The sequence below is a fragment of the Campylobacter sp. 2352 PW genome (assembly GCF_024723575.1).
Lineage (GTDB): Bacteria > Campylobacterota > Campylobacteria > Campylobacterales > Campylobacteraceae > Campylobacter_D.
Genome location: NZ_JANQCX010000006.1, coordinates 1 through 57,671 on the forward strand (window position 1 = coordinate 1; position 57,671 = coordinate 57,671).

60 protein-coding genes and 2 tRNA genes (1 of these 62 running past the window's edge) are annotated in these 57,671 nt (G+C 30.9%); 19 read left to right on the plus strand and 43 right to left on the minus strand.

Features of this window, described 5'->3' with window-relative positions:
- Positions 1–293 precede the first annotated feature (293 nt).
- The 6 genes from CAMP5121_RS04330 (at position 294) to CAMP5121_RS04355 (ending at position 9,891) form a co-directional block, all read left to right on the plus strand.
- Entirely contained in the window at positions 294–1,706 is a 1,413-nt protein-coding gene (locus tag CAMP5121_RS04330; protein ID WP_337214892.1) for an aspartate ammonia-lyase, read from the plus strand.
- Between the two features lie 18 nt (positions 1,707–1,724).
- Positions 1,725–3,059, plus strand: a complete 1,335-nt coding sequence (locus tag CAMP5121_RS04335; RefSeq protein ID WP_263679748.1) for an anaerobic C4-dicarboxylate transporter — start codon at positions 1,725–1,727, stop codon at positions 3,057–3,059.
- 92 nt (positions 3,060–3,151) lie between these two features.
- Positions 3,152–4,495 carry a TrkH family potassium uptake protein gene (locus CAMP5121_RS04340; protein WP_337214893.1) on the plus strand — a complete coding sequence of 448 codons (1,344 nt, stop codon included), beginning with the start codon at positions 3,152–3,154 and terminating at the stop codon, positions 4,493–4,495.
- Positions 4,492–5,133 carry a potassium channel family protein gene (locus CAMP5121_RS04345; RefSeq protein WP_263664328.1) on the plus strand — a complete coding sequence of 214 codons (642 nt, stop codon included), beginning with the start codon at positions 4,492–4,494 and terminating at the stop codon, positions 5,131–5,133. The genes CAMP5121_RS04340 and CAMP5121_RS04345 overlap by 4 nt, the downstream gene beginning before the upstream one ends.
- Positions 5,134–5,763: 630 nt before the next feature.
- Complete coding sequence (locus CAMP5121_RS04350) at positions 5,764–9,609, plus strand: inverse autotransporter beta domain-containing protein (RefSeq protein WP_337214894.1); 3,846 nt, start codon at positions 5,764–5,766, stop codon at positions 9,607–9,609.
- A 3-nt stretch (positions 9,610–9,612) separates the two neighbouring features.
- A complete protein-coding gene (locus CAMP5121_RS04355; RefSeq protein WP_337214895.1) occupies positions 9,613–9,891 on the plus strand; it encodes a hypothetical protein in 279 nt (92 codons plus the stop codon).
- A 1-nt stretch (position 9,892) separates the two neighbouring features.
- On the opposite strand, the gene CAMP5121_RS04360 is transcribed toward CAMP5121_RS04355, so the two are convergent.
- Positions 9,893–9,969 (minus strand) — tRNA-Met (locus CAMP5121_RS04360).
- A 116-nt stretch (positions 9,970–10,085) separates the two neighbouring features.
- Between CAMP5121_RS04360 and CAMP5121_RS04365 the strand changes: the two genes are divergently transcribed.
- Positions 10,086–10,736 (plus strand): putative metalloprotease CJM1_0395 family protein, encoded by a 651-nt coding sequence (locus CAMP5121_RS04365; RefSeq protein ID WP_337214896.1) that lies wholly within the window; start codon positions 10,086–10,088, stop codon positions 10,734–10,736.
- Here the strand turns inward: CAMP5121_RS04365 and CAMP5121_RS04370 are convergent.
- Positions 10,737–10,824, minus strand: a tRNA-Ser gene (locus CAMP5121_RS04370).
- 171 nt (positions 10,825–10,995) lie between these two features.
- On the opposite strand from CAMP5121_RS04370, the gene CAMP5121_RS04375 reads away from it, so the two are divergent.
- The gene (locus CAMP5121_RS04375) at positions 10,996–11,865 is read left to right on the plus strand and encodes a hypothetical protein (protein ID WP_337214897.1); all 870 of its coding nucleotides are present in this window, start codon (positions 10,996–10,998) and stop codon (positions 11,863–11,865) included.
- On the opposite strand, the gene CAMP5121_RS04380 is transcribed toward CAMP5121_RS04375, so the two are convergent.
- Positions 11,849–12,706 (minus strand): radical SAM/SPASM domain-containing protein, encoded by an 858-nt coding sequence (locus CAMP5121_RS04380; RefSeq protein WP_337214898.1) that lies wholly within the window; start codon positions 12,704–12,706, stop codon positions 11,849–11,851. The genes CAMP5121_RS04375 and CAMP5121_RS04380 overlap by 17 nt on opposite strands.
- Positions 12,696–13,739, minus strand: a complete 1,044-nt coding sequence (gene mutY / locus CAMP5121_RS04385; RefSeq protein WP_337214955.1) for an A/G-specific adenine glycosylase — start codon at positions 13,737–13,739, stop codon at positions 12,696–12,698. Before mutY ends, CAMP5121_RS04380 begins: the two co-directional genes overlap by 11 nt.
- A gap of 75 nt (positions 13,740–13,814) precedes the next feature.
- Between mutY and CAMP5121_RS04390 the strand changes: the two genes are divergently transcribed.
- From CAMP5121_RS04390 to CAMP5121_RS04415, 6 genes are all read left to right on the plus strand, one after another.
- Positions 13,815–14,567, plus strand: a complete 753-nt coding sequence (locus CAMP5121_RS04390) for an SIMPL domain-containing protein (RefSeq protein WP_337214899.1) — start codon at positions 13,815–13,817, stop codon at positions 14,565–14,567.
- 62 nt (positions 14,568–14,629) lie between these two features.
- On the plus strand, positions 14,630–15,046 hold the full coding sequence (locus tag CAMP5121_RS04395; protein ID WP_337214900.1) for a DUF1104 domain-containing protein: 417 nt from the start codon (positions 14,630–14,632) through the stop codon (positions 15,044–15,046).
- A gap of 1 nt (position 15,047) precedes the next feature.
- Positions 15,048–15,734: a response regulator transcription factor gene (locus CAMP5121_RS04400; RefSeq protein ID WP_337214901.1), complete on the plus strand. Its 687-nt coding sequence runs from the start codon at positions 15,048–15,050 to the stop codon at positions 15,732–15,734.
- Positions 15,724–17,031, plus strand: a complete 1,308-nt coding sequence (locus CAMP5121_RS04405) for a sensor histidine kinase (protein ID WP_337214902.1) — start codon at positions 15,724–15,726, stop codon at positions 17,029–17,031. Before CAMP5121_RS04400 ends, CAMP5121_RS04405 begins: the two co-directional genes overlap by 11 nt.
- Before the next feature lie 8 nt (positions 17,032–17,039).
- A complete protein-coding gene (ung, locus tag CAMP5121_RS04410; protein WP_337214903.1) occupies positions 17,040–17,729 on the plus strand; it encodes a uracil-DNA glycosylase in 690 nt (229 codons plus the stop codon).
- 48 nt (positions 17,730–17,777) lie between these two features.
- Positions 17,778–18,035, plus strand: a complete 258-nt coding sequence (locus CAMP5121_RS04415) for a TFIIB-type zinc ribbon-containing protein (protein WP_263727967.1) — start codon at positions 17,778–17,780, stop codon at positions 18,033–18,035.
- A gap of 20 nt (positions 18,036–18,055) precedes the next feature.
- Here CAMP5121_RS04415 and CAMP5121_RS04420 read toward each other — a convergent pair whose 3' ends face one another.
- Both CAMP5121_RS04420 and CAMP5121_RS04425 read right to left on the minus strand, forming a co-directional pair.
- Entirely contained in the window at positions 18,056–18,892 is an 837-nt protein-coding gene (locus CAMP5121_RS04420; RefSeq protein WP_337214904.1) for an ATP-binding protein, read from the minus strand.
- A gap of 65 nt (positions 18,893–18,957) precedes the next feature.
- Positions 18,958–19,836, minus strand: coding sequence for a helix-turn-helix domain-containing protein (locus tag CAMP5121_RS04425; protein WP_337205902.1), 879 nt, complete (start codon positions 19,834–19,836; stop codon positions 18,958–18,960).
- A gap of 114 nt (positions 19,837–19,950) precedes the next feature.
- On the opposite strand from CAMP5121_RS04425, the gene CAMP5121_RS04430 reads away from it, so the two are divergent.
- Complete coding sequence (locus CAMP5121_RS04430; protein WP_263725033.1) at positions 19,951–20,490, plus strand: superoxide dismutase family protein; 540 nt, start codon at positions 19,951–19,953, stop codon at positions 20,488–20,490.
- Positions 20,491–20,521: 31 nt separating this feature from the next.
- On the opposite strand, the gene CAMP5121_RS04435 is transcribed toward CAMP5121_RS04430, so the two are convergent.
- From CAMP5121_RS04435 to CAMP5121_RS04490, 12 genes are read right to left on the minus strand one after another with little or no spacing between them, the layout of a single operon-like run.
- Positions 20,522–21,043, minus strand: coding sequence for a flagellar FLiS export co-chaperone (locus CAMP5121_RS04435; RefSeq protein ID WP_337214905.1), 522 nt, complete (start codon positions 21,041–21,043; stop codon positions 20,522–20,524).
- A 42-nt stretch (positions 21,044–21,085) separates the two neighbouring features.
- Positions 21,086–21,679 carry an ABC-type transport auxiliary lipoprotein family protein gene (locus CAMP5121_RS04440; RefSeq protein ID WP_337214906.1) on the minus strand — a complete coding sequence of 198 codons (594 nt, stop codon included), beginning with the start codon at positions 21,677–21,679 and terminating at the stop codon, positions 21,086–21,088.
- Position 21,680: 1 nt separating this feature from the next.
- A complete protein-coding gene (locus tag CAMP5121_RS04445; RefSeq protein ID WP_337214907.1) occupies positions 21,681–22,508 on the minus strand; it encodes an MlaD family protein in 828 nt (275 codons plus the stop codon).
- A complete protein-coding gene (locus CAMP5121_RS04450) occupies positions 22,508–23,230 on the minus strand; it encodes an ABC transporter ATP-binding protein (protein ID WP_263679224.1) in 723 nt (240 codons plus the stop codon). Before CAMP5121_RS04450 ends, CAMP5121_RS04445 begins: the two co-directional genes overlap by 1 nt.
- A complete protein-coding gene (locus tag CAMP5121_RS04455) occupies positions 23,227–24,327 on the minus strand; it encodes an MlaE family lipid ABC transporter permease subunit (RefSeq protein WP_442863285.1) in 1,101 nt (366 codons plus the stop codon). The genes CAMP5121_RS04450 and CAMP5121_RS04455 overlap by 4 nt, the downstream gene beginning before the upstream one ends.
- Position 24,328: 1 nt before the next feature.
- Positions 24,329–26,233 carry a transketolase gene (tkt, locus tag CAMP5121_RS04460; protein ID WP_337214909.1) on the minus strand — a complete coding sequence of 635 codons (1,905 nt, stop codon included), beginning with the start codon at positions 26,231–26,233 and terminating at the stop codon, positions 24,329–24,331.
- A 3-nt stretch (positions 26,234–26,236) separates the two neighbouring features.
- Entirely contained in the window at positions 26,237–27,082 is an 846-nt protein-coding gene (locus CAMP5121_RS04465) for a polyprenyl synthetase family protein (RefSeq protein WP_337214956.1), read from the minus strand.
- Complete coding sequence (locus CAMP5121_RS04470) at positions 27,082–28,161, minus strand: DUF7488 domain-containing protein (RefSeq protein WP_337205895.1); 1,080 nt, start codon at positions 28,159–28,161, stop codon at positions 27,082–27,084. The genes CAMP5121_RS04465 and CAMP5121_RS04470 overlap by 1 nt, the downstream gene beginning before the upstream one ends.
- Positions 28,158–28,463 (minus strand): YbaB/EbfC family nucleoid-associated protein, encoded by a 306-nt coding sequence (locus tag CAMP5121_RS04475; RefSeq protein ID WP_337214910.1) that lies wholly within the window; start codon positions 28,461–28,463, stop codon positions 28,158–28,160. The genes CAMP5121_RS04470 and CAMP5121_RS04475 overlap by 4 nt, the downstream gene beginning before the upstream one ends.
- Positions 28,464–29,747, minus strand: a complete 1,284-nt coding sequence (locus CAMP5121_RS04480; protein WP_337214911.1) for a UDP-N-acetylmuramoyl-L-alanyl-D-glutamate--2,6-diaminopimelate ligase — start codon at positions 29,745–29,747, stop codon at positions 28,464–28,466.
- Positions 29,731–30,270, minus strand: a complete 540-nt coding sequence (locus CAMP5121_RS04485; protein WP_263663742.1) for a histidine kinase — start codon at positions 30,268–30,270, stop codon at positions 29,731–29,733. Before CAMP5121_RS04485 ends, CAMP5121_RS04480 begins: the two co-directional genes overlap by 17 nt.
- Entirely contained in the window at positions 30,257–30,526 is a 270-nt protein-coding gene (locus CAMP5121_RS04490; RefSeq protein WP_041570315.1) for a NifU family protein, read from the minus strand. Before CAMP5121_RS04490 ends, CAMP5121_RS04485 begins: the two co-directional genes overlap by 14 nt.
- A 123-nt stretch (positions 30,527–30,649) precedes the next feature.
- Between CAMP5121_RS04490 and CAMP5121_RS04495 the strand changes: the two genes are divergently transcribed.
- Entirely contained in the window at positions 30,650–31,891 is a 1,242-nt protein-coding gene (locus CAMP5121_RS04495) for a multidrug effflux MFS transporter (protein ID WP_337214912.1), read from the plus strand.
- A gap of 345 nt (positions 31,892–32,236) precedes the next feature.
- Here the strand turns inward: CAMP5121_RS04495 and flgE are convergent, their stop codons facing one another.
- From flgE to infA, 15 genes are all read right to left on the minus strand, one after another.
- On the minus strand, positions 32,237–34,702 hold the full coding sequence (gene flgE, locus CAMP5121_RS04500; RefSeq protein WP_337214913.1) for a flagellar hook protein FlgE: 2,466 nt from the start codon (positions 34,700–34,702) through the stop codon (positions 32,237–32,239).
- A gap of 314 nt (positions 34,703–35,016) precedes the next feature.
- A complete protein-coding gene (gene hisIE / locus CAMP5121_RS04505; RefSeq protein ID WP_337214914.1) occupies positions 35,017–35,643 on the minus strand; it encodes a bifunctional phosphoribosyl-AMP cyclohydrolase/phosphoribosyl-ATP diphosphatase HisIE in 627 nt (208 codons plus the stop codon).
- 10 nt (positions 35,644–35,653) lie between these two features.
- Positions 35,654–36,421 (minus strand): imidazole glycerol phosphate synthase subunit HisF, encoded by a 768-nt coding sequence (gene hisF / locus CAMP5121_RS04510; RefSeq protein WP_337214915.1) that lies wholly within the window; start codon positions 36,419–36,421, stop codon positions 35,654–35,656.
- Complete coding sequence (hisA, locus tag CAMP5121_RS04515; RefSeq protein WP_337214916.1) at positions 36,403–37,137, minus strand: 1-(5-phosphoribosyl)-5-[(5-phosphoribosylamino)methylideneamino]imidazole-4-carboxamide isomerase; 735 nt, start codon at positions 37,135–37,137, stop codon at positions 36,403–36,405. The genes hisF and hisA overlap by 19 nt, the downstream gene beginning before the upstream one ends.
- Before the next feature lie 6 nt (positions 37,138–37,143).
- Positions 37,144–37,725 carry an imidazole glycerol phosphate synthase subunit HisH gene (gene hisH, locus CAMP5121_RS04520; protein ID WP_337214917.1) on the minus strand — a complete coding sequence of 194 codons (582 nt, stop codon included), beginning with the start codon at positions 37,723–37,725 and terminating at the stop codon, positions 37,144–37,146.
- Positions 37,722–38,789: a bifunctional histidinol-phosphatase/imidazoleglycerol-phosphate dehydratase HisB gene (hisB, locus tag CAMP5121_RS04525; protein WP_337214918.1), complete on the minus strand. Its 1,068-nt coding sequence runs from the start codon at positions 38,787–38,789 to the stop codon at positions 37,722–37,724. The genes hisH and hisB overlap by 4 nt, the downstream gene beginning before the upstream one ends.
- Positions 38,786–40,066, minus strand: a complete 1,281-nt coding sequence (hisD, locus tag CAMP5121_RS04530) for a histidinol dehydrogenase (RefSeq protein ID WP_337214919.1) — start codon at positions 40,064–40,066, stop codon at positions 38,786–38,788. Before hisD ends, hisB begins: the two co-directional genes overlap by 4 nt.
- A gap of 9 nt (positions 40,067–40,075) precedes the next feature.
- A complete protein-coding gene (hisG, locus tag CAMP5121_RS04535; RefSeq protein ID WP_039667846.1) occupies positions 40,076–40,975 on the minus strand; it encodes an ATP phosphoribosyltransferase in 900 nt (299 codons plus the stop codon).
- Positions 40,976–41,092: 117 nt separating this feature from the next.
- Positions 41,093–41,446: a 50S ribosomal protein L17 gene (rplQ, locus tag CAMP5121_RS04540; RefSeq protein WP_012660847.1), complete on the minus strand. Its 354-nt coding sequence runs from the start codon at positions 41,444–41,446 to the stop codon at positions 41,093–41,095.
- Positions 41,447–41,449: 3 nt separating this feature from the next.
- The gene (locus CAMP5121_RS04545) at positions 41,450–42,463 is read right to left on the minus strand and encodes a DNA-directed RNA polymerase subunit alpha (RefSeq protein WP_263663730.1); all 1,014 of its coding nucleotides are present in this window, start codon (positions 42,461–42,463) and stop codon (positions 41,450–41,452) included.
- Between the two features lie 14 nt (positions 42,464–42,477).
- On the minus strand, positions 42,478–43,104 hold the full coding sequence (gene rpsD / locus CAMP5121_RS04550; protein WP_039617184.1) for a 30S ribosomal protein S4: 627 nt from the start codon (positions 43,102–43,104) through the stop codon (positions 42,478–42,480).
- Positions 43,105–43,134: 30 nt separating this feature from the next.
- Complete coding sequence (gene rpsK / locus CAMP5121_RS04555; RefSeq protein ID WP_012660844.1) at positions 43,135–43,527, minus strand: 30S ribosomal protein S11; 393 nt, start codon at positions 43,525–43,527, stop codon at positions 43,135–43,137.
- A 9-nt stretch (positions 43,528–43,536) separates the two neighbouring features.
- Positions 43,537–43,902, minus strand: a complete 366-nt coding sequence (gene rpsM, locus CAMP5121_RS04560) for a 30S ribosomal protein S13 (protein ID WP_012660843.1) — start codon at positions 43,900–43,902, stop codon at positions 43,537–43,539.
- Between the two features lie 3 nt (positions 43,903–43,905).
- On the minus strand, positions 43,906–44,019 hold the full coding sequence (gene rpmJ / locus CAMP5121_RS04565; protein ID WP_002781429.1) for a 50S ribosomal protein L36: 114 nt from the start codon (positions 44,017–44,019) through the stop codon (positions 43,906–43,908).
- Between the two features lie 174 nt (positions 44,020–44,193).
- Positions 44,194–44,412: a translation initiation factor IF-1 gene (gene infA, locus CAMP5121_RS04570; protein ID WP_012660842.1), complete on the minus strand. Its 219-nt coding sequence runs from the start codon at positions 44,410–44,412 to the stop codon at positions 44,194–44,196.
- 132 nt (positions 44,413–44,544) lie between these two features.
- Between infA and CAMP5121_RS04575 the strand changes: the two genes are divergently transcribed.
- The 3 genes from CAMP5121_RS04575 to CAMP5121_RS04585 are packed head-to-tail and all read left to right on the plus strand — an operon-like array spanning position 44,545 to position 48,598.
- On the plus strand, positions 44,545–45,834 hold the full coding sequence (locus CAMP5121_RS04575) for an MFS transporter (protein ID WP_337214920.1): 1,290 nt from the start codon (positions 44,545–44,547) through the stop codon (positions 45,832–45,834).
- 54 nt (positions 45,835–45,888) lie between these two features.
- Entirely contained in the window at positions 45,889–46,812 is a 924-nt protein-coding gene (locus CAMP5121_RS04580; RefSeq protein ID WP_442863286.1) for a cytochrome-c peroxidase, read from the plus strand.
- Positions 46,796–48,598 carry a methyl-accepting chemotaxis protein gene (locus CAMP5121_RS04585; RefSeq protein WP_263708690.1) on the plus strand — a complete coding sequence of 601 codons (1,803 nt, stop codon included), beginning with the start codon at positions 46,796–46,798 and terminating at the stop codon, positions 48,596–48,598. Before CAMP5121_RS04580 ends, CAMP5121_RS04585 begins: the two co-directional genes overlap by 17 nt.
- A 16-nt stretch (positions 48,599–48,614) precedes the next feature.
- Here CAMP5121_RS04585 and map read toward each other — a convergent pair whose 3' ends face one another.
- The 10 genes from map to secY form a co-directional block, all read right to left on the minus strand.
- Entirely contained in the window at positions 48,615–49,370 is a 756-nt protein-coding gene (map, locus tag CAMP5121_RS04590) for a type I methionyl aminopeptidase (protein ID WP_337214922.1), read from the minus strand.
- Between the two features lie 89 nt (positions 49,371–49,459).
- The gene (locus tag CAMP5121_RS04595; RefSeq protein WP_066007744.1) at positions 49,460–50,827 is read right to left on the minus strand and encodes an L-serine ammonia-lyase; all 1,368 of its coding nucleotides are present in this window, start codon (positions 50,825–50,827) and stop codon (positions 49,460–49,462) included.
- An 11-nt stretch (positions 50,828–50,838) separates the two neighbouring features.
- Complete coding sequence (locus CAMP5121_RS04600) at positions 50,839–52,122, minus strand: aromatic amino acid transport family protein (RefSeq protein ID WP_442863287.1); 1,284 nt, start codon at positions 52,120–52,122, stop codon at positions 50,839–50,841.
- A gap of 98 nt (positions 52,123–52,220) precedes the next feature.
- The gene (locus CAMP5121_RS04605) at positions 52,221–53,249 is read right to left on the minus strand and encodes an oxidoreductase (protein WP_337214924.1); all 1,029 of its coding nucleotides are present in this window, start codon (positions 53,247–53,249) and stop codon (positions 52,221–52,223) included.
- Positions 53,250–53,475: 226 nt separating this feature from the next.
- Entirely contained in the window at positions 53,476–54,027 is a 552-nt protein-coding gene (locus tag CAMP5121_RS04610; RefSeq protein WP_263679245.1) for a ribonuclease HII, read from the minus strand.
- A complete protein-coding gene (locus CAMP5121_RS04615) occupies positions 54,027–54,500 on the minus strand; it encodes a DNA-deoxyinosine glycosylase (RefSeq protein ID WP_263679246.1) in 474 nt (157 codons plus the stop codon). Before CAMP5121_RS04615 ends, CAMP5121_RS04610 begins: the two co-directional genes overlap by 1 nt.
- Before the next feature lie 54 nt (positions 54,501–54,554).
- Entirely contained in the window at positions 54,555–55,202 is a 648-nt protein-coding gene (locus CAMP5121_RS04620; RefSeq protein WP_012660833.1) for a ferritin family protein, read from the minus strand.
- An 83-nt stretch (positions 55,203–55,285) separates the two neighbouring features.
- The gene (locus CAMP5121_RS04625) at positions 55,286–56,317 is read right to left on the minus strand and encodes a type II asparaginase (RefSeq protein ID WP_256374651.1); all 1,032 of its coding nucleotides are present in this window, start codon (positions 56,315–56,317) and stop codon (positions 55,286–55,288) included.
- A gap of 114 nt (positions 56,318–56,431) precedes the next feature.
- On the minus strand, positions 56,432–57,172 hold the full coding sequence (gene murI / locus CAMP5121_RS04630) for a glutamate racemase (protein ID WP_337214925.1): 741 nt from the start codon (positions 57,170–57,172) through the stop codon (positions 56,432–56,434).
- Positions 57,173–57,213: 41 nt separating this feature from the next.
- Positions 57,214–57,671, minus strand: partial view of a preprotein translocase subunit SecY gene (gene secY, locus CAMP5121_RS04635; RefSeq protein WP_039667833.1) — the final stretch only. 805 nt of this gene lie beyond the right edge of the window; the window shows 458 of its 1,263 coding nt (coding positions 806–1,263); its start codon lies off the right edge, out of view; it ends in the stop codon at positions 57,214–57,216.

The following is a 57,671-nucleotide window of genomic DNA, read 5'->3' on the forward strand; positions in this document are numbered from 1 at the left end:
TTATCAATTTTATAATCTTTTTGTCTTTTGTGGAATTTTAAAATTATACAAAAAGTAAATATAAATTTTTAAAAAATAAACAATAAAAGCAATAATAAACACTACAAACATCAAATACCTACCAAAAAAGCATTATATTTATAAAATGAATATCAATATTCTAATTTATTTTATATATTTTTATTGATTTTTGATAAATTCAGAAAAATTTATGAAACTTTTATAAAAAATTGTTATATAATACTCAATAAGTTTATAAACAAAACTTAAATAAAACCCACAAGGAGTACATCATGGGAACAAGAAAAGAACACGACTTTATTGGCGAGTTGGAAATTTCTGACGAGGTTTATTATGGAGTGCAAACTTTTAGAGCACTAGAAAACTTCCATATGAGTGGCAGAAGATTACAAGATTATCCTTATTTTGTAAAAGCTTTCGCTCAAGTTAAAAAAGCAGCTGCTCTTGCTAACAAAGAAGTTGGGGTTCTTGATGCTGACAAAGCTGATGCTATTGCTAAAGCTTGCGATAGATTGATTGCTGGTGAATTTTTAGATCAATTCGTAGTAGATATGATCCAAGGTGGTGCTGGTACTAGTACAAACATGAACACCAACGAAGTTATCACTAATATCGCTCTTGAAAGTATGGGACGCAAAAAAGGTGAGTACCAATATCTTCATCCAAATGATCATACAAACTTAGGTCAATCTACAAATGATACTTATCCAAGTTCAATCAAAGTAGCTACCTATGCAAAACTTACTGATCTTTTAAAAGCTATGGAACTTTTAAAAACTGAATTAGAAGCTAAAGCTAAAGAATACAAAGATATCATTAAAATGGGTAGAACAGAGCTTGAAGATGCGGTTCCTACTACTTTAGGAAATACTTTCAACGCTTTTGCTAGCTATATTAAAAGTGATATTGAAAAAATCACAGCAGCTCGTGAGTCAATGAGTTATTTAAATCTTGGTGCAACAGCTATTGGTACAGGAATTAACTGCCACCCTGATTACAAATTTGTGGTTGAGAAAAAATTAAAAGAAATTACTGGTGTTGAATTTAAACCAGCTGAAGATTTTATCGCTGCTACTCAAGATACAGCTGACTTTGTACATGTAAGTGGCGCGTTAAAAACTGCGGCAGTGAGATTATCTAAAATTGCAAACGACTTAAGATTAATGAATTCAGGCCCAAGATGTGGTTTAGGTGAAATTAATCTACCAAAAATGCAACCAGGTAGCTCTATCATGCCAGGTAAAGTAAATCCAGTAATTTGTGAAGCAGTAGGTGAAGCTTGCTATGAAGTTATAGGAAATGATGTTACTATTATGCTTTGCTCTGAAAGAGGAGAATTTGAACTTAATGCATTTGAACCAGGTATTGCTTATGGATTATTTAACTCTATAGTATTACTTGAAAATGCAATGAAATCTCTAGCTGAAAAAGCTGTAAGAGGCTTAACAGCAAATCCTGAAGCATGCAAACAATCTGTACTTAACTCAATCGGTATTGTTACAGCATTTAATCCTGTTTTAGGATATGAAAAATCTGCAAGTATTGCTAAAGAGGCTTTAGAAACTGGTAAAGCAGTTGGCGATATTTGTCTTGAAAGAGGATATCTTCCAAAAGAAGAAATTGAAAGAATTTTAACACCAGAAAATATGTTAAATCCTCATATGACAGAGAAAAGAAAAGCTTAATAACTTAGGAGTTTAATCATGGATATTATGATTATTTTACAACTTGTTGTCTTTCTTGGGGCAATATTCATAGGTATCCGCCTCGGTGGCATAGCAATAGGCTATGCCGGAGGTTTGGGTGTAGTTATTTTAGGTCTTGTTTTAGGTATGAAACCAGGTAATATTCCTTGGGATGTTATCTTAATCATTGCTGCAGCAATTGCTGCGATTTCTGCTATGCAACAAGCAGGTGGTTTGGATTATATGGTAAAAGTTACCGAAAGAATTTTACGTAAACATCCAAGATTTATCAATTACCTTGCACCAGCTTGCGGTTGGTTACTTACTATTTTAGCAGGTACTGGTAATGCGGTATTTTCATTAATGCCTGTTGTTATTGATGTTGCAAAATCACAAAACATCAAACCATCAGCTCCACTTTCATTAATGGTTGTTGCTTCACAAATTGGTATTACAGCTTCTCCTGTTAGTGCCGCTGTTGTTTATATGACTGGTGTATTAGAACCACTCGGTTGGAATTATCCTGCATTAATTGGTATTTGGATTGTAACTACTTTTGCTGCTTGTATGATTACAGCTTTCATTGTAAGTTTAATCACTCCAATGGATCTTAGCAAAGACCCTGTATATCAAGAACGCTTAAAAGCTGGTCTTGTAAAAAGCGCTTCTGATGTTTTACAAAGCGAAGACAAACCAGGCGCAAAACTTTCAGTTGCTATTTTCTTATTCACAGTATTAGCGGTTGTTCTTTATGCTACAGCAATTTCTAATAATATCAAATGGATTGATCCAGTAGTTATCCCAAGAGATGCTGCAATTATGAGTTTCTTATTAACAGCTGCAACTTTAATTACATTCTTATGCAAAGTTGAACCTGCAAAAATTTTAGATACAAGTGTATTTAAATCAGGTATGACAGCTTGTGTATGTGTATTTGGTGTTGCTTGGCTTGGAAATACTTTCGTTGCGGGTCATGAAGCAGGTATTAAAGAAGTAGCAGGTGAATGGGTTAAACAAACTCCAGCTATGCTTGCAGTTGCATTCTTCTTTGCTAGTATGCTTTTATACTCTCAAGCAGCTACTGCAAAAGCTATTGTTCCAGTTATCATCGCTGCATTAGGAATTTCAGCTACAAATCCTGCAGATTCTTATATGCTAGTTGCTTGTTTTGCTGCTGTTTCAGCGCTTTTCGTTCTACCAACTTACCCTACTTTATTAGGTGCAGTTCAAATGGATGATACAGGTACAACAAGAATTGGAAAATTCATATTTAACCACGCATTCTTTATCCCTGGTGTATTAGCTATAGCTATAGCTGTTGCTCTAGGCTTCTTAGCAGTAGGAATGCTTTAATACTTCAACTTTCCACGTTTAAAGTGGAAAGTTCTCTTTTTACTTATTAACCAATTTTAAGTAGAATATTTTTTTAATTTTAAAGAATCAAAATGACAAAATTATCCTTAGATAGAAAAAATATAAGAATTTTATTTATAGGTTATATCCTAGTTGCACTTTTTGGTACCTTTATTTTAATGCTTCCTATTATGCACACTAAGCCCATATCTTTTCTAGATGCATTTTTTACTAGTGCCTCAGCTGTAAGCATGACAGGACTTATTGTATTAAACACTTCATTAGATTTTAGCTTTTATGGGCAACTTGTTATCTTATTGCTTATTCAAATAGGTGGCTTAGGTTATATGAGTATAGCTATGGCTTTATATATTTTAGTGCGCAAAAAGATGAGTTTTGGAGAAAAAAATCTTTTAAGAGAATCCTTGATCTATCCTGAAGCTGATGGCCTTGTAGGATTTTTAAAAAAGGTTTTGTTTTTTGCATTTGCTATTGAGCTTTTAGGTGCTCTATTGTTATTTTTAAGATTTAAGCTTGATATGAATTTAAGCGAAGCTCTATGGGCTAGTGCTTTTCACTCTATTTCTGCTTTTAATAATGCAGGATTTAGTATATTTGAAAGTGGTTTAATGCCTTATAGAGATGATTTTTGGATTAATTTTGTTATCACATCTTTAATTATCATTGGAGGTTTAGGGTATTTTGTATTATTAGAATTATACTTTTTTTCTAAAAAACGTTTTGCAAGCTTAAGTTTGCATACAAAACTTGTTTTAATTTCTACTGTTATATTGATTGTTTTTGCAAGCTTGGTAGTCTTTTTATTTGAATACCATAATCCAAAAAGCATAGGAGAATTTTCACTTTTTGATAAAATTATGAGTGCATATTTTACAGCGGTAAATTACCGAACAGCAGGGTTTAATACTCTTGATCTTAGCGCCTTTAAAGATGCAAGTTTATTTTTTGGATCTTTATTTATGATTGTAGGTGGTGCACCTGGTGGAACAGCTGGGGGTATTAAGGTAACTACAATTGCTGTATTGCTAATCTATGCTTATTGGAGTATCAAAGATAGTAATGCAAGAATTTTCAACTTTGAAATTCCCACAGAAACTATCAATAAAGCTTTTATTATAGCGGTAAGTTCTATTGTATATATCATCACTTGTGTATTAATTTTATCCTTAATTGAAGATGATAAAAGCTTTTTACCCTTGCTTTTTGAAACAAGTTCAGCGTTTGCTACAGTAGGAGTTTCAGTAGGAGATGGTGGGACTTTATCGCTTAGTGCACTTTTTAACTCTGAAAGTAAATTACTTATTATATTGTTAATGCTTAGTGGTAGAGTGGGTGTGCTTGCATTTTTATTTAGTATATTTTTTAAAGAAAAAGAAAAATATTTGAATTATCCAAAAGGAAAGATAATATTATGAAAAAAGAAACTTATGGTATTATAGGACTTGGAAGGTTTGGTTCAGTTTTAGCAAAAGAGCTTATTGATCAAGGTAAAAGAGTTATTGTTTCTGATATTGATGAAGAAGCGGTTAAGGAATTACAAGATCATGCAGATTTTGCTTATATTTTAGATTCTACTCATACTATAGCCTTAAAAGAAGCAGGTTATGCAAATGCTGATGTTGTCATACTTAGCATAGGTGAAAATTTAGAATCAAGCATACTCACTTTCATGGCTTTAAAAGAAATAGGAGTAAAAAATATCATTGCCAAGGCAAACTCTTCAACACATGGGCAAATTCTTTCAAAACTTGGGGTTAATAAAGTCATCTATCCTGAAAAAGAATCAGCAAAGCGTTTGGCTAAAATTCTTATCACTAATCCAAATTTTGAGATTATAGATCTTTCAGCCAATACTATCAAAGTAGCAAAACTTTTAGTGGATGAAAACTTAGCAGGAAAAACTTTGCAATCTATTGGTCAAAACTTAAAAGTCATTGCGCACAAACAGCATGATACTTGGAGTATTATGCCAAATTTAGAAACTACCGCTTATTTGAATGATATACTAATGCTACTTGGCACTCAAGAAGAATTAAATCAATATGAATATTAATAATTTAAAGCTTATTTTTAAGCTTTAAATTTACACTTAAACCACCTTTCATCTTCCATTAAACATTCCATATATTATTTTACCTATTACCTAATTTATAAAAACACATAAACTATAATTAAATATATTTTTTTAATAAGTTATTTTAAGATTATAACAACTATTATCAAATTTATATAAAAACTCTATATTATAATTATTTAAAGAATATAATAAGATATTTATACTCTTTGTTTATTACTATATATAAGTTTAGTATTTATACTTTATATACCAAATATAATAAATACAATTTATATGCTTATATAAATACTATTTTTTCATATCTACAAACACATTAAACAATATAATAAAGTATAAATATAAAAGCTATAAAAGTCTATTAGTCCATTGTCTTAAAAAAGTAAATAAAAGTAATTTTTTGTTTTATGTAAATAATAATAAATATATATGTATTTTTTTAATAAAAAATAAAAGTAATTTTGATTATAGTTTATAAATAATTATTATATTTGATAGTTTTTTGGCTATTTTTTAATCTTTTTATAACTTTTTTATCACTTTTGTATTTTTTGTGTTATCATATTCTCATCACAGATAAAAATTAAATGTAGGTTATGGGGGGGGGATATGAAAAAAACATTTTTACTTGTTTTACTCATTCACACTTTTCTTTTTTCTCAAATAATGATTTTAAAAAATCAAGATAAAATCATTATAGATAATAATCAGGTTCTTGCGCTTAATTATGTAAACCATGATCAAAAGCAAATACTTAAAGAGTATAATAATAGTATTGACCCAAGAGTCAAAAAGCTATTAGAAGAAAAACCAAATAAAGATTCTAATCTTAGTAAAGAAGATGAAGCATTATCTAATAAGGTTATTAATACTATTCAAACCATAGGTAATGTATATAATGCCAAAGATGATAAAGAAAGAGATGAACTTATAAGAGATTTAGCAAGCAATTATTTAAGCTTACAAGCTAATACTTTAATACAAGAATATTTACACTCTCTTAATCACTCCATTAGTAGTGAGTTTAATCTAAACTATAATGACAGAGGTGGTTTAAGTGGTAATGCCAAAGTTCTTTTACCTATTATGAGTGAAGATAACCCAAAAATATCTTATTTTTTACAAAGCGGTATAGGTGGATATGATAATAATAGAATCATAGGTCACTTTGGTGGTGGTATAAGATATTATCCTAATGCACTAGCATTAGATAATTCAGGTAATATCATGCTAGGATTAAATTTAGTTTATGATCATGATTTTAGTAGAGAGCATAAAAGAATGTCTTTGGGCTTTGAAAGTATGTTAGATACATTAGCTTTTCATGCTAATATTTATCAAAGACTAAGTGATTGGATTAATAGTTATGATTTTGATAAAGATTATATATTAGAACGTCCTGCTAATGGTTGGGATATGGGTGTTAAATATGCTTTTCCTTCTATGAGCAATGTAGCTGTTTTTGCTAATATGAGTAAATGGTATGGAGAAAAGGTTGCTCCATTTGGTAATGTAGGCTGCTTTGAAGATTTAGAAAAAAATCCTTTAGTGTATGAAGGAGGTATTACTTATTCACCTTGTCCAGCATTAACTTTTTCATTAAGCCATAAAAGAAGTAATGAAAGTGATAAACAAGGCACAAATATAGCTATGAATTTTAATATACCTTTAGATAAAGATGCCCTCAAACATGCTTTTGATCCTAAATTTGCAGGTATAAATAATACTATTGAAGGCTCTAGAACTCATTTTATAGATAGAGATTATTCTATGGTACTTGAATATAAAGCCATTAATAATGCTTATCATATTTCTTATTGTGGAAATTTAGGAGATAATACTCATTGTATTATGCTAAAAAATGGTTTTAACCAAGCAGTTAAAAATGTTGCTATGAGTGTAACTCCTGAACAAAAAAGTGTAATCTTAAAAAATGGAAATCATTATATTACTAATGATAGTGGAAAGGTTTTTGTAAAAATAATCCATGCTTATGGAGTCCATCAAACCAATTTAATTGCTAAAGCAGGGAATGCTCAAGAAAGTTTCCCTATTACTATTATAGCTCCAAAAGAAGACTTTAGGATATTTGCCAAACCTTCTAATATACAAAGATATGAAAAATCTCTAATCACATTTGCAGGAAGTGATTTGGCAAGTGATTTAGATATAAATTGGAAATTAATTGGCAAAGGAAGCTTAGAAAAAACTCCAAATTCAGATAAAACAGATAAAGATGGAAATTCAAACATTATCTATAAGCCTGATGCAAATATGAAAGATAAAGAAAAAGCAACAATCATTGCTAATGTATTAGGAGTTACTTTAAAAGCCTTTGTTCAAATAGCAATTTATGGAGATAATGATATTATCTTAGATAAAACTACTATAGGTAATAAAGAAAAAGCTCATGCAAGCTATAAAAACTTAAAAGCTAATTCTACAAAAGTTAAATGGAGTATACAAGGAGATAATGCTTTATTTATAGATAAAGATAAAACTACCAAAGAGCTTAATTTAATAGCTGATGAAAATGGTGAAAGTAATGTAGAAATCATAGGACTTAGTGGAAATGAAAAAGTAAAAATCATTGCTAAGAATATGAGTGATGAATTAGTAAAAGAAAAAAGTAAAGTTTTAGAAGTTAAAAATTATACAGCTACTATGGAGCTTCCTACTGGAAAAGATCCTGTGACTCATCAAGACTTTGAAAAGGGAATGATTGATTATAAAAGTAACTTTGAAGTAAAACTTAAAGGTTTAATGCCAAAAACAAAAGTTTTATGGAAGGCTAAAGATATACAAAGCAATAAAACTTTAAGAATTAGTAATGACAAAGAAAGTACAGCTGATGATAAAGGTGAAAGTAAGGTAGTATTTGAAGGAGTAAAAGATTTTAATATTAAAAGATTACAAATCATTGCTACTTATAATCAAAGCACAGCTAGCACTCAAGAAGTAAGTGGAGAGATCAAACTCCACCAATACACCCCAAGTATTAGTTTTAGTAAAGATAAAATCCATGCTTATGAAAGTGAAAACATCAAAGCTTTAAAAGATTCAAAACTTGATCATGTAGAAGTAACTTTAAAAGGGGGTAAACCTAATGAGAAAATAGAATGGAACTTAAGCGGAGACGCTACTTTAAGTAATCAAGAAGCAGTATTTAATGCTAGTGGTGAAGTTAAAGCAGTTATTACTTCTAAGACTCCATTTAAAGCTAATCCTACAATTAATGTTAACACCCTGGGTCAAAACCTAAGTAAAACTATTATTTATGATGTAAAAACATATACACCTAGTGTAACTTACCCAAGCTTTAAAGCTCAAGAAAAAACTATAGATTATATAGATAATTTTAATATTAAAGTAAGTGGTTTATTACCAAATTCAACCATTGATAATATCAGTGGAAGTAAAGGAGTAAAAGCTAAAAAAGAAAGCTTTAATGTAAATGATAAAGGTGAAGCTACTTTAGAGTTTGAAGGTATTAGTGATTATAGTGTTAAAGAACTTACTATTAAGTTTAGTTATATCAAACAGGGTAGCGTTAAAGAGGAACTTAATTTAGATAAAATCAAACTTTATCAATACAATTTACAAATACAATCAAACCGAACATGGTTTTACAATAAACTCGATGAACAATCTGAAATAAAAATTACTGGTGGACGTTTAAATTCTGAAATCACATGGAACATCCAAGGAGATGGGATAATAATCAATAAAGATAGCAAATTCAATTCTCAGGGTGAAGCTAGAGCAACTATTACTTCTAAGGCTCCATTTGAAAATGAAATAACAATAAATGCTTCAACACTAGGAAAAAAAATGGATCAAAAAATTTCCTATAAATGGGAAAAATTTTTCTTGCCAAAAATTATGTTTCCTTATGGTTTATTATATCCATATGAAGTTTATTATGTAAAACATTTTCCGGTAACAATAACTCATTTAAAGCCAGGATTTATTAAAGTTATACTGCCAGATGGAGTTAAAAGTGAAAAAGATCTTAGCAGATTATACACCAATGGAGAAACAACCATAAATCTATATGTTGATGACCCACATCTTAGATATTTTAGAATAGAACTTGAATGTGAATATAGAGAAAGTACAAGTGAATTAAAAAAATTTAAATCTGATGACGTTAAAGTACTGTTCCCAGAAGTTGATTTAGATAGAAAAGAGTGGAGAGTAGGATACAATCCTATGTCTCTTTTTTCACAATTTTCTTTAAAATTTAAAGATAAAGACATAAAAAATCCTCCAGATTGCAGGATAACTTCGTATGAATTAAAAAAATATATGTCCAGTGTATCAAGTGGAGGTATAGGATTTAATTTCATTACCTTTGTTAATAATGACGCTGCGGGACACTATGATGAAGGTAAAATCAACTTCTCTTGTTTTGGCGGAGAACGAAATTTTGAATTTACTGTACAAGGAATATAAAATTTGCCATTTTACAATTTTATGCAATTTCTATCTCTGTTGGCTCAGCTTTCAGAGGTAGATATTAAAACTCTTATGGAATATAAAGATTTATTGTTAAAAGCATTGTCATCTTTAAATGAATCAAAAACATTTGATGTAAAAGAATGTACACGACTTATCAGTACTCTTGAAGAAACTTTTTTAGATAAACTCCAAATAGAAGAAAGCAAAAAGAAAGAAATTTGCAAAAATATCATCAAAATACTAAAAAATCATTGGAAAATGTTTTTTGAAAGCTAGATGGTGTCAAGGGGGAGACTTGAACTCCCGACCTCCGGCTTATGAGACCAGCGCTCTAGCCAGCTGAGCTACCCTGACATAAAAAGAAGTTAAAATTATACTTTATTTTGCTTAACATTTTATAAAACATTTATTTTATAAATTTTTCAACTTTTTTGTGATAAAAATATGAAATTATATTAGAAAGGATTTTTATGCAAATAAGCTCAAGTTATAGCAATGCTTTTTATACACAAAATCCTTATCAAAACAAAGACAAAGAAGAAATCAAAGAAAACATTTCTGAAAAAGAAAATCCACAGCAAACAAAAGAAGATAAAAACGATCAAGAAAAAGAAGAAAAAACTCAAAAAGTCAACGGCAAAGACTTAAATGCTGAAGAGGTAAAACAAGTACGAGAACTTGAAAAAATCGACAGAGAAGTAAGAGCTCATGAAGCAGCTCACCAAGCAGCTGGTGGAGCTTTGGCTGGTGCTGCGAGCTTTGGCTATACAAGAGGTCCTGATAATAAAATGTATGCAGTCGAAGGAGAAGTGCCTATAAGAATGCAAAAAGGCAATACTCCTGAAGAAACTATAGCAAATGCCATGCAAGTAATTGCTGCAGCTATGGCGCCAGCTGATCCTAGTCCACAAGATTACAAAGTAGCAGCCAATGCTATGCAAATGCAAAATGACGCGCGCGCCGAACAAGCTAAAATAAAGGCAGAAGAGTTAAAAGCACAAAATGAAAAAAGCGAAAATGAGAATGAGGAAAAAACAAATTCAAATTCCAAAGCTATAAAATCATACACACAAAATGTATCACAAGATTACATAGGAAGTCAGTATAACAAAAGCGCATAGTGGCAGAGAGGAAGGGATTCGAACCCTCGGTGAGTTGCCACACACACGCGTTCCAGGCGTGCTCCTTCGACCGCTCGGACACCTCTCTAAAATTAAAAATTATAACTTATTTTTTTAAATTTATAATAAAAATTTTATAGACTTTCTGGGTATTTAATCTTGAGTATAAAATTTACAGTCAAGATATGATTAAACTTTATAATGTTAAAATAAAAATAAAATATTTATTTTATTATTTAAAAACAAAAAGAGAATAGTTATGATAAAAAAACTACTTATACTTTTTTTAAGTCTTGTTTATACTTATCAAGCACATGCTGTTTTAAACAAAGAAAGTCTTGGAGAAGGCTTTGGAAATACAAGAAGCGAAGCGATTAAAAACGCTATTAATGACGCTTTGGGGAAAACAGAAGGTTTAAAACAAGTCAAATTGAAAAAATTTGAGTTTAATTTTAATGGAAATTTTAATATAGGCTATGATGAAGAACTTGACTTTGTCAGCAATGGTGTTTTTAATAGTTATGATATAAAGTCTCTAACCCAAACAAATCAAAATGAATTTCACGTAAAAGTTTTAATCTATAAAAAACTTTATAGCGACAAAAGTCTTGAAAATAAAAGCTCTCTAATCATCATTAATAGAATCAAAACTGGACTTTCAGCCAAATTTGAACAAGAGCTTTTAAGTGTTTTACTTCAGAATAAAAAATTTAAAATCTTAGACAAAACAAATCTTGATCTTTATAATCAGGAAAAATTTTTACTTTCTAAAAATTCAAGCGATGAAGAACTTGTAAAGCTTTATAAGACTTTAGAAGCTGATTTTTTACTCATTTTAAACCCAAAAATAAAACAAATACAAAATGAAAACAACACTCAATCTTATGATATTATCATTGATTATCGCTTAATAGAATTTGCTACAAATGAAAGCAAATCTTCTAATACATTAGAGTTTAAAATGAGCTCTACAAGTAGTTCAAGCAGACAAAAAGCTCTTAGAGGTATTGCTACAAAAATTACTGAAGATATTTTTAAACATTCTAAAGACAATCAAGAAGAAACAAAACAAGACTTGGATACAAATCATCAAATCAACGATGAAGATGAAGTTAATTTAGGTTTTTAGCCTCTAAAAACTCACACCTTTTACAAAGCTCAGCTTTTAAAATTCCTTGTTTAAAACCTTCTTTTAGTTCTATATATAAAGAGGAATTTAAAAGCTCATTAAAATCTTCTTCAAAGCAATTTCCAAGTTTTATATCCCCTTTAGTATCCAAACAACAAGACACTAAAGTCCCATCACTTAAAATAGCAATTTGCCCATTTAAAGCATGACAATATCCATTCTCTCTAACAATCTCATCTTTCAAAGAAGGCCATTTAAAAAGTCTAGCTTGGTGTAAGATAATATGCCTTTCTAAGCGATTTTTAGCTTTTTGCTTTTGAATTTTTATTTTAAAAATTTGCTCTAAAAAAGCATAAATTTTCTCATTTTCTAAAGGCGGGTTGAAATTTTTATCTAAATTCCAAAGTCTTAAGTTGATAAAAGAATTATTTTTATTTTCCAAGTGTAAAAAAATAAGTTTCAAAATAGGTTCAAAATATTCTTTTAAACTCATTTTACTTTGAGATAAAAAAGCACCTAAGGAAATATTGATTTGTCGTACGTTTTTAGAGTCTAAAATGAGTTTTATCTTCTCACCATCAAAATAAAACCCACTTGTAGTAAGCTCTATTTGCATATTAAATTTTAAAGCTATTTTTAGATACTCTGTTAAATTTAAAATCCTTAAAGGATCTCCAAGCACGTGAAAAGTAAAAAGCTTGGCATGATTGTGCACGCTTTTGCAAACTTTTTCAAAATTTTCAAGGCTCATTTGTTTTCTTTGGGCTTTTTGACTAGGACAAAAATCACATTTTAATCCACAAATATCACTTAATTCTATATAAATTTTCTCAAAATACATAATCACTCTTTTTAAAAAGCTCAAGTGTTTTTAGAGCAAGTTTTGAAAGAGCAAGATGCTCTAAGTCTTTATAAGAAAACGCTTTTGCTTTTAAATCTTCAAAATCATTATCTTTTAAAAAATACACCTTAGCATTAATTTTATATTTAGTATAAGAATGTTTAAATTCTCCTATAAATTTTGCTTTTTTTTGATTTTTATATTCTAAAAAATTATACATATTAAAATATAATTTTTCCTCACTTTTAACAAGCAAGAATTGCTCGTTTTTTTGCACTATAAGTATTTTTAAAACAATGTTTTCATATTGAATTTTTTTAGATGAGTTAAATTTTTCATATTCATTTTTTCCAGCGCAAAAACACCTTAAAGGACAAATTTCACATTTTACATTTTTAGGCAAGCAAACCAAAGCCCCTATATCTAACAAAGCTTGGTTATGATCAAATGCATTGTCATAGTTTAAAAATTCTTTTGCCTTTTGTGTTAAAAGTTTAGAATTTGGATTTTGCAAACTATAAAATCTACTCAAAACTCTTTTAATATTTGCGTCCACAAAAGACTTAGCTTGCAAAAAACCAAAGCAAGCTATAGCGCCAGCTGTATATTCTCCAATACCAGGAAGTTTTTGAAGCTCTTTAGTATTAAATGGTAATTTTGCATCAAATTCTTGCATGCAAATTTTTGCGCATTTGTGCATATTTCTAGCTCTAGTATAATACCCAAGTCCTTGCCAAGCTTTTAAAACCTCATCTTCACTTGCCATAGAAAGTGCTTTTAAAGAAGGAAATTTAACTAAAAACTGAAAATAATAATTTTGCAAAACACTTTTTACCTGAGTTTGCTGAAGCATAATCTCACTAACATAAACAGCATAAGCAATATCAATATTTTTTAGTTTTTTTAAATCATCCTCGCTACCATATTTTCTATACTCTTCGTGTAAAATACGCCAAGGAAGGCTTTTTCTGCCATTTTGTTCATACCATTTTAAAATACTTTTATGAATTTTTTGCATTAAGACTTTCTTTATTTTTTAAAAATTATACAATCTATTCTTAAAGGCTTTATGTTAAAATTAAAAAAATATTTTCAAAAAGGAGCAACAATGAAAAGTTTTTTAAAAGGCTTAGGCTTAGGACTACTTTGTTTAGTATTATTTGTGCTAGGAGTGGTTTTTAACACTGAATTTTTAGGCTTAAAAAATCACGATAAACAAAATATAGAATTTTCAAGAAGCATAGAAGTATCCAATGAAATCATGCCAAATATCTTTAATGCTACTTTAAATTTTAGTGCCAGCGAAGAACTTAGTAAAAAAACTATTGTTTCTAGTGAAGAAAAAAATCATATTGCTAAAACATTTAAAGAAATCTCAGATCGTATTGCTAAAGAAAATTATTGCAAAGGTGGAAGTTATACTTTAGAACCAAGTTATAATTACTATCAAGGAGTAAAAACATTAAATGGATATAGATTACACTCTAATTTTACTTGTCAAATCCCGCAAAACAAAAATAAAGACTATGAAAATCTTATAAAAGATATAGAAAATATTAGCGCTACCAATGCTTTAATTTCTTTTAACACCAAAGCCTTACAAGCTGGCTTTGATGAGGCTATTTTAGAAGCAAACAAAGAAGATTTATATGATCTTGCATTTAAAAAAGCTTTTGAAAAGGCTCAATATTATTCTAAAACTCTAACAAAAACTTGCATGATAAAAAATATTCATTTTGATAGTTGCAATATTAAATACAACTCCCCAAATTTAGCAGCTAGTGCAGATAATGTTGTATTGCCTATTATTAAAAGTGAAAAACAAAACTTAAAAGCTAATGTACTTTTTGTTTGTCAATAAATTTCATTTTGGCTTTATTTTGAACTTTTATAATTTCTCATCATTAATTTAAAGGAGAAACAATGAAAAAAATTGTAAGTTTATTTATCGTGGGTTCTTTGGCTGCTTCATTTGCCCTAGGAGATGATTTTTCTAAAAAAAGTAATGATGAGATTTTAAATCTTGCAAAAAGCGTAAAAGCGCAAAATCAAGCTGATTTAGTTATTGAGATGAAAAAAAGAATGAATGAAATGAAATACAAAGATGCAAAAGATTTTCATCAACAATTTAGAGCTAATTTACACGAAAACATCTCTAAACTTTCTACTCAAGAAAGAAACCAAAGAAGAGTTATCGTTCAAGAAGATATGCAAAAACTAACCGATGAAATGAGCGGCAAAGAAATAAGAGAGTTAAATTTGCACCATTACAATAACACCCATTCCCATAAAAATCATCATGGTTTAAGAGCGCACCATGCAAATTGTCCAATGAGATAAAATGGCAGCAAAAATCCTGCTCTTAGAAGATGATTTAAGTTTAAATGAAATTATAGATGAAGCCTTAAGCGATGAAGGCTTTAAAGTCTCTTGTGTATATGATGCACAAGAGGCACTAGAAAAAGCTTATGAAGAAAATTTTGATATTTGGATTTTTGATGTTAAAGTCCCAAAAGGCAACGGCTTTGAAGTTTTAAAAGAATTAAGAGAAAGTGGTAAAAATACTCCTGCTATATTTTTAACTTCTTTATCTATGCTTGATGATGTAAAACAAGGATTTTTATCAGGTTGTGATGATTATGTTAAAAAACCTTTTGACATAGATGAATTAATTATCCGTGTCAAAAATATCATTAAAAGAAATTTTAGCCACCAAAAAGAAGATCTAATTTTGCTTAGCTCTTCAAAAAATATTTCTTTTGATCCGCTTAATAAAACTCTTTATCAAGATAAAACAATCATCAATCTTACCAACAAAGAAAAAGAGCTCTTAGCCTTGCTTTTAAAAAAACGCCCACACTTTGTAAGTATAGAAACCATTTTTGATGAAATTTGGAGTTTGGATGAAGAGCCAGCAATTATGAGCCTTAGAGTTTATGTAAAAAATTTAAGAAAAATTCTTGGCAAAGACATTATTATCAATCAAAGAAACATAGGCTATGCCATAAGGCTAGAAAATGAAAAGTGAAAATTTTAATAATACTATTTTTAAAATTCTAGCCCTTTATATCATCACAAGTGGTGTATTTCTAACAATTTTTTTTATCACTTTTTATCAAAAAGAAGCAAACTACATACGATTAAATCAAATAACACATTCATACACTCACTATAATTATATTTTGCAAAATATCATCGAAGCAAGACACGATAGAACATATTTAAATCAAGAAGATTTTTCCTATATATCCAAAAGACTCAACACTCAATTTGCCATTATCGTAAACAACCAAGTTGTTTTTAGCAATTTAACTTTCGATGCTTTAAAAATATTAACACAACTTAAAAAAAATGATTTTATTTACAATGAAAACAAAAGATTATTTATAGATTTTTCAAGGATTAGAAATCTCAACACCTATATAGACACAAGTAATCTAAAAAAACCAAAACACCATTCTCATTTCTTAAGACATAAAAATATTCATATCATTATAGAAACTGATGATCTTGGTTTTAAAAAAGAGCAATACCGCAAAGATAATTATAATAATCTAGACATCAATGATTTTGCCGATGAACTTTGGAAATTAAAATTAAAAACTATTTTTTATACTCTTATATGTATTTTGTTGCTTGCTATGGTTGCTTATATACTCATCTTACTTGTCTTTAAAAATATCAAAGAACAATTTAAAGCACTTAATGATTTTATCAAAGATACCACGCACGAAATTAACACACCTTTAAGTGTGATTTTAGCTAGTATTAAAAAATTTGATGATACAAATTTAAATCCAAATAACATAAAAAAACTAAATCATATCAAACTAGCAAGTAAAAATTTAAACCACATCTATCAAAATCTCATAGCCTTGAATTTTTTCTTGCAAAAAGAAAATACAAAAGAAGATATCAATTTAAAAGAGCTTTTGGAACAAAGGTTAGAATACTTTGAAACTTTAATCGCCCAAAAAAATCTCATCATTGAAAAAAATCTTTTAGAGCAAAACTTTTATGCTAATAAAGAAGAAATGCAAATTTTAATCGATAATCTTTTAAGCAATGCCATAAAATACACCAATGCTCATAAAAAAATCTATATTTACTTAAAAGAAAAAACACTTACCATTAAAGATGAAGGTCAAGGTATGAGTACTAAGGAAATAACTCAAATTTTTACACGCTATAAACGCTTTAATCAAGATCAAGGTGGCTTTGGCATAGGTTTAAACTTAGTCAAGCAAATAGCTGATAAAAACAATATCAACATTAAAGTTTTAAGCAAAGAAAATGAGGGAAGTGAGTTTATACTTTCTTGGTAAGGATAAAAATGGATATTTGTTTAGAAAAAATAAAAATAGAACAAACTTGGAAAGAATTTTTAAAAGATGAGTTTTTAAAACCTTATTTTTTAGAGATAAAAACTCATTATGTTAATGCCTTGAACGAAGGAAAAACTATATATCCGCCAGCAAATTTAATCTTTAATGCATTTAACCTAGCTCCTTTACAGGATTTAAAAATCATACTTTTAGGACAAGATCCTTATCACAACCCAAATCAAGCTATGGGTTTAAGCTTTAGCGTACCAATAGGAGTTAGAATTCCCCCATCTTTACTTAATATCTACAAAGAATTACAAGATGATTTAAACATTCCTATAGCAAGACATGGAGATCTTAGCAAATGGGCTAAACAAGGAATTTTACTTTTAAACTCTATCTTAAGCGTAGAAGCAAACAAACCTGCTTCGCACGCACATTTTGGCTGGCAAAAATTTACCGATGCAGTTATATCAAAACTTAGCGATGAAAAAGAGGGATTAGTGTTTTTGCTTTGGGGAAATTATGCTAAAAATAAAAAAGTTTTAATCAACCCTCAAAAACACTTTATCCTAGAAGCAGCACATCCTTCACCTTTAGCAAGGAATGCTTTTTTAGGTTGCAAACATTTTTCAAAAAGTAATGAAATTTTATTAAAACTTGGCAAAAGTCCTATTGATTGGGACTTAAACTCATAATTTACTTTAAACCTATATACTTTAGGAAAATTTTTATAAAGGATAAATATGAATTGCCCAGTTTGTGCAAATACAGCTTTATTAATGAGTGAAAGAAATGGAGTTGAGATTGATTATTGTCCAAAATGCCGTGGTGTTTGGCTTGATCGTGGTGAACTTGATAAAATCATAGAAAGAAGTACATCTCAAAGTACGCCGCAACAATCTCAACAACCAAATTACAACCAACAAGCAAACTATCATCATAACAATGGTTATAAATACAAGAAAAAAGAAAGTTGGCTTGGAGAATTATTTGACTTTTAAGCCTTTTGGCTTAAAAGTTTTTATAATTTTACTTTAATCAAGGCATTCTCTGCCATTTTTGGTACCCATAAATACTCACCATCAAAAAACATATCTGCAGGCCCTTTTATAGGGTTTAGATCTAGCTTTATCTCTTTGTTGTCTTTTAGAATATAAATATATCCTTGAAGATTTTTACCCCAGCTTGATACTAAAAGATTTTTATCTTTATCAAACACTATACCGTCAAATTGTTCTATTTTGTTACTTAATTCTTTAATTTTTTTTGTATTTAAATCAATACTAATGATTTTTCCACCTGTTTTATCGCTTGGATCATAACCTGCAACAAATAAAGTGTTTTTTTCTACCAACAATCCATTTGGACCACCATATTTTGAATCTAAATGGATGAAATTTTCATATTTTTTATCTTTTAAAAATACTTTATGGATATATCCTGTGCCTGTATCACTCACTAGCAATGTATCATTATCTAAAACTGCTATATCATTTAAAAATACTGCATTTTTTATAGGGAGCTTGAAAATTTCTTTTTTACTTTTTACATCAAAACCATATAAAATATCAATATCTACAACATACAAAACATCAGCTATTTTAGACATACCCTTTGGAGCATTAAGATTTTTGATAAATTCTAGTTCTACAACTTTTCCATCTTTGTCTAACTTTGAAATAAAACCATCATTATCTTTATTTAGTGGAGCCAATTCTTTTCCTACATTAGACACATAAACCGCACTTTCATCTACATATACACTTTCAGGATGTGCAAAACCTTTAAATTCTTGCACCTCTAAAGCATTTGCACTACAAAATGCAAATAAAGCTAAAGCTAAAATACTTTTTTTCATATTGTTACCTTTCTTAATTTTTATTCAAAAATTTTAATATAATTTAAAATTAAAATCTATCACTTTTAAGACAAAAAATATAAGTTTTTTGATTTTTGCTCTTGTTTTGGTGTAATGCCATATCTTTTTTTATATCTTGCTATAAACCAAGCAGGGGAATTAAATCCAAGTTCATGACAAATTTGAGTAATATTTTTAGTGGAAAATTCTAGTAAAAATTTAGCTTTTTCAAAACGCTTATTATCAAGCCATTCTTTGGGACTTATCCCAAAACTTTGCTTGAAATTACGACTAAAACTTGCTATATCCATTTTACTAAATTTAGCCATAGAAGCCACATTTTCAAAATCATTTTGACAATATGCAAACATCTGATAAAGATCTAATTTAAAACCACTTAAAATTGCTTTTAAAAAGGCTAAAAATTCTGCATTGTCTTCACTATACAGTAAAGATAAAAATAATTCTTCAAATTTTAATTTAAGCAAATATTCGTTATTTTTAGAACTGTTTATATAAGGTAAAAATGATTGAAAAATACTCTTAGTTACAAAATCTGATTTTAAACTAAATAAACTTTTAGAATACTCTAAAGAGTTTAATTTAGAAATTAAATCTTGATATTTAAAAACAAGCTCTATCAAAATACTCTCTTTAAAACATAAAATAACAGACTTATAAGTATTTTCACTATTTAAATAATCTCTAATAGAAAAGGAATTTTTTGTGAAAAAAATAATTTCATCTTTGTTTGCTTTAAAATGATTATCAATAGTATAAATACTTTTAGAACCTTCTAATATAAAAACCAAAGTATAGTCTTTAAACACCACTTCTTGGTTTATATTACTTGGTGATTGTTTTTGATAATGACACAAAGAAAATAAAGAATTATGTAAAACTTTTTGACTCACTTTTTCAAAATCTTTTGGAAAAACTAACATTAAAACCTTTTTTATAAGTTTTTTGATTATTGTATTTTATAAAAAATAACAAAAAATAATTTTTCATTAATAATATATGCTACAATAAAATAATTTTTAACAAAAGGAGAGAAAATGAGAAAAATAATTCTAGGATCTTTACTAGCATCAAGTTTTTTAATTGGGGCAAATTTGGAAAATTTTGATCCAAAAGCACAAAAAGATCATTTAGTTATCAAAATGGAAATTCTTGATAAAAACGCCAACAAAAACGCAGGTGAAGTAGTAGCAGTACAAACTCCTTATGGGGTAGCGTTTTACCCAAATCTTCAAGGCTTAGAAAGTGGAATTCATGGTTTCCATGTTCATGCAAACGCTGATTGTGGAGCAACTGATAAAGGTTTAGGTATGAAAGCTGGTGGTCACTGGGATCCTGAAAAAACTGACGCACACTCAAGCCCATGGGATGATAAAGGCCACAGAGGTGATTTACCACCACTTTATGTAGAAAAAGATGGCAAAGCAACTAATCCTGTATTAGCACCAAAAATCAAAACTCTTGATGAGCTTAAAAATCACTCTTTAATGATACATTTTGGAGGAGATAATCATAGTGATCATCCTGCAGCGCTTGGCGGTGGTGGCGCTAGAATGGCTTGTGGAGTTATTAAATAATACACATACTAAAGGCTTTTTGCCTTTAGTATTATTTAAAAAGCTTAGTAAAATCTAAATCATTCATAAAATCATGGTTTGATCCGCCAAAACTTTGACTAGGACTATAAGTAGCAATAGCCACTGCAAGCTCACTAAGCATAGAAGCTATTTCTTCTCTTTTATCTATTATATAAGCTTTCATACCCTCATAATCACTAGTTTCTAAAATTTTTAAAGGGTTGTAAATTTCAAAAGCAAAAGCCTTTGAGCCTACATTTACATTATAATTATTATCAAATAAAGCATTTCCTAAAAACGAGCAATTATCTACTATTTTTAAACTTTCACTTGCGATTAATACTTTATCTTGCACATCTTCATAATTTTTATCTTCTAAAAGTTTTGAAATTTTTTTCAACGAAGAATCTAAAATTTGCAAAGCACCAACAAAATCATTTGCATCAGTAATATCTTCGCTAAATTTTTGTGTTTGATGCTTTAAATTTGCACCATCTATATTTGAACCTACTTGTCCTAAATGCTTTTGTAAGATTTCTAATTCATCTCTCATAATACACCTTCCTTGTTATTGCTACAACAAGAAAAGCATTTTTTATTCCAAATTTTGATCTACCCAAACTCTAAAATCTTTAGCAAAAAGTAAAAAAACCTCATCGTAGTTTTGGATTAAATTTTGGGGATTAGTATCATTTAATTCTTTTTCGTAGTAAAAATACTTACTTGCTATAAGTTTTTTAGTGTTTATTTGCACCAAATTTAAATTAATGCCTAATTTTATTTTAGAATACAACTCATCACTAAAATCTTGCTCTAATATATCCACTTTACTTTCTAAAACATAATCAGCACTAGCTAGACTATCTTGGTTTAAAACCGCTTTAAATACTCCTAAATCTTGCAAATGAAATTCCAAAAAAGTTTTAATCATCAAAGCAGGATTTTCTTTCCAAAAATGATAAGCATAAGCATTAACAACATGATTTTTTTTATAAAAAATTTCATTAGTATAAGATAAGCCCTTAGGTAAAGAAACCATGATGGTAGAATTTTTTACTTTATTTTGACTTTGCTCTAGCTTTTCTAAATTAATGCTAAAATATTTATTTGCAGGCAAAGTTTGACTTGGACTAATCAAAGAACAAGCACTAAAAAAAATAGCTACTAAACTAATATATAAAAATTTCATTTTATTCTCCTGGGGCATATTGAATAGCTTTATCTTTATAAATCACATCTGAAGGATTTTGTTTTAAATTTTTTAATAATTGCGTAAAATCTAAAAATAAAACTCTTAAAATATCTAAATTTTCGTTCAAAAGCATTCTGCTTTTATTAAGCTCATTAAGTTGGCCATTAGCATTATTTAAAAAATTTGAAAAATCATCTGAACTTTTACCAAGTTTAGAGCTTGTTTTATTTAAATTTTCCAAAAATGCTGGTGCTTTAGTATTTAAATACGCAGAAAACTCGGATGTATTTTGTAAAATACGCTCTATGTTTTTTAAATTTTTATCACTTAAAAGACTTTCTAATTTTACTTTTGAACTGGTAATTAATTCTAATAAATTTGAAGTTTGTTTATCAATGCTTGCAAAAAAACTTTCTTTTGATTTTATAATAGGATATACATCACCATCTGCTTTTAAAACACTAGCTTCCTCGCTACCCCCTGCAAGCTGAATAAACTTAAATCCTGTTATACCTTGAATTTGTAAGCTTGCATAAGTGTCTGTTTTAACCGCTAAATCAGAATCAAGCTTGACTAAGATTTTCACTCTTAGTTGATTACTTGAACTATCTATGCTGATATTTTCAACACTTCCAACATCCACTCCTAAAAATTTAACCGGAGCTTTGACACTAAGCCCTGCAACTGATTCTTCCATATAAATTTCATAATATTTAAAAGATTTTTCATCTTTTAAATTCCCATACCACACTATAAAAAACAAGCTAATAAAAAATAATATACTAACAAAAATTCCAATCAAAATATAATTTGCTTTATTTTCCATTATTGCATAAACCTCTCATAAAGTCTTGGATTTTGCTCTTGTAAAGTCTCAACATTTCCCAAAAAACCAACTTTTTTATTCTCTATAATCAAAAAGCGATTTAATACATTTTTCATACTTTCTTTATCGTGAGTAATTAAAACCACACATAATTTAAAGCTTTGTTTTAAACTCAAAAGCAACTCATCAAATTCTCTCGAACTATAAGGATCAAGCCCTGAAGTTGGCTCATCTAAAAAAAGCAATTTAGAATCAAGCGCCAAAGCTCTAGCTATAGCCACTCTTTTTTTCATACCACCACTTAATTCACTCGGATAAAGCTTAGCCACACTCTCATCAAGCCCCACCATTTTAAGCTTCATCATGGCTATTTCTTTGATATCGTTTTTGCTAAGTTTTGTATATTCAACTAAAGGTATACTAATGTTTTCAAGTATATTAAAAAAGCTAAATAATGCTCCATATTGAAAAACAACACCCCATTGTTTTTGTAAAAATAAAGCATCTTCATCGCTTATATTTTTTAATCTCTTGCCTAAAATTTCATACTCACCCTTGTCAAAATGCTCAAGCATTAACATTTGTCTTAAAAGTACAGATTTACCACTACCACTGCCACCTAAAATGCCAAAAATTTCATTATCTTGTACTTCAAAACTAATATCCTCATGCACACATTTACTTCCAAAATAAGTGCTGATATTTTTAGCCTTTATAATCAAAGTCCAGCCTTTGTTAAAAATACAGAAAAAATCGCATCAAAAGCTATCACCCAAAAAATAGCATTTACCACGCTTTTTGTCGTGTAAACACCTATACTTTCGGTAGTTTTTTGCACAAAAAATCCTCTAAAACAAGCAATAGAAGCAATCAAAAACCCAAAAATAGGTGCCTTTATAAGCCCTATAATGATATGTTTTAGTTCCACTGCTTCTTTAAAACGACTCATAAACTCACTCATGCTAATTTCTAAACTAAACCAAGCAACCACAATTCCACCTATAATGCTTAAAATATCCGCCACTATTACCACTAAAGGCATGGCAAGCGCTAAAGCTAAAACTCTAGGTAAAATGATAAACTCACTTTCTTTAAAACCCATAGTTTTCATCGCATCAATTTCATCAGTGAGCTTCATTACTCCAATTTGAGCTGTATAAGAACTTGCACTCCTACCAGCTATAACAATAGCACTAATTAATGGTGCAAGTTCTCTGGTAGCAGAAATTCCCATTAAATCGACAATGTAAATATTAGCTCCAAATTGTGCAAGCTGATACGCAGCTTGATAAGCAAGCACTACACCCACAAGTAATGAGGTTAGCATAATAATAGGCAAAGCATTAATAGCACTATTTTCTACATGATATAAAAATGCCTTAAAGCGAAGTTTTTTAGGATTTAAAAGTGTTTTAAAACAAGTATAAATAATAAGTCCTATGAAATTTAAAAACTGCACCAAGAGTGTAAAAGATTCAACAACCTTTTTTCCTAAATTTTCAAAAAAGTCTTTAAGTGTTTTTTTATTTTCATGAGTATTATGAAAACTTTTATAGTGTTTTTGACAAAGTTCAAAAAGCTTAGCGTGTTCGCTTTTAAGATTTATCCTACTAAACTCAAAACCTTTTTGCTTAAGTTCATTTTCTAAAGCTAGAAAATACCTAATCCCAGCAGTATCTATAAAATCTAAATTTGCAAAATCAAAAATAATATTTTTTTGAGTAGGAGAATCTAATTTTTCCAATTTTCCTACACTTGTTTTATCCCATATACCAAAGACGCTAAAAATGCATTCTTGATTTTTAACATCTTTGATTATTTTATTTTTCATTACATAGACTTAAAATATATGAGCTTAATTTTTCCTCGCTAAATCCAAAATGCTCAAATACATCTTTATCTTTACCGCTCTCACCAAAACTTTCTATACCATAAAGCTCATCACAAATTCTATAAAGCTCGTTTGAATTTGCAGCTTCCACGCCTATAACCTTACCTTGTAAAATTCTTTCTTTATAAGATTTTTCTTGAGCGATGAATAACTCATAACAAGGCATAGAAACTACATTAGCAATCACACCTTTTTCTTTTAAAAGCTTAGCTGTTTTTATACATAATGATACTTCACTACCACTTGCTAAAAGTGTAAATTGTGCATTTGCGTTTTCTTCTAATAAATAAGCCCCATTTTCCACATCTCCAAAAATAGGCTCACTTAAAGCGCTTAATTTTTGACGCGATAAAACAAAAACACTTGGCATATTAGTTTTAAGTGCAATCTGCCATGCTTTGACATTTTCAATCCCATCAGCTACTCTAAATGTTAATGAGTTTGGCATAGCTCTAAAAGTGCTAAGTTGCTCTATAGGTTGGTGTGTTGGGCCATCTTCTCCAACCCCTATACTATCATGAGTAAAGATGAAAAAATATTTAGCTCTCATCAAAGCTGCTATTCTTGCAGCAGGTTTTAAATACTCACTAAATATAAAAAAGGTAGCACAATAAGGCAAAAACAAACCATATCTAGCAAAAGCATTTGATATAGCAGCCATTGCATGCTCTCTTATACCATAGTGGATATTTTTTCCATTTGGAAAATCACCCATATCTTTGAGTTCAGTTTTATTTGATGGACCTAAATCTGCACTACCACCTAAAAACCCTGGTAAAGCTTTAGCGATAGCATTTAAAATCATACCATTGCTATCTCTAGTAGCTAGATCTTTTCCTTTAAAATCAGGAAATTGTATTTTTGAAAAATCAGGTTCTAAAAGCTCTTTTAATAAAGCTTGTTTTTCTGTATTTAAATTTTGCACTTTTTGATTCCATTTAGCTTGTGCTAAATCTCCAAGTTCTATTGCGGCATTAAAGCGAATTTTAACTTCTTCTGGAATTTCAAAAGTTTTTTGTGGATCAAAACCTAAAGCCTCTTTTGCCTTTTTAATAAGCTCTTCACCCAAAGGCGCTCCGTGAGAATGATGGCTTCCTTCAAGTTCCAAAGCCCCCTTAGCTATGGTAGTATGAGCGATGATTAAACAAGGCTTTTTACTTTCTTTAGCTGTTTTTAATGCCAAATCAATTTGCTCAAAATCATGCCCATCTATCTCAAGCACTTCAAAATTTTGCGCTCTAAAACGCTCTTTTACATTTTCATTAAAGGCAATAGCCACATCACCTTCGATTGAAATATTATTACTATCATAAATGATGATTAAATTATCAAGTTTGTGAAGTCCTGCTAAAGAACAAGCTTCATAAGAAATTCCTTCTTGCAAATCTCCATCACCACATAAACAATATACTTTGTGATTGATAATATCCTCGCCCAAAAGCAAACTTGCTTTTTTAGCTGCCATAGCAAAACCAACCGCATTTGCAATGCCTTGTCCTAAAGGTCCTGTAGCAATTTCAACGCCTGGAGTGAAAATTTCAGGATGACCTGGGGTTTTAGAGTGTAATTGACGGAAATTTTTTAAATCCTCTAAACTTACATCATAACCACTCAAATGTAAAAAGCTATAAAGCAAAGCGCTTGCATGACCGCCTGAAAAGACTAATCTATCGCGGTTTAACCATGTAGGATCTTTTGGATTATGTACTAAATGAGTACTTAAAACACTCATAATATCTGCTAAACCCATAGGTGCACCTGGATGGCCTGAATTTGCCTTTTGTATCATATCCGCACATAAAAATCTTATAGTATTGGCTTGTTTTTGTAACATTGTTTAACCTTTTAAATATTTATCAATCAAAATTTGAAGCTCGTTAGCAAGCTTAGAATCTAAATTTTTCATTTTTTCTTCGCATAATGCAATTTTATCATCTTTTGCCTTTTTAGCACCTTCTAAACCCAAAAGTTTTACAAAAGAATTTTTATGCAAATCATTATGAGTTGGCTTTCCTGCTTCTTGGGTATCTAAAGTCGCATCGATAATGTCATCTTTGATTTGAAAAACTAATCCTATCAAAAGCCCTATTTCATAAATTTGCTCGCATTCTTTTTCATCTAACTCACAAATTTCACAACCCATTTTTAAAGCCGCTGCGATCAATCTTGCAGTTTTATGGATATGCAAAAACTCAACTTGTTCTAAATTTAAAGGCATATCTTCAAAATAACAATCAATAGCCTGACCGATAATCATACCACCAAGCCCTGCATTAAAAGCTAAAGTTTCTATGAGTTTTAATCTAACATTTTCTTTTAAATCAAGTTTGGAAAGTAGTAAAAAAGCTTGAGTATTTAAAGCATCACCTACTAAAATAGCTGTGGTTTCATCATATTTTTTATGTAAAGTTTGCTTTCCTCTGCGCAAAGAAGCATTATCCATAGCAGGCAAATCATCATGTATTAAAGAGTAAGTGTGGATAAATTCCAAAGCCAAAGCCGCATTTAAAGCCTTTTCAAACAAAGCAGGATTTTTAGCATTCACTATCCCTAAAAGCAGTTGGGCTCTAAAATGCTTCCCGCCAGCTTCTAACATCCATTTTAAAGCTTCATTGAAAAATGGATGAAAGCTTTGAGTTTTAGGAAAATTTTGCTCTAAATGTTGTTTGAATTTTTCTAAAATCACTTATTTAGCCTTATAAAAAAGTCAAAGTATCCTTTATTAAAATGCTCAAAATCATTATTTTTCGCTGAAGGGATATTGCTTGCTTGTCTTGAAACTAAAACATCAAAAGTATTAGCTTGAGTTAATATGGCTTGAAGCTCATTGAAATTATTGATTTTTTGATTATTAATTCTTAAAATTTTATCCCCTTTTAAAAATCCAGCCATTTGCGCTTTAGAATTTGGAGTTACCTCTGTAACATTCATTTTCATATCTACGCGCAATCCTAGATTGCTATAAAAAGAAGTTGGCTTAGCTTGAACTACTTTTTTAGGTTTAGCAAATATACCCAAATCTTTATCAAAAACTGTCGTAGAAATATTGACATCTTTATTATCTCTTAACATATTAAAATACAAAGTTGCACCACGATCAGCAAATAAAATTTTTTCATTTAATTTTCTTATATCATCATAAACTTGCCCATCTACACTCACAAGCTCATCATTAAGCAAAAATTGCCCATTTTTACGCACATTTTTTACATAAATTTTACCATCACGCATATCAAAATCCACACCTATATCACCCCAATAAACATCAGGATATTTTGCAAAGTGTTTTAAATAGCGATTACCTATAAGTTTGCCATCTTCTAAGCTTATACCAAGCATTTTACAACATGGTGAGTTAAGCTCTCCGATTTTAGAAGTAAAATCAAGTTGATCACGCTCTGTTAAACTTTGTCCAAAATACTTCAAATGCCCTATATAGCTTTGATTATTATCTAAAATTCCCACCCAGCTATTGCGTGTTAATTCTTCTTCATTTCCCATAGGCGCAGGGATTAAACTAAAATCAGTTTTTACTAAATATAAATTTAAATAAGGATCATATTTAGTATAGCTGTTTAATTTTGCATTTTTAGTTTTAACTACTGCTAGAGTGTTTTCATTTAAAGCAAAAGCAGGTAAACCCTCATAAATTAACATACTAGCTTTGTTTTTTTCATAACAACCCAAAAAATCATTAAAAGTCGGTCTTGGCACAGCAAAAAGTACACCAGTTATACCCAAAATACAAAGTAAAATTCTCATAGCATTCCCATTCCGCTAAATAAATTACTAGCCATTGATTTTTTATTTTGTTCTACCATTTTCATTACATCATTAATCACAGCGATCAATAAAATTTGCATAGATTCTTTATCTTCAAGCAAAGAATCATCAATGCTTATATCGATGATTTCACCTTTTCCATTAGCACTAACTTTTACTAAACCACCGCCACTTTTTGCGCTAAATTCTTTTTTTAAAGCTTCCTGCTCTAATTCATTTGCTTTTTCTTGAGCCTTAGTTAAAAGCTCGCCCATTTTAGAAAAATCCATATTTTCAAACATTTATTTTCCTTCTTTTAATATCTCTAATACTACTTCTTTATCATTAAAAGGATATTTTACTCCTTTAATCTCTTGATAAGTCTCATCACCCTTACCCAAAATCACTACAAAATCATTTTTCGTTTTAAGCTCTAATGCTTTTTTTATCGCTTCTTTTCTATCGCATTCTATAAAAACACTCTCATCTTTTTCTATCCCACTTAAAATATCATTAATGATATCCATAGGCTCTTCTGAGCGTGGATTATCACTTGTGATGATGAGTTTTTTAGCATAATGTTTGGCGATTTTAGCCATTAATGGACGCTTAGTTTTATCCCTATCTCCCCCTGCTCCAAAAACCACAATCAAATCGCGATATTTTAAAGCATCTAAAACTTTTTCTATACCATCGGGCGTATGAGCAAAATCCACAATCACATCTTTTGCAACTACTTGCATTCTGCCTTCAATGCCACCAAAATTACTAATAGCCTTTTCAAGTTCTTTTAAATTTGGCTTGACAAGTTCATTCACACAAGCACTTGCAGCCAAAAGATTATAAAGATTAAAAAGCCCTACCAAAGAAGAATCAATCATAAAAGTTTCTTTGCCAAAATTTACCACAGCTTCAATGCCATTTTTTAAAGCATAAGCTTTGATATGATAATAACTTGGATTTTCTACTCCATAAGTAAAAGCACCTTTGACATTAAAATTTATAGTTTTTGCATCTTTATTGATAAATTTCATACACTCATCGGTAAAAAAACTTTCTTTTGCCACTTGGTAGTTTTGAAAGTTTCCATGAAAATCTAAATGATCTTGAGTGATATTCGTAAAAATTTTAGCCTTAAACTCAAGCCCTTCAATGCGGTTTTGTACCAAAGCATGTGAGCTTACTTCCATAATTAAAAATTCACATTTTTCCTTACTTGCTAAAGATAAAAGCTCTAAGGTTTGCAAAATAGGAGCAGTAGTTAAGCCTTTTGGAGTGATATTTTTATCATTTATAAAACTACCCCTAGTTCCCATCAAGGCACATTTATAACCTAAATCAAGCAAGATAGAGTAAATAGCCCCCGCAGTAGTTGTCTTGCCATTTGTGCCTGTTATGCCTATGATTTTTATATTTTCATCTATATTTAAAAGTCTCTTACACTCAGTTATATTTATAATTTTTGCTTGTTTTTCTAAAGCTTGATGAACAAATTTTTCATTTTGAGCAGTTTTTAAGAAAAAACAATCTTTTTCGCATTCATTAGAATTATCACAAATGAAAGTATTTTCAATCTTTACTATCATAATTTAATTCCTTGATTTTCTCACTAAGCTTGATAAATCTATAATTAGAATAAAAATGCACCGAAACATCTTCCATATAGGCTACAAGCATATCTTTATAACCATGCTCTAAAAGTTTTTCTAAAAAATCCACAAAATCTTCTTTATCATTAATGATAAGTTTATTCGATATTATAACATTTTCCAAAGCTTGTTTAAACCCAACTTTTGCTTCACTAAGTAAAAAATCTTGATAACTCAAACCCTCAAAGTCTTCACTTTCTTCTTCATACTGTACACTTTGACTAAGACTAATGAGTTTTTCAATATCTTTATCTACTTTAGTATTTTTATAATTTTGCATAAAAAACTCAAAAAACACAAAAGCTTCTTCAGGGCTTTTTAAAGCTAAATCGCAAATGTTGATAAAAGTTAAAAGTCTTTTATTTTTACGCTTTTCATAAGCAAGAGAAAAATACATCTTAGCGTTTTTAAAATCTTTTTTATAAAAGCATTCTATGGCTATTTTTTTATAATTTTGCAAATTCGCTTTCCCCGCCTGCTAAATTTACTATAGTTATATCTGGGTGTATGTCGATTTTAAGCTGTTTTTCTAAGCCATATTTCAAAGTCGTTCCACTTGAAGGACAACCATGACAAGCTCCGGTTAATTTCACATAAACCACGCCATTTTTAACCCCTAAAAAATCAAGTCCACCACCATCATTTTCTAAAATATGCATAGTTTTAGCCAAACTTGCTTTTACAGGTTCGATTAATTCCTCATCACTAAAAGGCATATTCATAACTTTTCCTTGATTGTTTTTTAATTTAATTTTATCTTATTTGCCTTTAAAAAATGTAAATTATTGTTTATTTTAGACTTTTTGCTATACAATGGTAAAAATATTTTAGGATTTTGTATGCAAAAACGCACTCAAATAAAAGGTTTTGAAAAACTCAAACTCATTTTCATACTAGGCTTTTTATCTGCCATAGCACCACTTTCGACTGATATGTATTTACCTGCTTTAAATGAAGTAGAAAAAAGCTTTCAAACAAATTCTTTTTATACTCAACTTTCCCTTGCAAGTTTTTTTATAGCCTTTTCTTTGGGTCAGCTTTTTTATGGGCCATTAAGTGATGTATATGGTAGAAAAAAACCTTTGTATATAGGACTTTTTCTTTTTATTTCTTCAAGTATTGCTTGTGTTTTAGTTGATTCCATTCATGCTTTTATAGCTTTGCGTTTTTTTGAAGCTTTAGGAGGTTGTGTGGGCGTAGTTGTGGCAAGAGCTATAGTAAATGATGTTTTTGAGCTTAAAGAAGCAGCGGGGGTTTATGCTTTGATGATGGTTTTTACTTCTTTAGCTCCTATGCTTTCCCCTACTTTTGGTGGGATTTTACTTGAGTTTTTTTCTTGGCGTAGTATATTTTTGACATTATTTATCTTAGGTTTTATTTTATTTTTACTTGTTATTTTTGCCCTAAAAGAAAGCAACCTCAACACTCAAGGTAAAAAATTTAATCACAAAGAAGTTGCAAAAAGTTACAAAAAAATCTTAAAAGATCGTCGTTTTATGGTGTATTTGCTTTGTGGGAATTTAATCTTTGCAGGTTTTTTTGCTTATTTAACTGGCTCATCTTTTGTTTTTACGCGTGTTTTTGAACTCAGCCCTCAACAATACGCAGCCCTTTTTGGAGCTCATGCTTTAAGTTTTGTTGTATGTGCTAATATAAACGCAAGGATAGTTCTTAAACTCTCGCCTTATTATGTTTTGCCAAGAGCGCTTATGATGATTACTTTTTTAACCTTTTTACTCATTTTAGGGGCAACTTTTGATCTAGGTTTTTGGGCTTTTGAAATTCCTTTATGTTTAATCATAGCAAGTTTGGGTTTTATCCTGCCAAATACCACCACTTTAGCTATGGCAAGATCAAAACAAAATGCAGGCAGTGCTTCAGCACTCTTAGGGGCAGCACAATTTGCTATGGCAGGAGTGATGGCATTTTTAGTAAGTCTTTTAAATGCTAATACACCTATATTTTTATCGCTTATTTTAGGAACTTGTACATTTTTATCTTTGGTTTCTTATCTAAGTTTAATCAATAAAAGAAAGTTAAATAAAATCAAAAAGAAGTTAAGCGTGATTTCTCACGCTTAATTAAGCAATATTTTTGAAAAGATTCACTGACTATATCGAACCTTTTTCAAAAAACTTTACATCAACAAATAATATTTATATTTTTCTTGATAATTTTAGCGTTTTTGATCATGATAGCAAAACAAAATATTTTAAATTTGCAATGATTAAAACTATAGCAGATAATTAAGTTTATAAATTTTTATTTTAACTTGTCGATATGCAAATCATGCTACTCACTCCTTAAGGCAAGAAAGAAGTGAGTTAGCAATAGATTGAAGGCTTCAAGGTCATCAAGTATTACAAGGCTACCTTGATAACCTTGTAAAGCTTGATCCCAAGGTTTTAAAAACCTTGGGTTTAGAATTATTGTTTTAATTGAAGCAAAGTATTTAAAAGCTGATCACTTGTGGTAATCGTTTTTGAGTTTGCTTGGTAACCCCTTTGGATTACGATAAGCTCGGTTAATGCACGGCTTAAATCCACATTTGACATTTCTATAGCTGAGCCTTTTAAGCCCCCTCTACCACCTTCACCAGCATGACCTATAGTAGGTGTTCCTGAGTTTGCTGTCGCTTTGAAAAGGTTATTACCCATTTCTTCAAGACCCATATTATTTGGGAAAGTAGCTAGAGCAACCTTAGCTAAAGCTAGAGTTTTACCATTAGTAAATTCTCCATAGATATAACCATTCTCATCAGTTCTTAATGCATCTGGCTTTAAGTTACCCCCTGTGTAACCATCAGTTTCTTGTTTTGTGGTAGCTGAATCTTTATCATAGCTTGTTAAACCATCAAAACCACCTGTTGTACCAAAGTCAAGTTTTATAACTTGATCAGGTTTTGAGCCGTTATTTCCGGTAAAGTTTAATACATTTGGCGTATAGCTTTGAAGTGAGCCATCATTACCAAATCTTAAATTTCCTACTACTATGTTTCCTGGAGCTCCATCACCACTGAAATTAATCTCTGCAGGCTCAGGCACTGAGATGATGATAGACCATTCAGCTCCACCATCTGCTGTTTTACTTTGCTTAGTAAATTGCACAGTTAGTTCATGTCTAGTTCCTAATGAGTCAAAAATCTCTATACTAGCAGTATGAGCTGATAAATACATGTCTTGAGAATATTTTTCATTATTACCTGCATTGAAATTTCCATCTAAAGCACTAAACATCGCTGTGAATTTATCATTAGTAGCGATTTTATTTACCTCATCTGAAAAACCTGTAACTTTAAAAGTCATATCTTTAGCGTTTTCACCAGCTGGGTTTGTTATTTTAAATCTACCATCACTTTCTACTACTACTTCCACGCCTGGATTAGCATCAGCCCCAACGCCTCCATCTTGCCAATTAACTATACTTCCACTACCATCATAATCTACAGCATATCTAGCATCTCTTTGCAAAAGCTCCCTTAAATCTTCTGTTGTATGAAAAGTTCTTTGTCCATTTGCACTAGGCATATTAGCTTGTTCTTGTGTTCCTGCGTTTGGATTAGGATTTGGTCCTATATCTACACTGTTTGGACTATAAATATACTCATGTGCTGTCACCACCTGAACTGTATTTTTAACATTACCAGTATTTCCATTTGCCCCATCTGTTCCAAGCCAAGCCCTACGAGCTTCTCCTTGAAGTTGTAAATTGGCAGCTGTTACATTATCACCAGGATTAGGAGTTTGAGGAACTGTGACTTGTCCACCTGCCGTAGTTGCAGCATTTATAGTAATATCTAAATTTTTAGATTTTGCTGTAGTTCCTGTGCTATTATCATTAGTAAAAGTGATTTGTCCATTTACTACTGAAGCTACTACGCCAGTTTCAGCTGTCTTAGCATTGATAGCATTGATGAAAGTTTCTTGCCCTACACCTTCTGCTCTTATATTCACACCATTGATGTTAATATCTAAAACTGCATTTACCATTGTTCCATCTGGTTGCTTAAAACCCCAAAATGTATAGTTAGAACCTTGTTGCCATTTTGCTGGATCTTGTGGTAAATCAGCGTGCATTTTAACATTTGAAGTATGTTTAGCATCAGCATAACTTATCCATATACCTTGACCACTTCTTAAATTTAAGCCCTCACCTTGAGCATTAAACACTACACCCATATCCACACCTTTTTCAGTTACTTGGGCTCCGCTTTTTGAAGTAGTATAAAACTCGGTATGGCCAGTATCATTTTCATCTATTACTGTTCCTGTATCATTTCTCATACCATGAGTAGAATCTAATGCATAAATAGGTCTTTTAGCAGAAGCATTAGCACCTAGAGTATTACCACTATCTAAATTTGCTGTAAGACTTACTGAAGTACTTGGTCTAGCAGGCATACTCATACCAGGTGGGATCACTATATCGCCTACTGAGGTTGAAGAGTCGATTTGCCCTGTTTCTTGATTATAGTTCCAGCCTTGAACGGTATAGCCGTTATTATCTACGAAATTTCCTACTGCATCTGTTTTAAAATCCCCTGCACGGGTATAATACTGAGTAGTACCGCCATCATTTGAAACGATGAAAAATCCATCACCATTAATAGCCATATCGGTGTTTTTATCTGTAGTTTGGATATTACCTTGAGAGTGAATTCTAGTAGTAGAATTTACACCAGAACCAAGTCCAACTTGCATAGGGTTTTTACCACCTAGGTTACCATCTGGAGCTGTAGCTATCTTAGAAGTTTGACTCATAAGCGTTGAGAAATCCGCACGAGAATATTTAAAACCAAATGTATTAACATTGGCTATGTTATTACCTTCTACATCCATTGCGTATTGGTGTGCTTGGAGTCCAGAAACCCCAGCCCAAAGAGATCTCATCATAATTAAATCCTTTAAAAAATATTGCTTTGTGAATATCTCACAATCTTCTATTGCTTATGCAGATATAAAGCAATAAGTGTTCCAAAAATACAAATAAAATGTTATTAAATTGAATACATATATTGCAAAAGTATTTTAGTAAAATAATGGAGAAATAAAGCTTTTAGTCAAAAACTAATGTCTACAATTTTCATAACAAATTGTTATAAAAATGCATACTATGTCTTTAAAGTGTAAAGTTTTTTTTAAAATTACTCGATATAGTCAGTGAATCTTTTCAAAAATATTGCTTAATTAAGCGTGAGAAATCACGCTTAACTTTTATTTCTTTCTTTTAATTTAGCAATCACATCATTTAAACTCAAATCCGCATCAGCTAATAAAACATCTAAATGATAAAGTAAATCAGCTGCTTCATTTATCAGCTCATCTTTGTCTTTAACAGTGGCAGCTAAAGCCGTTTCAACGCCTTCTTCGCCTACTTTTTGTGCTATGCGTTTAGTGCCTTTTGAAAAAAGTTCAGCTGTGTAAGAAGAACTTGCACAGGTACTTTTACGAGAATTAATCAGCCTTTCAAGACGCGATAAAAATACAAAATCAGCCTTTTTAGAAAGTGTTTCAAAGCAAGAAGTATCGCCTGTGTGACAAGTAGCCCCGCTAGGTTTAACTAAAATCAAGATACAATCTCTATCACAATCAAGTCCCATATCTATAATATGTAAAAAATTTCCACTTTGCTCACCTTTCATCCACAAACGCTCTTTAGTACGTGAGTAAAACACAACTTTTTGGTGCTTAAAACTATCTCTTAGAGCTTGTTCATTCATAAAGCCTTGCATTAAAACTTCACAAGAATGATAATCTTGAATGATCACAGGAACAAGGTTATTAACCTTTTGCCAGTTAATACTTTTTATGAATTCTTCTTCATTTATCTTCATAGCTTTTCCTTTAAATACGAATTTGTATGCCTTGATCTTTTAAAAATAGTTTTAATTCTTTAATATCTATAAGTTTTTTATGAAATACTGAAGCTGCCAAAGCTCCATCAACACCAAGTTTAAAAACGTCTAAAAAATGCTCTTTAGCTCCTGCACCACCACTTGCTACTAAAGGCACAGGGCAAATCTGTCTAACCTTGGTAAGTTGATCAAGATCATAGCCCTTTCTCATGCCATCTTGATTCATCATATTTAGTACGATTTCACCCGCTCCTAGCTCACATACTTGCTTTACCCATTCTAGTGTTTTTTTACCACTATGATGAGATTTACTCTCATCTCCGGTGTATTTATAGACTAAAAGCTCGTTGTTTTCATCTTTAAAAGTATCTATACCTACAACTACGCATTGCACTCCAAAGCTTTTTGCAAGGCGTGAGATTAAATCAGGGTCATTTAAAGCAGGGGAATTAATAGAAATTTTATCAGCACCATTTGCCAAAAGCTCTTTTGCGTCATCTTCGCTTTTTATACCCCCTGCAACACAAAATGGTATAGAGATATTTTGTGCTACTTTGCTTACCCAAGTCCTATCAATGCGCTCATTTTTAGCTGAAGCAGTTATATCATAAAATACAAGCTCATCAATGCCATTTTGTGAGTAGAATTTAGCAAGTTCTATAACATCTCCCATATCTTCATGGTTTTTAAACTGCACCCCTTTAACTACTCTACCATCTTTTACATCCAAACATGCAATTATGCGTTTTGCAAGCATTCTTGAGCCTCCTTTATGCTAAATTCTTTATCAAGCAAGGCTTTACCTACGATGATACCACTTACTATGCCATTTAGCTTTTTAAAATCTTCTAAGCTTGCCACACCTCCGCTTGCTTGAGTTTGTAAATGTGGAAATTTCTCATGCAAAGCTTTATATAAAGTGATATTTGCCCCACTCATCGTGCCATCTTTAGAAATATCTGTGCATAAAATATGCTTTACATCTTTATAAAAATTTAAAAGCTCAAATAATTTTTCATCGCTTGTTTTACTCCATGCATCAACAGCCACAAAAAACTCATCTTTAACGCAAATACTATCAAGCGCTAAGACTATATTTTCTACACCAAATTCATTTAAAAGCTCTTGTGTAAAGGCTTTGTTTTTAACCGCTAAAGAGCCTATAACTACGCGTTTAACACCGCTATCAAATAAAGCTTTAACCTCATCTTTAGTGCGAATTCCTCCGCCTACTTGAAGATTTACTTTGATTTTAGAAGCTAGGTTTTCTATGAGTTTTAGTTGTCTTTTACTAGGATCTTTTGCACCGCTTAAATCCACTAAGTGAAGCCAAGCAGTGCCTTGAGCCTCATACTCTTGAAATTTAGCTAAAGGATCAAAGCTGTATTCTTGCTTTTTAGCATAATCGCCTTTATAAAGTCTTACTACTTTACCATCTATTAAGTCTAATGCTGGAATGATTTGAGTTTGCATTTTTACCTACATATTTATGAAATTTTTTAATAATACTTCACCCGCTTCGCCACTTCTTTCAGGGTGAAACTGCACGCCATAAAAATTGTCTTTATTTAAACTTGCACTAAATTTGGTAGAGTACTCACACTCTGCGATGGTGTATTCATTTAACCCCACGCAATAACTATGCACAAAATAAAAATAAGCCCCATCTAAGCCTTTAAAAAGTTCATGTGAGCTAAAGACTTGATTCCACCCCATATGCGGGAAAGTAAAATTTGCTTTTTCTTGGAATTTTTGTACATCAAAAGGCATAATGCCAAGTGTTTTTTGGTGTAATTCTTCTGAAAATTTACCCAAAATTTGCATACCAAGACAAATACCTAAAAGTGGTTTTGTGGTAGTTTGGATAAAATTTTCTAAATTAAGTGCTTTTAGATTAGCCATTGCTTTAGCTGCTGTACCAACCCCAGGAAGTAAAAGCTTATCTGCTTGTGAAAGTTCTTTTAAATCATGTGTGATAATACTTTTTTGTCCTAAACGCTCGAGCGCAAAAGCAAGTGAAGCCAAATTCGCACAACCTGTATCTATAATAGCTAGTTTCATATCACTCCTTTAGAGCTTGCTAGGTTTTCATTTTCTATTTTTATAGCCATTTTTAAAGCTCTTGCAAAGGCTTTAAAAAGTCCTTCGGCTTTGTGATGATCATTTTTGCCTTTAACTTTTAAATGCAAACTCGCACCCATAGCATAACTTAGTGAGTAGAAAAAATGCTCTATCATTTCTGTGCTTAATTCTCCGAGTTTTTCTTTTTTAAACTTAGCCTTATAAACTAAATGCGGTCTATTACAAAAGTCAATCGCACAACTTGCCAAGCACTCATCCATAGGCAAAACAAAGCCATATCTTGCAATGCCTATTTTTTGATCAAGTGCATTTTTAATAGCCTCTCCCAAAGAAAGTGCGACATCTTCTACGCTATGATGTTCATCAACTTCTAAATCCCCTTTGCATTTTATCTCTAAAGATATATTTGCATGTGTGGCAATTTGCTCTAACATATGATCAAAAAATGCGATATTTGTTTTGATATTAGCTTTTGCTTTTTCATTAAAAGCTATTTTAACTTGAATTTGGGTTTCTTTGGTATTACGCTCTATGCAAGCACTGCGGTAATTTTGCAAGATAAAATCAGCGATTTGCTCCCAGTTAAAATCGTTTTTATCATATTTTAAACCTTGAATTCCAAGATTTTGTGCCAAAAGCATATCGCTATCTCTATCGCCTATAACAAAACTTTTATTTTTGTCATAAAGTTTATTTTTGATATAGTTTTCAAGCATGGCAGTTTTTGGCTTCCTACAGGCGCAATTTTCATGCTCAAAATGTGGGCATATAAAAATATCTTCAAATTCTATACCACAACTTTGAAAAACACTTAGCATTTTTTCATGAGTCTTGTCAAAATTTTCCCTAGGAAAAGAATTTGTGCCTAGGCCATCTTGATTACTCACCATAACAAATTTAAAACCAAAATTTTTTAACTTTAAAAGTGTATTGATGGCACCTTTTTCAAACTCAAGTTTTTCTAAAGAATCGATTTGAAAATCATCTTTTGGTTCATCAATGAGCGTACCATCTCTATCGATAAATAAAATTTTTGCACTCATTTTAGACTTTCTAATCTTAAACTCACGGCATTTTTATGCCCATCAAGCCCTTCAGCTGCTGCTAAAATTTCCACCACAGGCCCAAGCTTTTTAAAGCCTTCTTTACTAAGTTCTTGCACGGTCATTCTTTTCATAAAATCAGCAAGCCCTAGTGAAGAATAAGACTTAGTAAAACCATAAGTTGGCAATACATGATTTGTTCCACTTGCATAATCTCCCATAGATTCTGGAGAATACTCACCTAAAAATACTGAACCTGCATGCATAATATCATCAAGCAAGCTAGATGGATTTTGTGTATGAATGATCAAATGCTCAGGTGCATAGTCATTTGAAATGCTTATGGCATGTTTTATATCTTTTGCAAGAATGATTTTAGAGTGTGCTAAAGATTTGGAAGCAATTTCTTTACGCGAGAGTTTTTCAAGCTGTAAAGCAACTTCACTATCTACTTCTTTGGCTAGTTTTTCACTTGTACAAACTAAAATCGCTTGAGAATCTGCTCCATGCTCAGCTTGTGAGAGTAAATCTGAAGCTATAAATTTAGCATTAGCAAATTCATCTGCTAAAACTAATACCTCTGAAGGTCCTGCTTGCATATCAATAGCCACTCCATGATTATTAACTTGCTTTTTGGCTTCAGTTACAAAGGCATTTCCTGGGCCAAAAATTTTATCTACTTTTTGCACACTTTGCGTTCCATAAGCAAGTGCTGCTATGGCTCCTGCTCCGCCTATTTGATACACTGCATCAACCTCACAAAGTTTTGCTACAAAAGCAATGGCAGGATGAAGTGGTGCTGGGGAAGCTAAGGCTATAAATTTACATTTTGCAATTTTAGCAGGAATAGCTAACATGAGTGCAGTTGAAAAAAGTGGTGCTAAGCCTCCTGGTATATAAAGTCCTACTTTTTCAATAGCTCTTGTTAGCACCTTACAAGTTACCCCTTCAAAGGTTTGAAGTTCTATGGTTTTACTTTCTTGAGCTTTGTGGAATTTATAGATATTTTCATAAGCTATTTTAATAGCTTGTTTTAACTCATCATCAATTTGCTCTGCTAAATTACTAAGCTCTTCATCGCTTAGTTTGATGGAATTTAACTCTACTTTATCAAATTTTATAGCCATTTGTTTTAAAGCTTCATCGCCATTTATCTTAACATCTTCAATGATTTGTTCTACTATGGTTTTAACCTGTGCATTAGCACTTATAGCAGGACGCTTGAGTGCTAATTCTTGTTCGCTTTGGTTTAATTTTTCAAAATCAAGTATTTGCATTTTTATCCTTTAAGAGAGCATTTTTTCAATAGGTAAAACTAAAATCGCACTTGCGCCTTCTTTTTTCAAAGCTTCCATAGTTTCCCAAAATAAATTTTCTTGACTTACCATATGTAGCGCCACTCTAGCTTTATCATTTTCTAAAGGTAAAATCGTAGGTTTTTCAACACCTGGTAATAAAGCTGTGATTTTTTCTAGCTTTTCAATAGGAGCATGCAACATGATGTATTTTGACTCTCTTGCTTGCATAACTCCATTAATCCTAATGAGTAATTTATCGATTAATTCTTGTTTATGTGAAGCTAAACTTTCTTTTCTTTGGATAATGCAAGCTTTTGATTTATAAATCACCATAACTTCTTTAAGCCCATTTGCTTTCAAAGTAGCACCACTTGAAACTAAATCACAAATTCCATCAGCTAAATTTGCACTTGGCGCTACTTCAACTGAGCCTGTTAGCATACAAGTTTTATAAGGAATGTTATTTTCTTCCATAAAACGCTTTAAAAGCTGTGGATAAGAAGTTGCTATGCGTAAATTTTTAAAACTTTCTATACCTTTATACTCACTATTTTCTGGCAATGCTAAAGACAAACGGCATCCACCAAAATCAAGCTTTTTAAGCATTATAAAATCTGCATTTTCGTTTTTTGATTTTCTTTCTAGTTCATTTTCTTCTAAAACATTTTCTCCAACTATACCAAGATCTACTACTCCATCAAAAATTAATCCTGGTATATCATCATCTCTTACTCTAAGTAAATCAATAGGTAAATTTGTAGAAAAAGCAATCAAGCTTTGATCGTGTATGCGAAGTTTTACGCCTATGGACTCAAGCAAGGCAATAGAATCTTTACTTAAACGACCTGATTTTTGTATAGCTATGCGTAATCTTGAATTTTCTTGCATTTTTTTCCTTTTTTGTAGTTAAAAAGATTAATAGTAGCAAAAAATGGATAAAAATACAAAAAATAGTAAGTAAATAAATAAAAATAAGAAGTTTTTAGCCTTTAAAAAGGCTAAAAATTAAGCTACGAATTCGATGAAAGCCATTTCTGCAGCATCGCCACGGCGGATTCTTGTTTTGATAATTCTTGTATAACCACCGTTTCTATCTGCAAATTTAGGTGCGATTTCTGTTACAAGTTTATTTGTAGCTTCTTTATCTTGCAAGCTAGCAAAAACTGCTCTGTGAGCATTGAAATCACCTTTTCTTGCACGAGTGATCAATCTTTCAACATAACCTCTTAATTCTTTTGCTTTAGGTAATGTTGTTTCTATTTTACCTGCTTTAATAATAGCAATGGTAAGGTTTTTTAATAAGGCTGCACGGTGAGTAGAAGTGCGACCTAACTTTCTATATCCATGTCTATGTCTCATTGATTATCCTTCATTTTGTGCTTTTAATTCTGTAATTTTTCTTTTTAGCGTTTCTTTTGCACTATCACTGAGTTTTGAATTTCCTATAGGAAAACCTATAGATTCCATCACACTTTTAATCTCATCTAAAGATTTTTTACCTAGATTTTTTAAATCTGCAAGTTCGCCTACACTCATTAAAGCAAGCTCACCGATATAAACCACATTTGCTTTTTCTAGGCAATTAAAGCTTCTTGCACTTAAATTTAACTCAGTTATATTTTGAAGTAATTTTACATGTTCTACTTCATTATTTTGTGTTTGGCTTCTTACAACGCTTTGAGCATTAGTGATTTTATCAAACACCGATAATTGTTTATACATTGCTTCTAAAGCATTTTTAAAAGCATCACTTGGTGAAATTTGACCATCAGTTGTGATTGTAAAAACAACTTTTTCATAATCTGGGTTATCTTCAAAAAGCACTTTTTCTATATCATAAACTGCATGTTTTACCGGAGTAAAGAATGCATCAAGTGCTATAAATTCAGGATCTAAGAAATTTTGCACTTCTTCAGAAGGTACATAACCTATACCTTTTTCAATGATTAAGGTAAATTCTAAATCTGCATCTTCATTGATCGTTGCAAGATAGCTATCTGCGTTCACAACCTCAACAACATCGTTATCTAAGTCTTTTCCGCAAATTTCTTTTGGTCCTTTAAAACTAAAAGTTATAACTTCTTTTTCAGAATCTGTTTTTAGTTTAAATCTTAATTTTTTTAGATTGATAATAAACAATGCTACATCTTCAAGCATACCACGCATACTATCAAATTCATGTGCTACGCCTTTGATTTTAACTCCTGTTGGAGCAAAACCTACTGTGCTTGAATAAAGCAAACGACGCAAAGGATGCGCCAAAGTAATAGCATAGCCGATTTCAAAAGGCCATGCGCTTACTTTTGCTACTGTATCACTGATATTTTCAATACTAAACTCTGTCGGTGTATAAGCAGAAGTTGTAATATGTCTCATATCAAAAACCTTTATTATTTAGAGTACAACTCAACGATATATCTTTCCTCAACTGGAATGATAACTTCTTCTCTTTCAGGTTTTCTTGTAAAAATTCCAAATCTTTTATCTTTTTCTACATCAACCCAAGCAACTATACCAGTTTGAGCAGTAAGTTCGATCGCTCTTGAAATTTGAGGATTGTTTTTGCTTTTTTCAATCACTTCAATTTTTTGACCTGCCTCTACTCTATAACTAGGAATATCCACTCTTTTACCATTTACTAAAATATGTCCATGAGTTACAAGTTGTCTAGCAAAACGGCGTGTTGTAGCAAAACCCATTCTATAAACAACATTATCAAGTCTTTGTTCTAAAAGCTGGATTAAAAGCGCACCGGTGTTGCCATCTTTTCTAGCAGCTTCGCTAAATAATCTTCTAAATTGTTTTTCGCTAACTCCATACATAAACTTAGCTTTTTGTTTTTCTCTTAATTGAAGTCCGTATTCGCTGATTTTAGCTTTTCTTTGTCCATGCTGACCTGGTGCGTAAGGGCGTTTATCTAAAGCACTTTTACCTGCTAATCTTCTTTCGCCTTTCATTGCCAAGCTTACGCCAAGTCGTCTTTCTAATTTCTCTACTGGTCCTCTATATCTTGCCATTATAATTCTCCTAAATCTTATATCTTATTCTTAGACACGACGACGTTTTGGTGGTCTACAACCATTATGAGCTAATGGGGTAATATCTTTTAAGAAAGTTACTTTAATACCTTCCATAGCACCTACACTCTTAACCGCTGTCTCACGACCACTTCCTGGTCCTTGTACTTTAATACCTACTTCTTTAATACCATGTTCTTTTGCTTTATTTAAAGCATCTTCTACTGCTTGTTGTGCTGCATAAGGAGTTGATTTTTTAGAACCTTTAAATCCTAAACCACCTGCGCTACTCCAAGCAATAGCATTTCCCATTTCATCAGTTACAGTAACCATAGTATTATTAAATGTTGCACTGATATAAACTATACCTTTAGCTATATTTTTTTTAACTACTTTTTTCTTAACTACTTTTCTTTTTGCCATTTTCTATCCTTATGATTTTGCACCAACGGTTTTTCTCTTACCTTTTCTAGTTCTGGCATTTGTTTTTGTTTTTTGACCACGAACCGGTAAGCCTTTTCTATGTCTTAAGCCTCTAAAGCTTCCTAGATCCATTAATGCTTTGATATCCATAGCAACTTGTTTTCTAAGATCACCCTCAACCATATAGTTTTCTTGAATTTCTTTACGGATAGCTGCTGCTTCATCTTCACTTAGTTCATGAACTCTTTTATCGTAAGAAATTCCTGTTTTATCTAAGATTTTTCTTGAAGTATGCAAACCTATACCATAAATATAAGTCAAACCATATTCAATTCTTTTTTTCTTTGGTAAATCCACACCTGCAATACGAGCCATAAATTATCCTTGTCTTTGTTTGTGTTTTGGATTTTCGCAAATAATGCGAACTACGCCTTTACGACGAACTACTTTGCATTTGTCACACATCTTTTTAACAGATGGTCTAACTTTCATGCTTTACTCCTGTTATTGTAAATTCCACTTTTTTTACAACTGCACCAGGTTTTTAGAGCAACCAACTATTTTCAAAATAAGTGGTGATTTTGAAAATACTTCTTCATACAGTTTTATTGCAATTTCTGCAAAAGTGCTAATTATACTTTACTTTTGCTTTTAAACAACTTAGACTTATTTGTATCTAAATGTAATACGACCCTTATCAAGGCTATAAGGCGTTAGCTCTACTTTAACTCTATCGCCGGGCATAATCCTAATATAATGCATACGCATCTTACCTGCAATATGACAAAGTATCACATGTTTATTATCTAATTCAACTTTAAAAGTTGCATTAGGTAAAGCTTCGATTACATTACCATCAATTTCGATAATATCATCTTTTGCCAATGCTTTTCTCCTTTCTACAAAATACAAAGCTATTATTTTATCACAATTTTTCTTTTTAAATTTTTAATATTTTTTACAAACTACGGCATTTTTTATTATAATTACCAAAACACTATAAAAGAAAGTATTTAAATGCTAAAAAGTTTAAAAAGAAAAGATTATAAAACACTTTCCTTATCTTCTTTGGGAGGAGCTTTAGAATTTTATGATTTTGTGATTTTTGTCTTTTTTGCTAATTATATTTCAAGAAATTTTTTTCCAAGCGATATGAGTGATTTTTGGAAACTTTTAAATACTTATGGAACCTTTGCAGCAGGATATTTAGCTAGGCCACTTGGTGGTATAGTTATGGCGCATTTTGGTGATAAATTTGGCCGTAAAAAAATGTTTATGCTAAGCATATTACTCATGGTGCTTCCAACTTTTTCTTTAGCTTTTATACCTACTTTTGAAAGCATAGGTTATCTAGCTCCGGTATTTTTACTACTTGTTAGAATAGCTCAAGGTGTAGCTATAGGCGGGGAATTACCTGGTGCTTGGGTTTTTGTAAAAGAACATGCGCCTGATGGGAAAGATGGTTTTTGTGTTAGCGCTATTAATGCTTCTATGGCTTTTGGAATTCTTTTAGGATGTGCTGTTGCATTGGTAATTAATCATTGTTTTGAGCAAGAATCAATTTATGATTATGCTTGGCGTATTCCTTTTGCTATTGGTGGATTTTTTGGCATTATTTCTATATATCTTAGAAAATTTCTAGAAGAAACACCGATTTTTCAAAAAATGTATCAAGAAAATAATTTAGAAAAATTTCCGCTAAGGACACTTTTTAAAGAAAAAAATATTTTTTTAGACATCATCGCCTCTATGCTTTTAACATGGATGCTTACAGCTTGCGTGATCATACTCATTTTACTTATGCCAAATTTTATACCTGAGGTTTTAGTTCTTGATAAAACAGATGCTATTTTAATACAAATGATTGCGATAATAATTTTATCTTGTGGAACTTTGCTTGCTGGAATTTGGGTAGATAAATTTGGCTTTTTAACCACTAGTTTGATATTTACAATAGGTTTTAGTCTTTCTTGCTTTTTTTATTTTTATTTTTTCTATGCTCAAATTTTACATTTAAGTATATATTTTTATTTTATTGCATGTTTTTTTGGTGGCATTAATGCCTTAGCGCCTATTTTAATGTGTAAAATTTTTAAACCAAGTATTCGCTTTAGTGGAATTTCTTTTTCTTATAATATAGCCTATGCTATAGCAGGTGGTTTTACACCTCAGCTTGTGTTTATGTTGCATTCTTTAGCTATAAGACCTGAGAATCCTTTTGTTTATGGAATTTTTATTTATATTTTATTTTTATCATTTATAACACTTCTAACTACTGTATTTACTTATAAAAGATTAAGATTTTAGTGCTATAATTAATAAAAATTATTAACTAAAAATTTATAAAAATAAAGGAAAATGATTATGAAAACTTTTATTATTTTAATATTTTCTTTACTACCACTTTTAGCACTTGAAATGATTACCCCTTTGCCTGAAAGCATTCCCTATGATAAAGAAAAAGCTATCTTAGGTAAAAAGCTTTACATGGATACAAGTTTATCAAAAGATAAAAAAGTATCCTGTAATACTTGTCATGATATTACAAAATTTGGAGTTGATAATAAAACTTTTTCAACAGGTATTAATGGCATAATAGACGAACCATTTCATACACCTACAAATTTCAATGCTGTTTTTAATCTATCTCAATTTTGGAGAGGCAATGCAAAAGACTTGCAAGATCAAGCCAAACATCCTTTATTAAATCCCAAAGAAATGGGCTTAAAAGATGAAAGCGAAGTAGTACAAATTGTAAAAGCTAACCCAATTTATGAAAAAGAGTTTAAAAAACTTTATGGAGAAATTAACTTTGAAAATATAACACACGCTTTAGCTGAGTTTCAAAAAACCTTACTCACTCCAAATTCTCCTTTTGATCGCTACTTAAAAGGTGATAAAAATGCAATAAGCGAGCAAGCAAAAAGAGGTTACAATGCTTTTTTGTCAAACGGTTGTATAGCATGCCATCAAGGTCAAAATATAGGTGGCAATATGTATCAAAAAATGGGAGTATTTGTACCTTATGATAATGGAACAAACTGGAAAGGGCGCTATGAGATTACCCAAGATCCTCATGATCAATTTGTAGTAAAAGTGCCAAGCCTTAGAAATATAGCCAAAACTGCTCCTTATTTTCATGATGGCTCCATGCCAACACTTGATGCTTGTGTGCAATTTATGGCGTATTATCAACTTGGTAAATTTTTAGAACAAGATGTGGTTGATGATATAGTTGCTTTTTTAAATTCTTTAACAGGAGAATACCATGACCCACTCAAATAAAAAATCTTTTTCTTTTTTAAAACAATTCATCACTTTGTCTATAGTGGTTTTGGTGTTACTTTTAACTTTGACATTATTTATCTTTAATACCTACAACACCACAAAAAGAAATTCACTCATCATGGGTTCTTTTCAAAAATTAGAAATTCTAGATACCAAAATAGATGAGATTTTTAAAAACAAACTCAATTTGCAAAATTATGACACTAGTGTTGCTTTAATACAAGATTTTGAAAATACTTTAGCAATTTTAAAAGCCAATAAAATAGACACTAAAAAAATACAAACGATTTTTGAGAAAAAAAATGCTCAATTACAGCATTTTAAATCAGCTAATTCTATTGCTATAAATTCAAAACTTTATCTTTATGAAATTCAACAAGAAATCATTAAACAAACAAACAAGCTAGCACTTACTGCTCAAGAAGCTAGACAAATAGAGTCTATCGGGGATATATTAAGCATCATAGGAACTATGGATATACTAGAACCTTTAGCACAAAATCGTCTCCAAAGTTTAGTAGCAAATTTAAACACAAACGATCCACAGCTTCCACAAGAATTATTTGAACTTTTTAGCACACATTGTAAAATGATACTAAGTCAGATTAAAATTTTAAAAGATAATTCTCAAAGTTTTCTTGATCAAGAATTACAAAAAGAAATCATATCTCATAAAAATTTCATTGCTCAAGAAATTAATCTTAACAACAAATACAATCTTTACACCGCTATAGGAATTTTCTTATTCACCTTAGCTGTATTGATTTTCTTCATACTTTTAACATTAAAAAAAGTAATCATACCTATATCTTTACTTGAAAAACTAAGTGCAAACTTAGCTGGCGAGCATGCGAATTTAAGTGCAAGATTAGATATTGATAAAAAAAGTGAATTGGCCACAAGTGCTGGCTATATAAACTCTTTTATACAAATAGTGCAAAATTCGGTTTTAGAAGCTATACAAACTGCAAATTCAAGCCACAAAAGCTCACAAAAGCTTTCTCAAAATGCTGAAGTTTTACAGCAAAGCTCACTTTTACAACATGAGCAAATTTCTAATGTCCATGAAATAAGTTCTATCTTAGAAAGTCATATAGACTTAACACAAAATTTAGCTAAAAACACTATAAATGATATGCATGGTATGCAAGAAGTAATGGCTAAAGTTGAGCTTACACTTAAAGAATTAGTAGAGCTTATATTATTAAGCGGCGAAAAAGAACAAAGTGTTTTAAGCGCTATGGATATGTTGGTACAAAGTGCTGATAGCATAGTAGAAGTTACTACAACCATAAAAGACATAGCCGATCAAACCAATTTGCTTGCGCTAAATGCAGCTATTGAAGCAGCACGTGCTGGTGAACATGGACGTGGCTTTGCTGTTGTTGCTGATGAAGTTAGAAATCTAGCAGATAAAACTACAAAATCTTTAGTTGCCATAGAAACAACCGTAAGAACTATAGTACAACAAATCAATGACAATAAAAGCTTGATGGATGGAATTCATCAGTCTATGAATGATACTTCTAATAAAGCTAATATCTTGCAAGGTGAGGTTGGAACTTCTATAGAAAAATTAAAAACAAGTATCCATTCTACTAAAATCATGGAAGAAAAAAGCGATGAATCAAAAGCTAAAATGAATGAGCTAGAGCAAAATATAGAAAAAGTAACTGAGCTTGCAAATTGTGTTAAAAATTACTCCCTTGATTTAACACAAATTTCACAAGATGTTTTAGAGAATGCTTCTAAACTTTCAGAAAAACTAAAAACATTCGAGTAAGAAAGATTAAACTTTCTTACTTAGATAAAATATCTGCCTTACCATTTATAATAGCAACACAATGCTCATAATGAGCAGCATTTAAACCATCTTTGCTTCCTGCTTCCCAATTACCTTTTAAATGCATTGGTGTGCCATCTTTTTGACATACCATAGGCTCTATGCAAAATACCATGCCATTTTTGATTTTAGGTCCACTTTTTGCACTAGCACCTGGTTCTAAATAATTTGGAATTTCAGGCTCACCGTGAGGTTTTTTACCTATACCATGACCACAATAACCTTTCAAAGGCACAAAACCTCTTTTAGTAATAAACTCACCAAGTTCATAAGAAAGTTCTTTAAAGCGCATACCCTCTTTGATAATATCTATAGCATAATACAAAGCATCTTTAGCACAAGCAATTAACGCCTCATCAGTAGCTGAAATTTTACCTATAGGTATAGTCCTTGCTGCATCCCCATAGTATCCATCTATGCAAGTACCTACATCAAGACCTAAAATATCGCCTTCTTTTAAAATACGTTCATCACCCACACCATGAATGCAAGCTTGATTAAGCGAGATACAAATACTGCCTGGAAAACCATACAAACCTTTAAAAGATGGTTTTGCACCATGATCAAGTATAAATTCTTCCGCTTTAATATCAATTTCTTTTAAACTCATACCTGGAACTATAATACCCTCTAGATAGTCAAGCGTTCTAGCTACAAGTTCATTTGCCTTGCGTAGTTTTTCTATCTCTGCTGGTTTTTTGATTTCTATCATTTATATTTTCCTTAAAATTTTTAAAAATTTAGCATTTATGCGCTTTTAAAAGCTTTAAGGAAAAACCTTAAGTTTTAAAACTTAAGGTTTTAACATACACTTGTAAGATTAGTAGCTAGGCCACCTAAAGAAGTTTCTTTGTATTTTGAGTTCATATCCTTGCCGGTTTCATACATAGTTTTTATAACCTCATCAAGACTTACTTTTGGAGTTGATTTTCTACTCATTGCCATTCTAGCAGCTGAAATAGCTTTGATCGCCCCAAAGGCGTTTCTTTCTATACAAGGAATTTGCACTAAACCACTTACTGGATCGCAAGTTAATCCTAAATGGTGTTCCATCGCAATTTCAGCAGCATTACAAGCTATCTTTGCATCAAAACCCATCACAGTGGCCATAGCTCCTGCTGCCATAGAACTTGCACTACCAATTTCAGCTTGACAGCCAGCTTCAGCACCACTTATGCTTGCATTTTTCTTATAAAAAGAACCTATTAACATAGCAGTTAGTAAAAAATTAATAGCCTTTTCATCATTAAAACCAACCGTATGGTTTTTAAGATAAAGCATTACAGCAGGCACAACAGCACAAGCTCCATTGGTTGGAGCAGTTACTACTCTAGCTCCACTTGCATTTTCCTCTGCAATAGCAATAGCATATAAAGAAATAAAATCAATAATCCCCAAAGGATCGCTTGTCATAGCCAAACGCTCATTAAGCCCTTTAGCACGGCGCTTTAAGTGCAAATTTCCTGGAAGGAAATCTGAACTTGGATGAATACCATTATAATAAACTTCTTGCATTACTTCCCAAATTTCTAAACAATAAGCTCTAATTTCTTCTTTAGTGTGAAATTGAAGCTCATATTCATAAGAAAGTTTTGCTAGATCCCATGATCTTTCTTCACAAATTTTTAAAGCATCACTTGCATTATTAACATCAAGTTCTAATTTAGTATGTTTTTGCTCGCAAGCTCCGTCTTTGTGTTTCTGAAGCTCAGCTTCACTCATAACAAAACCACCACCCACTGAATAATAAATTTCTTCAGCAATGATTTCTCCATTTTCATCATAAGCGCTTACTTTTAACCCATTTTCATGTAAAGGTAAAAAGTCTTTTTCAAAAATCAAATCTTTATCATAATCAAAATTTAATTCTTTTTGAGCATTTAAAACCAAAATTTTATCTTGTAAAATTTTATTAAACACACGATCTTGCAAAGCAGCATTGAGTTCTTTTGCTCTTAAGCCACTCAAACCCCATATAATAGCCTTATCACTTAAATGGCCTTTACCAGTAAGTGATAAAGAGCCATAAAGTCTGATTTGAATTTTTGTAATTTGTGTGATTTTATCTTTAATCTTTTCACAAAACATATTACCCGCTAGCATTGGCCCTAAAGTGTGAGAAGATGAAGGACCAACACCAACTTTAAATATACTTAAATTACTACTCATTCACTAACACCTTAAAAAGTATAAATTACAGTAATAATTGTCAAAATACCTGTGATAAATACAAATGCATCTAAAGCTTTATTTTGGAATTTTTTCATTTTAGATACAGTATAAATTGCAATCATAGGCATTAAGAATAAGATTGCAGCAATAATTGGACCACCTAAGCTTTCAATAAAACCTAAAATACTTGGATTTACATAAGCAGTAATTAACATAACAATATACATTACTAAAGTAGAATAAACTGCGATTTTTTTCAAATCAGGGTTTTCATTACCTGCTAATTTGCAGCATTTTCTAACTATACCATAAGCACCTTCTCTAGCACCAAAATAATGACCAAAAAATGAACTAGAAATTGCTAAAAATGCGATTAATGGACCACCATAAGAAATAAATGGATTATCAAGCTTATTAGCAAAATAAGAAAGCACAGGTATGTTTTGCGCTCTAGCTTCAGCAAGCTCAGCTGGAGTTAAAGAAAGCACACAAGATACCACAAAAAACATAACAAAAGCAAGCAACATTACAGAGGTTCTAAGCAAAATTTGATTTGCTTTTTGTACCGAATTTTCAGGATATTCTCTTTTTACACTTAGAGAAAAAGTAGAAATAGCCGGTGAGTGATTAAACGAAAACACTAAAACTGGTAAAGTTAGCCACACTATAGTGATAAATTCTTTCGTACCAGGAATAGCACTAAAACTTTCAAATGACCATTGTGGAATAAGATATAAAGAAAATAAAAATAAAATAGCACATAAAGGATACACAAGCCATTCGCATACTTTAGTGATTAATTCTTCACTAAAAAGCATAATAAGCATAAAAATACTTACCAAAACAAAAGCAAAAAGCGCTCTATAAAAAGGAAGTAAATTAGCTATAGTTTTTCCTTGCTCATTTACACTTGTTTGATACATAGCACTAATTGCGTTTGCGAAAGAACCATTTGGATCTAAAAGTGGTAAGAATTGATTATAAATAAAACTCTCAAAAGTATTAGTTATACCTACACAATATGCTAAACAAATTGGGAAAATTGCAAAGAAATAAAGCACAGAAATAAAAATACTTACTTTTCTACCAAAATACTCTTCAGCCGCATGAGTAATATCTTTATCATTACCATTTGCTTGACATACAAAACGACTTAAGGCTCTATGGCTTAAATACACCATTGGAAAAATAATCAAAGCCATTACAACAACTGGCCAAAAACCACCAACACCTGCCTTAATAGGTAAAAATAAAATCCCAGCACCAACTGCAGTCCCAAAAAGAGAAAGCATCCAACGCGTATCAAAAGAATTCCACTTAAGATTATCCACATTTTCTCCTTGTAAAAAATAATAAAAAAAGCTTTTACCTAAAAACTTTTTGTATTATTTTACAAATATGCTCTTGAGTAGTTTGGCGTGATTTTTTCCCTTTCATTTAAAGCAACTGCGGCTTCATTTGCAAAATTTGGATTTCTTGGTAATTTTCTACCATAACAAACTAAATCACACACCTCACCCAAAAGCAAAGCCTCACCTTCGCTAGCACTATTTATAAGACCCACACAAGATATAGGAATTTTAACAACTTCTTTTAAAGCCTTAGCATAAGGAGCTTGATAAAGTGGTGCTATATTTGGCACTAAAGAAGGTTTGTTGATATTTCCTCCTGCTGAAATATCTAACATATCAACGCCTAAATTTTCTAAAATCAAGGCAAGTTTTTTACTATCTTCTAAATTCCAACCACCCTCTTGCCACTCTGTAGCTGAAATTCTTACAAATAAAGTAATATCAACTTCTTTTTTTATACGCTTAATGATATCACACAAAAGACGCGCTCTATTTTCAAAACTACCACCATATTCATCATCTCTTTGATTTGATAAAGGAGATAAAAATGAACTAAGCAAATACCCATGAGCACTATGAAGCTCTATCGCATCATAGCCTGCTTCTTTAGCTCTTTTAGCACTTTGGATAAATTCTTGTTCAATTTGTAAAATTTCATCTTTACTTAAAACATGAAGTTTGGAAAATTTTTCACTAAAAGCGATATTACTTGGGGCTTTTGATATAGCTTGTTTGCATGAATTTTTACGACCACTATGATTTAGTTGGATAGCAACTTTAGCACCAAAATGATGACAAAGCTCAACAAGCTCTTTATGTCCTTGAATTTGAAAATCTTCCCAAAGACCAATATCATTATCAGCTATTTTTGCATTTTCATTAATCGCACAAGCTTGAACTATGATAAGCCCAACACCACCCAAAGCTCTGGCTCCATAATGTATCAGGTGAAATTGATTAATCTTACCATCTAAAACTTGTGTTTCATACATATCCATAGGGGGCATTACAATGCGATTTTTTACATAAAAATTTCCAATCTTTAGCTCACTTAAAAGTAAAGACATAATACCCCTTGAAATATTTTTATATTACTATAATAGAAAAAAATTAATTTTTCTTAAAATACATTGTATTTTTAATTGATATTGTAAATTTTAATAATTAATTATCAAAAAAATATTTTTTGAATATATTTTTTTATCTTAATAATAATATTTCAAATGTTAATTTTTCTATTTTTTGTCAAAGAAAATGAAAATTTAAAATAAAAAAGTGTAAAAACCACACATTTTAATCGAATAAGCTTTTCTCAAAACACTTTAGCATAAAGCTTTTGCGGTGCAAGGGCGAATAACCAAATGCTTTAATTTTTTCTATATGAGCTTTTGTACCATAACCTTTGTGTTTATCAAAATCATAATGATTATATAATTTAGAAAAATAACACATTTTTTGATCACGACTTACCTTGGCTAATATACTAGCTGCTGAAACTTCTTGTACTTTCATATCAGCTTTAATCATGGTTTTTATACCTAAAACCCCATAATTTAAATTTCCATCATATAAAATCTCATCTTGATTAAAGTGTTTTTTTATGATTTTTAAAGCTAGTTGCAAACACTGACTAAGCCCCAAAGTATCAATCTGCAAAGGCGAAAAAGCAAGGATTAAAAAATTTGAGCTAGAAAGAATTTGCTCATATAATTCTTCTCTTTTTTTTGCGCTTAATTTTTTAGAATCAGCCAAACCATCAATATTTTTTAAAAGCTTGCAAGCTCCTATGTGCATATCTCCAGCCAAAGCCCCGCGTCCAGCCTCATCTACTCCAACTAAAGCCATTATCTTTCCTTTATAATGCTATATTTTTCTACTAAATTTTCTAAAGAATAATTCATATTAGCAGGAGAGCTTGAAGGGAGTTCAAAAAATTCTTGCTCAGGATAAAATTTAGCAAAATATTTACTTGCAACTTTACCTAATACACAAATTTTTTCTATATTTGCCTTATCTAAAATCATATTTATATCATTTGCTTTAGCATAAGAAATAGTTTTATCATCTGAATTTTTTATCTTACAACTTGCTATAACATCCCAAAGTGCTATATGATTTGCTTTTAAAAAAGCTTTTTGAACTTGTACTGTTTTTAACTCACACTCAAATAATATTTCAAAAATACGCCAAAAACGATTTTTGCTATGTTGATAATAAAAATTTTCTTCTCTTGATTTGATAGATGGAAAAGAACCTAGTATTAAAACTTTTGAGTTTTCATCAAAAAAAGGTTTGAAAGGATGAGTTAGAATTTGCATATTAAACCTTGATAAAAATAAAATATTTTATCATTTTTATCAAGGTTTTTAAAATTATCCTAAAAATTCGCGTTTGAAGTATTCTTTTGGAGCTTTACACAAAGGACAGGCATTTGGTGCTTTTTTACCACGGTGTATATGCCCACAAACTTCACAAACCCATAATTCTTCTACTTCTGAGTTAAAGAAATCTTCTTCTTCAAGCATTTTTTTAAGCGCTAGATATTCTCTTTCATGTTCAATTTCTACTTTACCTATAGCTGTAAATAATCTTGCTATATTTCTTTTGCCCTCATCTTCTGCGATTTTTGCAAAATTTGGATACATAGTAGTATGCTCATAATTTTCACCCTCTGCTGCGCAGATTAAATTTTTAGCAGTCTCTTCTAAAGCTTTACCATCTACTAATTCATGATAAGCTTTAAATTCAGCTCTTGCGTGCCATTTTTCGTTTTCTGCAGCTTCTCTAAAATGTTTTGCAATAGCATGCCAACCTTCTTCTTGAGCAATATCTGCAAATAAATCATATTTATTTCTTGCCATAGATTCGCCAGCAAAAGCTTTCATTAAATTTACAGCCGTTAAATCTTTAGTAATACACTCCATTTCTTGACCACAGCAACTAAGCTTTCCACCACCTACATTTTGTACTTCTACTTCATTGCCACATTTTTGGCATTTATAACTTTCATATTGTTTCATTTAATATCCTTGTGATTAATTAAGTAAGATTTTTATTGAAAAATCCACCCAAATGTTATTTTAGCATTTGGGTGTTAAAGGTTTTAGTATTTTAAGAAATATTCTTGGATTTTCTTAGGATCGCTTGTTTTAGTTAGGGCAAGCATTAATAATACTCTAGCTTTTTGAGGACTCATATCACCTGTATCAATAAAACCAAGTTTTGCATCAGCATCACTTACTGCAACTCTACCAGCTACTACACGTGAACTTACCGCTACATTAAGACCCTTTTTAAGCAATTCTTTTAATACATCTTTTTGATAATCATGAATACTACCAGCACCTGTTCCAGCTACAACTATACCTTTGGTTCCATTTTCAAACAAAGCTTTTGCTGCAACACCACTACCATCATTTGCATAACTATAAAGAATATCTACTTTTGGTAGTTCTTTTAGTTTGCTAACATCAAATGGAGATTTTTTGGTGTGTAATTTTGTATTAGTATTATAGAAAAATGCTTTTCCATCTACTATATAACCCATATCACCCATATCTGGTGAGCTAAATGCATTTACATTTAAACTATGAGTTTTCATAACGCCTCTAGCACTTTGAATTCTATCATTCATAGCCACCATTACGCCTTTATTTTTTGCTTGAGGATTTGCTGCTAATGCTACAGCGTTGTAAAGATTTTTAGGACCATCTGCACTAATTGCAGTTGATGGGCGCATTGCACCAACCAAAACAACAGGCTTGTCGCTTTTTACGGTTAAATTTAGGAAATATGCAGTTTCTTCCATAGTATCAGTACCATGAGTAATCACAACTCCATCTACATCAGATTTTAAAAGTCTATTAACTTCTTTAGCAAGTTTTAGCCAAATTTCATTTGTCATATCTTTGCTATCAATATTAGCAATTTGATCTCCGCTAATTACTGCTAAATCTTGAATTTGAGGCACTGCCTTAATCAAAGCATCAACCCCCAAAACTCCAGCTGTATAACCTGTAGTAGCTACTGAACTATCAATCGAACCAGCGATAGTTCCACCTGTAGCTAAAATCGCAACTTTTGGTTTTGCTTCCAAAATTCCTGCTCCTAAACTTAGTGCCATAGCTGCACACATTAACATTTTTTTCATGTTAGTCCTTTCATTAGAAATGATAAAGATTATAATGCAACTATGTTTAAATAAAAATAAATTATAAATATAAAAATACTTTAGTAAATAACCATTAATTTAAAGCCATAAATTTGCAATTTTTTTTAGTTTTTCTACATCACTTGAAGCATAAAATTCAATATTAGCTTCTTCTTGGATTGATGTTAAGTTAAATTCTTGCTGTAATTGCAAAGCTATAGCCTCACCCGAATGAATAAGTTTTGTGTTTTTGCCAAAATATTCTGACAAAGAATGAGCGATTAAGGGAAAATGTGTGCATGCTAAGATTAAAGCATTAGGATGAAATTTGAGCTTATTAAAATAATACTCAAAAGCAGCTTTTAAAAAATCTCCTTGAAAAATCCCTTCTTCAACCATAGGTACAAAAAGCCCAGTTGCTTTTTCTTCCACTTTTAAAAAACCTTCTTTAATTAAAGCTTGTTTATAAGCGTGAGAATCCACGGTAGCTTGTGTTGCAATGACTAATATATTAGAGTTTTTATCTTCTAAAGAGTTTTTAACCGCTAAAACTCCTGCTTCTATAACTCCAAGAACCGGAAATGGTGCATTTGCTTTTAGAATTTCTAAAGCATGTGCACTAACTGTATTGCACGCAATAATAAGCATATCGACTTTTTTTTCTTTGAAAAATTCTAAAGCTTCTAGGGAAAATTTAATGATGGTTTCTTTATCTTTAACCCCATAAGGCACTCTTGCAGTATCCCCATAGTAAATATATTCTTTAAAAAGTTTTGCTTGAAGTAAAGATTTTAAAACACTAAGCCCGCCTACACCGCTATCAAAAACGCCTAGTCTCATCAAAATCCTTTAAAAAGGAAGAAAGTAGAAAATCTACTTTCTTATAAGCCTACTGCACTTAAAGTTTGGTATTTATTCATATAAATTTGGGCTTCAATTTTTCTCATTGTATCAAGTGCTACTTGAACTACAATCAAAACAGAAGTTCCACCAAAATAAAAAGGCACACCAAACAACTTCACAATAAGCCATGGTAATGTAGCTACAAGCCCTAAATAAATAGAACCTGACAAGGTAAGTCTTGACGCTACTTCATTAAGATAATTTGCAGTTCCTTCACCTGGTCTAATACCTGGTATGAAACCACCTTGTCTTTTAAGATTTTCAGCTATATCTTTCGCATTAAATACAATTGATGCATAAAAATACGCAAAGAAAATAACAAGCAAGAATGTTAAAATATGAAAGAAAAATCCATTTGGATTTAAAAAGTCATAAATTTTTAACACATATTCATTTGTACTTGTTTGTAAAATAGTACTTGGAAACATCAAAATCG

Coding starts and splice junctions, on each gene's coding strand:
- CAMP5121_RS04330 (WP_337214892.1), top strand. CDS start 294: ATGGGAACAAGAAAAGAACACGACTTTATTGGCGAGTTGGAAATTTCT.
- CAMP5121_RS04335 (WP_263679748.1), top strand. CDS start 1,725: ATGGATATTATGATTATTTTACAACTTGTTGTCTTTCTTGGGGCAATA.
- CAMP5121_RS04340 (WP_337214893.1), top strand. CDS start 3,152: ATGACAAAATTATCCTTAGATAGAAAAAATATAAGAATTTTATTTATA.
- CAMP5121_RS04345 (WP_263664328.1), top strand. CDS start 4,492: ATGAAAAAAGAAACTTATGGTATTATAGGACTTGGAAGGTTTGGTTCA.
- CAMP5121_RS04350 (WP_337214894.1), top strand. CDS start 5,764: ATGAAAAAAACATTTTTACTTGTTTTACTCATTCACACTTTTCTTTTT.
- CAMP5121_RS04365 (WP_337214896.1), top strand. CDS start 10,086: ATGCAAATAAGCTCAAGTTATAGCAATGCTTTTTATACACAAAATCCT.
- CAMP5121_RS04375 (WP_337214897.1), top strand. CDS start 10,996: ATGATAAAAAAACTACTTATACTTTTTTTAAGTCTTGTTTATACTTAT.
- CAMP5121_RS04380 (WP_337214898.1), bottom strand. CDS start 12,706: ATGTATTTTGAGAAAATTTATATAGAATTAAGTGATATTTGTGGATTA.
- CAMP5121_RS04390 (WP_337214899.1), top strand. CDS start 13,815: ATGAAAAGTTTTTTAAAAGGCTTAGGCTTAGGACTACTTTGTTTAGTA.
- CAMP5121_RS04395 (WP_337214900.1), top strand. CDS start 14,630: ATGAAAAAAATTGTAAGTTTATTTATCGTGGGTTCTTTGGCTGCTTCA.
- CAMP5121_RS04400 (WP_337214901.1), top strand. CDS start 15,048: ATGGCAGCAAAAATCCTGCTCTTAGAAGATGATTTAAGTTTAAATGAA.
- CAMP5121_RS04405 (WP_337214902.1), top strand. CDS start 15,724: ATGAAAAGTGAAAATTTTAATAATACTATTTTTAAAATTCTAGCCCTT.
- ung (WP_337214903.1), top strand. CDS start 17,040: ATGGATATTTGTTTAGAAAAAATAAAAATAGAACAAACTTGGAAAGAA.
- CAMP5121_RS04415 (WP_263727967.1), top strand. CDS start 17,778: ATGAATTGCCCAGTTTGTGCAAATACAGCTTTATTAATGAGTGAAAGA.
- CAMP5121_RS04420 (WP_337214904.1), bottom strand. CDS start 18,892: ATGAAAAAAAGTATTTTAGCTTTAGCTTTATTTGCATTTTGTAGTGCA.
- CAMP5121_RS04425 (WP_337205902.1), bottom strand. CDS start 19,836: ATGTTAGTTTTTCCAAAAGATTTTGAAAAAGTGAGTCAAAAAGTTTTA.
- CAMP5121_RS04430 (WP_263725033.1), top strand. CDS start 19,951: ATGAGAAAAATAATTCTAGGATCTTTACTAGCATCAAGTTTTTTAATT.
- CAMP5121_RS04435 (WP_337214905.1), bottom strand. CDS start 21,043: ATGAGAGATGAATTAGAAATCTTACAAAAGCATTTAGGACAAGTAGGT.
- CAMP5121_RS04440 (WP_337214906.1), bottom strand. CDS start 21,679: ATGAAATTTTTATATATTAGTTTAGTAGCTATTTTTTTTAGTGCTTGT.
- CAMP5121_RS04445 (WP_337214907.1), bottom strand. CDS start 22,508: ATGGAAAATAAAGCAAATTATATTTTGATTGGAATTTTTGTTAGTATA.
- tkt (WP_337214909.1), bottom strand. CDS start 26,233: ATGTTACAAAAACAAGCCAATACTATAAGATTTTTATGTGCGGATATG.
- CAMP5121_RS04470 (WP_337205895.1), bottom strand. CDS start 28,161: ATGAGAATTTTACTTTGTATTTTGGGTATAACTGGTGTACTTTTTGCT.
- CAMP5121_RS04475 (WP_337214910.1), bottom strand. CDS start 28,463: ATGTTTGAAAATATGGATTTTTCTAAAATGGGCGAGCTTTTAACTAAG.
- CAMP5121_RS04480 (WP_337214911.1), bottom strand. CDS start 29,747: ATGATAGTAAAGATTGAAAATACTTTCATTTGTGATAATTCTAATGAA.
- CAMP5121_RS04490 (WP_041570315.1), bottom strand. CDS start 30,526: ATGCCTTTTAGTGATGAGGAATTAATCGAACCTGTAAAAGCAAGTTTG.
- CAMP5121_RS04495 (WP_337214912.1), top strand. CDS start 30,650: ATGCAAAAACGCACTCAAATAAAAGGTTTTGAAAAACTCAAACTCATT.
- flgE (WP_337214913.1), bottom strand. CDS start 34,702: ATGATGAGATCTCTTTGGGCTGGGGTTTCTGGACTCCAAGCACACCAA.
- hisIE (WP_337214914.1), bottom strand. CDS start 35,643: ATGAAGATAAATGAAGAAGAATTCATAAAAAGTATTAACTGGCAAAAG.
- hisF (WP_337214915.1), bottom strand. CDS start 36,421: ATGCTTGCAAAACGCATAATTGCATGTTTGGATGTAAAAGATGGTAGA.
- hisA (WP_337214916.1), bottom strand. CDS start 37,137: ATGCAAACTCAAATCATTCCAGCATTAGACTTAATAGATGGTAAAGTA.
- hisH (WP_337214917.1), bottom strand. CDS start 37,725: ATGAAACTAGCTATTATAGATACAGGTTGTGCGAATTTGGCTTCACTT.
- hisB (WP_337214918.1), bottom strand. CDS start 38,789: ATGAGTGCAAAAATTTTATTTATCGATAGAGATGGTACGCTCATTGAT.
- hisD (WP_337214919.1), bottom strand. CDS start 40,066: ATGCAAATACTTGATTTTGAAAAATTAAACCAAAGCGAACAAGAATTA.
- hisG (WP_039667846.1), bottom strand. CDS start 40,975: ATGCAAGAAAATTCAAGATTACGCATAGCTATACAAAAATCAGGTCGT.
- rplQ (WP_012660847.1), bottom strand. CDS start 41,446: ATGAGACATAGACATGGATATAGAAAGTTAGGTCGCACTTCTACTCAC.
- CAMP5121_RS04545 (WP_263663730.1), bottom strand. CDS start 42,463: ATGAGACATATTACAACTTCTGCTTATACACCGACAGAGTTTAGTATT.
- rpsD (WP_039617184.1), bottom strand. CDS start 43,104: ATGGCAAGATATAGAGGACCAGTAGAGAAATTAGAAAGACGACTTGGC.
- rpsK (WP_012660844.1), bottom strand. CDS start 43,527: ATGGCAAAAAGAAAAGTAGTTAAGAAAAAAGTAGTTAAAAAAAATATA.
- rpsM (WP_012660843.1), bottom strand. CDS start 43,902: ATGGCTCGTATTGCAGGTGTGGATTTACCAAAGAAAAAAAGAATTGAA.
- rpmJ (WP_002781429.1), bottom strand. CDS start 44,019: ATGAAAGTTAGACCATCTGTTAAAAAGATGTGTGACAAATGCAAAGTA.
- CAMP5121_RS04575 (WP_337214920.1), top strand. CDS start 44,545: ATGCTAAAAAGTTTAAAAAGAAAAGATTATAAAACACTTTCCTTATCT.
- CAMP5121_RS04585 (WP_263708690.1), top strand. CDS start 46,796: ATGACCCACTCAAATAAAAAATCTTTTTCTTTTTTAAAACAATTCATC.
- map (WP_337214922.1), bottom strand. CDS start 49,370: ATGATAGAAATCAAAAAACCAGCAGAGATAGAAAAACTACGCAAGGCA.
- CAMP5121_RS04595 (WP_066007744.1), bottom strand. CDS start 50,827: ATGAGTAGTAATTTAAGTATATTTAAAGTTGGTGTTGGTCCTTCATCT.
- CAMP5121_RS04600 (WP_442863287.1), bottom strand. CDS start 52,122: ATGCTTTCTCTTTTTGGGACTGCAGTTGGTGCTGGGATTTTATTTTTA.
- CAMP5121_RS04605 (WP_337214924.1), bottom strand. CDS start 53,249: ATGTCTTTACTTTTAAGTGAGCTAAAGATTGGAAATTTTTATGTAAAA.
- CAMP5121_RS04610 (WP_263679245.1), bottom strand. CDS start 54,027: ATGGCTTTAGTTGGAGTAGATGAGGCTGGACGCGGGGCTTTGGCTGGA.
- CAMP5121_RS04615 (WP_263679246.1), bottom strand. CDS start 54,500: ATGCAAATTCTAACTCATCCTTTCAAACCTTTTTTTGATGAAAACTCA.
- CAMP5121_RS04620 (WP_012660833.1), bottom strand. CDS start 55,202: ATGAAACAATATGAAAGTTATAAATGCCAAAAATGTGGCAATGAAGTA.
- CAMP5121_RS04625 (WP_256374651.1), bottom strand. CDS start 56,317: ATGTGTGCAGCTATGGCACTAAGTTTAGGAGCAGGAATTTTGGAAGCA.
- murI (WP_337214925.1), bottom strand. CDS start 57,172: ATGAGACTAGGCGTTTTTGATAGCGGTGTAGGCGGGCTTAGTGTTTTA.